At 42.6% G+C, this 57671-nt stretch carries 61 protein-coding genes (2 of these 61 running past the window's edge); all 61 read right to left on the bottom strand.

Features of this window, described 5'->3' with window-relative positions; genetic code table 11:
• Positions 1-948, bottom strand: the 5' portion of a protein-coding gene (gene asd, locus NQ095_RS09855) for an aspartate-semialdehyde dehydrogenase (protein WP_258263386.1). 102 nt of this gene lie to the left of the window's left edge; only the first 948 of its 1050 coding nucleotides appear in the window; it begins with the start codon at positions 946-948; its stop codon lies off the left edge, out of view.
• A 199-nt stretch (positions 949-1147) separates the two neighbouring features.
• Positions 1148-1741 carry a dipicolinate synthase subunit B gene (gene dpaB / locus NQ095_RS09850; RefSeq protein WP_258263294.1) on the bottom strand — a complete coding sequence of 198 codons (594 nt, stop codon included), beginning with the start codon at positions 1739-1741 and terminating at the stop codon, positions 1148-1150.
• Positions 1738-2640 (bottom strand): dipicolinic acid synthetase subunit A, encoded by a 903-nt coding sequence (gene dpaA / locus NQ095_RS09845; protein ID WP_258263293.1) that lies wholly within the window; start codon positions 2638-2640, stop codon positions 1738-1740. Before dpaA ends, dpaB begins: the two co-directional genes overlap by 4 nt.
• Before the next feature lie 172 nt (positions 2641-2812).
• Positions 2813-3046: a YlmC/YmxH family sporulation protein gene (locus NQ095_RS09840; protein WP_060669651.1), complete on the bottom strand. Its 234-nt coding sequence runs from the start codon at positions 3044-3046 to the stop codon at positions 2813-2815.
• Between the two features lie 119 nt (positions 3047-3165).
• The gene (locus NQ095_RS09835) at positions 3166-4407 is read right to left on the bottom strand and encodes a M16 family metallopeptidase (protein WP_258263292.1); all 1242 of its coding nucleotides are present in this window, start codon (positions 4405-4407) and stop codon (positions 3166-3168) included.
• Positions 4408-4435: 28 nt separating this feature from the next.
• A complete protein-coding gene (locus NQ095_RS09830) occupies positions 4436-5470 on the bottom strand; it encodes a polysaccharide deacetylase family protein (protein ID WP_258263291.1) in 1035 nt (344 codons plus the stop codon).
• A 113-nt stretch (positions 5471-5583) separates the two neighbouring features.
• Complete coding sequence (pnp, locus tag NQ095_RS09825) at positions 5584-7707, bottom strand: polyribonucleotide nucleotidyltransferase (protein WP_258263290.1); 2124 nt, start codon at positions 7705-7707, stop codon at positions 5584-5586.
• Positions 7708-8051: 344 nt separating this feature from the next.
• Positions 8052-8321 carry a 30S ribosomal protein S15 gene (gene rpsO / locus NQ095_RS09820; RefSeq protein WP_034760125.1) on the bottom strand — a complete coding sequence of 90 codons (270 nt, stop codon included), beginning with the start codon at positions 8319-8321 and terminating at the stop codon, positions 8052-8054.
• Positions 8322-8456: 135 nt separating this feature from the next.
• Entirely contained in the window at positions 8457-9407 is a 951-nt protein-coding gene (gene ribF, locus NQ095_RS09815; RefSeq protein WP_258263289.1) for a bifunctional riboflavin kinase/FAD synthetase, read from the bottom strand.
• A gap of 18 nt (positions 9408-9425) precedes the next feature.
• Complete coding sequence (truB, locus tag NQ095_RS09810) at positions 9426-10331, bottom strand: tRNA pseudouridine(55) synthase TruB (RefSeq protein WP_258263288.1); 906 nt, start codon at positions 10329-10331, stop codon at positions 9426-9428.
• Between the two features lie 100 nt (positions 10332-10431).
• Entirely contained in the window at positions 10432-10800 is a 369-nt protein-coding gene (gene rbfA, locus NQ095_RS09805; RefSeq protein ID WP_258263287.1) for a 30S ribosome-binding factor RbfA, read from the bottom strand.
• A gap of 53 nt (positions 10801-10853) precedes the next feature.
• Positions 10854-11132: a DUF503 domain-containing protein gene (locus NQ095_RS09800; protein WP_258263286.1), complete on the bottom strand. Its 279-nt coding sequence runs from the start codon at positions 11130-11132 to the stop codon at positions 10854-10856.
• On the bottom strand, positions 11129-13306 hold the full coding sequence (gene infB, locus NQ095_RS09795; protein ID WP_258263285.1) for a translation initiation factor IF-2: 2178 nt from the start codon (positions 13304-13306) through the stop codon (positions 11129-11131). The genes NQ095_RS09800 and infB overlap by 4 nt, the downstream gene beginning before the upstream one ends.
• A gap of 20 nt (positions 13307-13326) precedes the next feature.
• Positions 13327-13629: a YlxQ family RNA-binding protein gene (locus NQ095_RS09790; protein ID WP_258263284.1), complete on the bottom strand. Its 303-nt coding sequence runs from the start codon at positions 13627-13629 to the stop codon at positions 13327-13329.
• 10 nt (positions 13630-13639) lie between these two features.
• Positions 13640-13909 carry an RNase P modulator RnpM gene (gene rnpM, locus NQ095_RS09785; RefSeq protein WP_034760146.1) on the bottom strand — a complete coding sequence of 90 codons (270 nt, stop codon included), beginning with the start codon at positions 13907-13909 and terminating at the stop codon, positions 13640-13642.
• Positions 13910-13921: 12 nt separating this feature from the next.
• The gene (nusA, locus tag NQ095_RS09780) at positions 13922-15055 is read right to left on the bottom strand and encodes a transcription termination factor NusA (protein ID WP_258263283.1); all 1134 of its coding nucleotides are present in this window, start codon (positions 15053-15055) and stop codon (positions 13922-13924) included.
• 35 nt (positions 15056-15090) lie between these two features.
• Complete coding sequence (gene rimP, locus NQ095_RS09775; protein WP_258263282.1) at positions 15091-15561, bottom strand: ribosome maturation factor RimP; 471 nt, start codon at positions 15559-15561, stop codon at positions 15091-15093.
• 188 nt (positions 15562-15749) lie between these two features.
• Positions 15750-20069 carry a PolC-type DNA polymerase III gene (locus tag NQ095_RS09770; RefSeq protein WP_258263281.1) on the bottom strand — a complete coding sequence of 1440 codons (4320 nt, stop codon included), beginning with the start codon at positions 20067-20069 and terminating at the stop codon, positions 15750-15752.
• 100 nt (positions 20070-20169) lie between these two features.
• Positions 20170-21873: a proline--tRNA ligase gene (locus NQ095_RS09765; RefSeq protein ID WP_258263280.1), complete on the bottom strand. Its 1704-nt coding sequence runs from the start codon at positions 21871-21873 to the stop codon at positions 20170-20172.
• Positions 21874-22017: 144 nt separating this feature from the next.
• On the bottom strand, positions 22018-23274 hold the full coding sequence (gene rseP / locus NQ095_RS09760; RefSeq protein ID WP_258263279.1) for an RIP metalloprotease RseP: 1257 nt from the start codon (positions 23272-23274) through the stop codon (positions 22018-22020).
• A 119-nt stretch (positions 23275-23393) separates the two neighbouring features.
• Positions 23394-24536 (bottom strand): 1-deoxy-D-xylulose-5-phosphate reductoisomerase, encoded by a 1143-nt coding sequence (gene dxr / locus NQ095_RS09755; RefSeq protein ID WP_258263385.1) that lies wholly within the window; start codon positions 24534-24536, stop codon positions 23394-23396.
• Between the two features lie 46 nt (positions 24537-24582).
• Positions 24583-25371 carry a phosphatidate cytidylyltransferase gene (locus tag NQ095_RS09750; RefSeq protein ID WP_258263278.1) on the bottom strand — a complete coding sequence of 263 codons (789 nt, stop codon included), beginning with the start codon at positions 25369-25371 and terminating at the stop codon, positions 24583-24585.
• The gene (locus NQ095_RS09745) at positions 25371-26162 is read right to left on the bottom strand and encodes an undecaprenyl pyrophosphate synthase (RefSeq protein WP_258263277.1); all 792 of its coding nucleotides are present in this window, start codon (positions 26160-26162) and stop codon (positions 25371-25373) included. Before NQ095_RS09745 ends, NQ095_RS09750 begins: the two co-directional genes overlap by 1 nt.
• Positions 26163-26439: 277 nt before the next feature.
• Positions 26440-26997 (bottom strand): ribosome recycling factor, encoded by a 558-nt coding sequence (gene frr / locus NQ095_RS09740; protein WP_098440752.1) that lies wholly within the window; start codon positions 26995-26997, stop codon positions 26440-26442.
• The gene (pyrH, locus tag NQ095_RS09735) at positions 26997-27722 is read right to left on the bottom strand and encodes a UMP kinase (RefSeq protein WP_034760174.1); all 726 of its coding nucleotides are present in this window, start codon (positions 27720-27722) and stop codon (positions 26997-26999) included. The genes frr and pyrH overlap by 1 nt, the downstream gene beginning before the upstream one ends.
• 87 nt (positions 27723-27809) lie before the next feature.
• Positions 27810-28691 (bottom strand): translation elongation factor Ts, encoded by an 882-nt coding sequence (tsf, locus tag NQ095_RS09730; protein ID WP_258263276.1) that lies wholly within the window; start codon positions 28689-28691, stop codon positions 27810-27812.
• Positions 28692-28841: 150 nt separating this feature from the next.
• Positions 28842-29549: a 30S ribosomal protein S2 gene (gene rpsB, locus NQ095_RS09725; RefSeq protein ID WP_034760179.1), complete on the bottom strand. Its 708-nt coding sequence runs from the start codon at positions 29547-29549 to the stop codon at positions 28842-28844.
• Between the two features lie 159 nt (positions 29550-29708).
• Positions 29709-30125: a DUF6115 domain-containing protein gene (locus tag NQ095_RS09720; protein ID WP_258263275.1), complete on the bottom strand. Its 417-nt coding sequence runs from the start codon at positions 30123-30125 to the stop codon at positions 29709-29711.
• 241 nt (positions 30126-30366) lie between these two features.
• The gene (locus tag NQ095_RS09715; protein ID WP_258263274.1) at positions 30367-31125 is read right to left on the bottom strand and encodes a FliA/WhiG family RNA polymerase sigma factor; all 759 of its coding nucleotides are present in this window, start codon (positions 31123-31125) and stop codon (positions 30367-30369) included.
• A 75-nt stretch (positions 31126-31200) separates the two neighbouring features.
• Complete coding sequence (locus NQ095_RS09710; RefSeq protein WP_309137628.1) at positions 31201-31698, bottom strand: chemotaxis protein CheD; 498 nt, start codon at positions 31696-31698, stop codon at positions 31201-31203.
• Entirely contained in the window at positions 31695-32303 is a 609-nt protein-coding gene (locus tag NQ095_RS09705; protein ID WP_375162831.1) for a chemotaxis protein CheC, read from the bottom strand. The genes NQ095_RS09710 and NQ095_RS09705 overlap by 4 nt, the downstream gene beginning before the upstream one ends.
• A 41-nt stretch (positions 32304-32344) precedes the next feature.
• A complete protein-coding gene (locus NQ095_RS09700; protein ID WP_258263272.1) occupies positions 32345-32791 on the bottom strand; it encodes a chemotaxis protein CheW in 447 nt (148 codons plus the stop codon).
• Between the two features lie 12 nt (positions 32792-32803).
• Complete coding sequence (locus NQ095_RS09695) at positions 32804-34840, bottom strand: chemotaxis protein CheA (RefSeq protein ID WP_258263271.1); 2037 nt, start codon at positions 34838-34840, stop codon at positions 32804-32806.
• Between the two features lie 15 nt (positions 34841-34855).
• A complete protein-coding gene (locus NQ095_RS09690) occupies positions 34856-35935 on the bottom strand; it encodes a protein-glutamate methylesterase/protein-glutamine glutaminase (protein ID WP_258263270.1) in 1080 nt (359 codons plus the stop codon).
• Between the two features lie 9 nt (positions 35936-35944).
• On the bottom strand, positions 35945-36805 hold the full coding sequence (locus NQ095_RS09685; protein ID WP_258263269.1) for a MinD/ParA family protein: 861 nt from the start codon (positions 36803-36805) through the stop codon (positions 35945-35947).
• On the bottom strand, positions 36786-37955 hold the full coding sequence (gene flhF / locus NQ095_RS09680) for a flagellar biosynthesis GTPase FlhF (protein ID WP_258263268.1): 1170 nt from the start codon (positions 37953-37955) through the stop codon (positions 36786-36788). Before flhF ends, NQ095_RS09685 begins: the two co-directional genes overlap by 20 nt.
• Positions 37952-39988: a flagellar biosynthesis protein FlhA gene (gene flhA / locus NQ095_RS09675; RefSeq protein WP_258263267.1), complete on the bottom strand. Its 2037-nt coding sequence runs from the start codon at positions 39986-39988 to the stop codon at positions 37952-37954. The genes flhF and flhA overlap by 4 nt, the downstream gene beginning before the upstream one ends.
• 18 nt (positions 39989-40006) lie before the next feature.
• Positions 40007-41089: a flagellar biosynthesis protein FlhB gene (gene flhB, locus NQ095_RS09670; protein ID WP_258263266.1), complete on the bottom strand. Its 1083-nt coding sequence runs from the start codon at positions 41087-41089 to the stop codon at positions 40007-40009.
• Between the two features lies 1 nt (position 41090).
• Positions 41091-41867, bottom strand: coding sequence for a flagellar biosynthetic protein FliR (gene fliR, locus NQ095_RS09665; protein WP_098440765.1), 777 nt, complete (start codon positions 41865-41867; stop codon positions 41091-41093).
• 4 nt (positions 41868-41871) lie between these two features.
• Positions 41872-42141 (bottom strand): flagellar biosynthesis protein FliQ, encoded by a 270-nt coding sequence (gene fliQ, locus NQ095_RS09660; protein WP_034760208.1) that lies wholly within the window; start codon positions 42139-42141, stop codon positions 41872-41874.
• Positions 42142-42155: 14 nt separating this feature from the next.
• The gene (gene fliP / locus NQ095_RS09655; RefSeq protein WP_060669713.1) at positions 42156-42821 is read right to left on the bottom strand and encodes a flagellar type III secretion system pore protein FliP; all 666 of its coding nucleotides are present in this window, start codon (positions 42819-42821) and stop codon (positions 42156-42158) included.
• Positions 42814-43452 (bottom strand): flagellar biosynthetic protein FliO, encoded by a 639-nt coding sequence (locus tag NQ095_RS09650; RefSeq protein WP_258263265.1) that lies wholly within the window; start codon positions 43450-43452, stop codon positions 42814-42816. The genes fliP and NQ095_RS09650 overlap by 8 nt, the downstream gene beginning before the upstream one ends.
• 23 nt (positions 43453-43475) lie before the next feature.
• Positions 43476-43838, bottom strand: coding sequence for a response regulator (locus NQ095_RS09645; protein ID WP_258263264.1), 363 nt, complete (start codon positions 43836-43838; stop codon positions 43476-43478).
• Positions 43839-43876: 38 nt separating this feature from the next.
• Positions 43877-45034 (bottom strand): flagellar motor switch phosphatase FliY, encoded by a 1158-nt coding sequence (fliY, locus tag NQ095_RS09640; protein ID WP_258263263.1) that lies wholly within the window; start codon positions 45032-45034, stop codon positions 43877-43879.
• Complete coding sequence (gene fliM, locus NQ095_RS09635; protein ID WP_258263262.1) at positions 45027-46025, bottom strand: flagellar motor switch protein FliM; 999 nt, start codon at positions 46023-46025, stop codon at positions 45027-45029. The genes fliY and fliM overlap by 8 nt, the downstream gene beginning before the upstream one ends.
• Positions 46026-46054: 29 nt before the next feature.
• Positions 46055-46465, bottom strand: coding sequence for a flagellar basal body-associated protein FliL (gene fliL, locus NQ095_RS09630; protein ID WP_258263383.1), 411 nt, complete (start codon positions 46463-46465; stop codon positions 46055-46057).
• Positions 46466-46476: 11 nt separating this feature from the next.
• Entirely contained in the window at positions 46477-46692 is a 216-nt protein-coding gene (locus tag NQ095_RS09625) for a flagellar FlbD family protein (protein ID WP_258263261.1), read from the bottom strand.
• Positions 46693-46748: 56 nt separating this feature from the next.
• On the bottom strand, positions 46749-47534 hold the full coding sequence (flgG, locus tag NQ095_RS09620) for a flagellar basal body rod protein FlgG (RefSeq protein WP_258263260.1): 786 nt from the start codon (positions 47532-47534) through the stop codon (positions 46749-46751).
• 71 nt (positions 47535-47605) lie between these two features.
• Entirely contained in the window at positions 47606-47995 is a 390-nt protein-coding gene (locus NQ095_RS09615) for a TIGR02530 family flagellar biosynthesis protein (RefSeq protein ID WP_258263259.1), read from the bottom strand.
• Positions 47996-48006: 11 nt separating this feature from the next.
• Entirely contained in the window at positions 48007-48639 is a 633-nt protein-coding gene (gene flgD / locus NQ095_RS09610; protein ID WP_258263258.1) for a flagellar hook assembly protein FlgD, read from the bottom strand.
• 8 nt (positions 48640-48647) lie between these two features.
• Positions 48648-49919, bottom strand: coding sequence for a flagellar hook-length control protein FliK (locus NQ095_RS09605; protein ID WP_258263257.1), 1272 nt, complete (start codon positions 49917-49919; stop codon positions 48648-48650).
• 31 nt (positions 49920-49950) lie between these two features.
• Complete coding sequence (locus tag NQ095_RS09600) at positions 49951-50541, bottom strand: MotE family protein (RefSeq protein WP_258263256.1); 591 nt, start codon at positions 50539-50541, stop codon at positions 49951-49953.
• 4 nt (positions 50542-50545) lie between these two features.
• Positions 50546-50992: a flagellar export protein FliJ gene (gene fliJ / locus NQ095_RS09595; RefSeq protein ID WP_258263255.1), complete on the bottom strand. Its 447-nt coding sequence runs from the start codon at positions 50990-50992 to the stop codon at positions 50546-50548.
• 5 nt (positions 50993-50997) lie between these two features.
• A complete protein-coding gene (gene fliI, locus NQ095_RS09590) occupies positions 50998-52317 on the bottom strand; it encodes a flagellar protein export ATPase FliI (protein ID WP_258263254.1) in 1320 nt (439 codons plus the stop codon).
• Positions 52314-53087: a flagellar assembly protein FliH gene (gene fliH, locus NQ095_RS09585; RefSeq protein WP_258263253.1), complete on the bottom strand. Its 774-nt coding sequence runs from the start codon at positions 53085-53087 to the stop codon at positions 52314-52316. The genes fliI and fliH overlap by 4 nt, the downstream gene beginning before the upstream one ends.
• Positions 53080-54093, bottom strand: a complete 1014-nt coding sequence (fliG, locus tag NQ095_RS09580) for a flagellar motor switch protein FliG (protein WP_060669737.1) — start codon at positions 54091-54093, stop codon at positions 53080-53082. The genes fliH and fliG overlap by 8 nt, the downstream gene beginning before the upstream one ends.
• Before the next feature lie 11 nt (positions 54094-54104).
• On the bottom strand, positions 54105-55703 hold the full coding sequence (gene fliF, locus NQ095_RS09575) for a flagellar basal-body MS-ring/collar protein FliF (RefSeq protein WP_258263252.1): 1599 nt from the start codon (positions 55701-55703) through the stop codon (positions 54105-54107).
• Between the two features lie 33 nt (positions 55704-55736).
• Positions 55737-56042 carry a flagellar hook-basal body complex protein FliE gene (fliE, locus tag NQ095_RS09570; protein ID WP_258263251.1) on the bottom strand — a complete coding sequence of 102 codons (306 nt, stop codon included), beginning with the start codon at positions 56040-56042 and terminating at the stop codon, positions 55737-55739.
• A 17-nt stretch (positions 56043-56059) separates the two neighbouring features.
• Positions 56060-56521 carry a flagellar basal body rod protein FlgC gene (gene flgC / locus NQ095_RS09565; RefSeq protein WP_258263250.1) on the bottom strand — a complete coding sequence of 154 codons (462 nt, stop codon included), beginning with the start codon at positions 56519-56521 and terminating at the stop codon, positions 56060-56062.
• Between the two features lie 2 nt (positions 56522-56523).
• Positions 56524-56913: a flagellar basal body rod protein FlgB gene (flgB, locus tag NQ095_RS09560; RefSeq protein WP_258263382.1), complete on the bottom strand. Its 390-nt coding sequence runs from the start codon at positions 56911-56913 to the stop codon at positions 56524-56526.
• Positions 56914-57535: 622 nt separating this feature from the next.
• Positions 57536-57671 carry the 3' portion of a GTP-sensing pleiotropic transcriptional regulator CodY gene (gene codY / locus NQ095_RS09555; RefSeq protein ID WP_258263249.1) on the bottom strand. Its footprint extends 644 nt past the window's final position, so the window shows 136 of its 780 coding nt (coding positions 645-780); the start codon falls outside the window, past its right edge; the stop codon is at positions 57536-57538.

Below are 57671 nucleotides of genomic sequence, written 5' to 3'. Positions count from 1 at the left end.
TCTGTCTTCATCAAGATCTTTACGGACGCGACCTACAAATACATCCGGCTTACCTACGGCATATGCAGGCATTGGATAGATTTGATCTTCAGGTACGTCTTCAAGGGTTACCCCGGGTGCATCTTGAAGAATGGCGTGGATATCTTTCACCGAAACAGAATCCTTCTCAATTTCAATATATACACTTTCGGAGTGACCTGTTACAACCGGTAATCTGACACATGTCGCTGATACCTTCAGAGAAGGCATATGCATGATCTTTTTCGTTTCATTGATCATTTTCATTTCTTCGAATGTAAAGCCATTGTCCTGAAATGTATCAATTTGAGGAATGGCATTATAAGCAATCTGATAATGTTTTTTGTCGCCTTTTACAGGTAGCACACCGGGTTCAAAAGATTCACCGGATAAAATGGCCTGTGATTGGGCGTGGAGTTCATCGATTGCAACGGCACCGGCACCTGAAACGGCTTGATAAGTGGATACGATTACTTTCTTCAGGCCAAACTGCTTGCGGATCGGTTCGAGTGCTGCAACCATTTGTATCGTCGAACAATTGGGATTGGCAATGATTCCGTTGTGAAGCTTGATATCCTCTTCGTTCACTTCAGGGACGACAAGTGGAACATCCGGATCCATCCGATATGCACTCGTATTGTCGACTACGACTGCCCCGCGTTTTACGGCTTCAGGAGCAAGAAGTTTGGATACACTTCCACCTGCACTAAATAAAGCGATGTCAACCCCTGCGAAACTTTCAGGCTTCGCTTCTTCAACCGTCCATTCTTTCCCTCTAAATATGACAGTTGAACCCGCAGAACGTGCTGATGATAGTAAAGTCAGTTGTTTTATTGGAAAATCCCTTTTTTCTAATGTTTGAAGCATTTGTTGTCCTACGGCACCGGTGGCACCCACAACCGCTACATGAAATCCCGTTGTATTCAAAATCTTCTCTCCTTCCAACCATTCAATATTTTCATAGTAAAATAGGTAAGTTAATTTAGTCTATTACTATAATAAAGAATATTTTAACATAAACAATTATTCGACAATAGGATTTTTTATTGATGATCCCAGGTTCGTCTATCTTTACATGCATGAAAAGAAGGTCATCTGAATTTCCCGGGGGGATGACCTTCTTCTTGTATTAATCTAAATATCTTTCGATGACAACGGGTTGAAGCTGATGCCCTTCCATCGCAGCTTCGACCGTCTCTTGAATCAATGTCATCCTGGCAACCATCGACTTTGGTTTACTATCAGGTGCATCCTGCCCAAACGGAATAAAATAAATATCTTTCGTGGAAATTAATCTCATCAGATTTATACCATTTAACCCGAGGGCATCATTTGTTGAAATTCCGAGTACTACAGGGCGGTGGTTACGCAGTGTTGCTTTGGCGGCCATTAATACAGGAGAATCGGTCATTGCATTGGCAAACTTACTCATTGAATTACCGGTAAGGGGGGCAATCACCATGCAATCCAGTGGAATCTTTGGACCAAGGGGTTCTGCCTTGACGATTGAATCGATCACTTTATGTCCGGTTACATCTTCGATTCGTTTAATCCAATCTTCTCCTTTTCCGAATCTTGTTTCCGTATTCATAACGGTGGATGTCACAATCGGCATGACTTCCGCTCCGTTATTCACTAATCTCTCGATTTCCGGGAACACTGCATCATACGTACAATGGGATCCTGTGAGACCAAACCCGATACGTTTACCTTGCACACTCATGATGAACTCTCCTTTCCTGAATCAAAATCTTCCTCTAATAATTGACAAAGAACATTCGCCAGGATCTGCCCTGCCGTTTTCGGTGCTACGATTCCCGGGAGCCCCGGTGCTAACAATGCTTTAATCCCGCGTTTTTCTGCATAACGAAAATCTGTACCGCCAGGCTTTGAAGCCAAATCGATAATTAATGTATGGGCAGGCATTTTGGCTATAACGCCGGCCTTCACTATGTGCACTGGAATTGTATTAATACAAATATCACAATTCTCAACCTCTTTTTCTAAATTATCCAAGTGGAATGGCATTAACCCCATTTCGGTCACCCGTGCCAAATGCTCACTTTTGCGCACTCCGACCTTCACCCTTCCGCCTAAATGATGAAACGTCCTTGCCACACTCATACCCACTCTGCCCAGACCCAATATTACGATGTCAGATCCGTGGATCGTAAAGTCTGTATGTTGAATAGCCATCATAATCGTTCCCTCTACTGTAGGGATGGAATTATAAATGGCAACGTCGTCTCTTTCAAACAACTGAACAAGTTTGCGTTTCGTTGAAGACATAATTTGATCCAAGTACGCATTACTAATTCCTGAATAGATCGTACAGTGCTCTGGCGTTTCAGATACAATTTCTTCCGTTAACATGATTTTCTCATTTGAAAATATCGTATCTATTTCTCCTTGTAGATTCGTGCCGGGTACTGGTAAGATTATGGCATCCATCACTGAAAAGTCCACTTCACCCAGTTTTTCCTTCGTAGCCCCTGTAAAGGCATGATCTAGTTGTTCAAAACCTACGAGTGATATTTTGGCATCCAACTCCGTAAGCTTTCGAATAATCTCAAGTTGTCGAGCATCTCCGCCTAGAACTGCGATCTGCATTCCGGTCAGCATCACTGATTTCACCTACTTTTTACATAATCGCTATTCTAAATCCCTTTTCACTTCAACAGTGTATGTAGCACATACCTGATGGGTGAGAAGAAAAGCAAGTAAGGACGGTTTAGAAAAGCAGGCAAAATAAAAAACGGGTCAGGACCCGTTTTCATGTTGATGTAGGATTCAATTAGTCATCCGAGACTTCCAAAATGATCATATCTGCCCCGATTGTCCTGATCTGATGCCAGGGAACCCGTATTTCTCCCCCCTGCTTCCTCAGCCATTTCCCGGTGGGGATGATCAGCGCATTAATGCTGCCTGACTTATCATTAAATTCAAGATCTGTCTGGCCAAGAATGCCCAGCCGTTCCGCTTTTTTATAATCAACGATTTCTTTCCCGCTTAATTCACTTAACCTCATGATCGTGTCCTCCTAAAAAATAGCTATGTAGTACAATGTATACACTGTCCACATTTTTTAGAAGAAGAACTTACCGTTCCATAAAAAAAAGCAGACCTCCTTTGGTCTGCTTTTTTCGGTCATTTTTTCATATTTTGAGGCAGGTTCCCATCCGGGCTGATGAGTGATGAAGCGTAGTCATCTGTGAAGATATCCAAAGCCAGGCGATTGACTTTATCCATGGTCACTCCATCGATTTCTTCGACGATTTCATCCAGGGTCCGGTGCCGTTTCAGCAGTAATTCATTCTTTCCGTTCCTGCTCATACGGCTATTGGTACTTTCTAAACTCAGCATAAGGTTACCTTTTAATTGCTCTTTGCTGTTTTGCAGTTCTTTAGAGGTAATCCCCTCTCCTTTTAGAGCTTCTAGTGTACTGTCGATGGTATCAAATAATTGATCTAATTGATTGGCCCCTGTTCCCCCATAAATGGTCACCATGCCGCTGTCTTCGTATGCGGAGTGATAGGAGAACACAGAATAGGCAAGGCCTCTCTGTTCACGAACCTCCTGGAACAGACGGGAAGACATACTGCCACCCAATACATTATTCAACACAATCAAGTTGTAAATGTCAGGATGACCGATCTCGAGACCATCGAAACCTAAGCATAAATGAGCCTGTTCCGTATCCTTCTTACGGGCAAGCTTATTGTAATGAAACGAAGGCTTGATTCTCTCTTCCGGCCCTTTTCCGCCTTCATATGAACCGAATAACTTTTCTACCTCTTTTATGAATGACTCATCTACATTACCTGCAACGGACACCACTACCTGATCCGGTGTGTACATGTCATGCATATATTCCTTTAATTTAGACTGATTGAAAGTATTCAGTGTGTTCTCCGTTCCAAGGATCGGATATCCCAGGGGATGCTCTTCATAAACTGCCTTACTTAGTAGATCATGTACGATATCATCAGGAGTATCTTCATACATTTTTATTTCCTCATACACCACATTTTTTTCTTTATTCAATTCCTCTTCTACATATGTGGAATTGAAAAACATATCTGAGAGTGTATGTAATGCATAATCTGCATGATTGTCCAATACTTTTGCATAATAGCACGTGTATTCCTTTGAAGTAAATGCATTTACCTGACCGCCTATGCTGTCAAAGGACTCGGCTATTTCACGTGCAGTCTTGGTCTTTGTGCCTTTAAAAAACATGTGCTCAAGAAAATGGGAGATCCCATTATTCTGTTCGGTTTCATTGCGTGAGCCGGTTCCAATCCAAACCCCTATTGCTACGGAGCGAACGTGTGGAATTTCTTCCAGGACGATTCGCAATCCATTTTGACATGTATATTTCTTAATCAAGAAAGTTCCTCCTATTCATGATGCGAAGTTACTGCTTCTTCTTACTATCTCCTTGTTGTGTTGAATTATCTGCCTCTTCCACGATTCTCTCTTCTTTCACTAAACTTGAAATCGTACCTAGCCTTAAATTTTTTTCTTTTATTTGAAGAATCAGCGTGTTCAATGAATTGGCTGTTGAAGCTGTGGGATGCATGAGTACAATCGCTCCTTTGTGCATCTTACCCATTACACGTTCAATTAGCACATTGGGTTGTGGTTTTTGCCAGTCAATGGTATCAACACTCCACATGATCGTCCTCATTTGCATTTCATCTGCAATTTTTACGACTTCATCCCTGTAGCTGCCGCTTGGCGGAGCAAACCACTTTACTTTTTCACCCGTGGTCACTTCAATCATTTCATTTGTTTTCTTCAATTCTTCTCTTACCTTGGCGGCTTCAAGCAATTTCATATCAGGATGGGAATATGAATGGTTCCCCACCTCATGCCCTGCATCCACGATCATCTTCGCCAAGTCCGGGTTATTCTTCACCCATCTACCCTCTAGAAAGAACGTAGCATATACCTGATGCTTTTTCAAAGTTGCAAGCATATCAGGGATGTATTCATTTCCCCACGCTACATTGATAATAAAGGACACCATGGGCTTATCAGGATTCCCACGATAGACAGGCGAGGCAGGTAAATCAGGTAAATGTTTTTCAGGAGGGATCTGTTTGTAAACCAGCTTGTCTTCATCAAACGATTTTTCTTTCTTCATATTTTGCAAGGACGCCTCTACATCTACTTTCAATCCATTATACCCAGGTGTAGCTTTCCAAACGGTATCTATCACAGCATCCTGAGCCGGTCTCTCCCTTGTTTTGGCTTCCTCTTTTATCCTACGGGTAAGATCGTTTGTGTTGTTTATCCCATTCACTGCTACTGCCCCTTGTTTTAACCCGGTCACATACTGATCTGATAGAGGGTTCTCCACTACTACTAAAGTCAGAATAGCAATTAGACTTATTCCAATCAAGTATTTTTTTCCCATCCCTGTCCACCTTCCTTCTCCTACAAACATATGTAGGAAAAGAACAGGGTAGAACATGCGGCATTAAGCTCATCCAACAGATAAAAAAAGCTGTCCCGGAGGAGAGTTTGCTCCCTACAGGACAGCCTGCCAATCTTAAAAGATTAACCCTGGTTTTGTTCTTCCTTTTCGCGCTGTTCCTTAAGAACTGCTTTTCTTGACAAGTTGACTCTTCCTTGATTATCGATGTCCAGAACCTTCACAAGGATCTCGTCACCGATCGCCACTACATCTTCCACCTTGCGGATACGTTCTTCTGCAAGTTCTGAAATATGGACAAGTCCATCTTTTCCGCTGAAGATTTCTACAAATGCACCGAATTTCTCAATTCGTTTCACTTTTCCAAGATACATTTGTCCAGCTTCAACTTCTCTTACGATATCTTCAATCGTTTTCTTAGCTACTTTATTCATCTCTTCATCAGTAGATGAGATGAAGATCGTTCCGTCCTGCTCAATATCAATCTTAACGCCTGTTTCGTCAATGATCTTATTGATCTGCTTACCACTTGGTCCAATGACATCGCGGATTTTATCAGGATTAATATGCATGGTCAGGATTTTCGGAGCATATTGGGACAGGCTCGTTCTTGCTTCACCGATTGTTGCTAACATGCTATCAAGAATCTGCATTCTTCCCTTTTTAGCTTGTTGAAGTGCTTCTTCAAGAATTTCACGGGATAATCCATCAATTTTGATATCCATTTGAAGAGCGGTTACACCTTTAGAAGTTCCGGCTACTTTAAAGTCCATGTCACCAAGGTGATCTTCCATCCCTTGAATATCTGTCAGGATGGAATAGTTTTCACCTGACTTGATCAGACCCATTGCAATCCCGGCTACAGGCGCTTTAATCGGAACACCTGCATCCATCATCGCAAGGGTACTTGCACAAATACTTGCTTGGGAAGTTGAACCGTTTGATTCGAGTACTTCCGACACAAGTCGGATTGTATAAGGGAAATCTTTTTCGTTTGGAATAATTGGATCCAGAGCCTTCTCACCCAATGCCCCGTGCCCGATTTCACGACGACCCGGTCCTCTGATCGGTCCTGTGGACCCAACACTGAATTGAGGGAAATTATAGTGATGCATGAATCGTTTTGATTCTTCGATTCCCAGGCCATCAAGCACCTGAACATCTCCTAAAGCACCCAGTGTACAAATACTCAGTGCCTGGGTTTGTCCACGTGTGAACAGTCCAGAACCATGAGTTCTTGGCAATAAACCGACCTCTGAAGACAGTGGACGGATTTCGTCAACTTTACGGCCATCAGGGCGTACTTTATCTTCTGTGATCAGTCGGCGAACTTCATTTTTCACAAGCATATCCAATACTTTTTTCACTTGTTTCAAGGTAGCTTCATCGGCTTCCTTCTCTTCTTCATAAACGGTCATCACTTTATCTTTAACAGTTCCAATTGCTTCTTCACGTGCATGTTTTTCCTGAACTTGAATGGCAGGAATTAATTCACTTTCACATATGGAACGAACCTCTGCTTCAACGTCTTTATCCAATTCAACAAGTTGAATAGCAGATTTTTCTTTACCCACTTTAGCGACGATTTCTTCCTGGAAAGCTACCAGACGCTTAATTTCTTCATGACCGAACATGATCGCTTCAAGCATTGTCTCTTCCGGAACCTCATCTGCTCCTGCTTCTACCATATTAATGGCATCTTTCGTACCAGCTACAGATAAATGAATCTCACTCTTCTCCAATTGCTCGACAGAAGGGTTGATGATGAATTTCCCATCAACTAGACCAACAATGACTCCTGCAATCGGACCTTCGAACGGAATATCTGAAACGGATAGCGCTAATGAAGATCCAAACATAGCAGCCATTTCGGATGAACAATTTTGATCTACACTCATCACAATGCTGATTACTTGTACTTCATTACGGAATCCATCTGCGAACAATGGACGGATGGGACGATCTATTAAGCGGCTCGCAAGGATGGCTTTCTCACTCGGGCGCCCCTCACGTTTAATGAATCCTCCAGGGATTTTACCCACTGCATATAATCTCTCTTCATAATTAACGGTTAATGGGAAGAAATCCAAAGGTTTTGGCTCTTTCGAAGCTGTAGCACTGCTAAGTACCGCAGTATCTCCATAACGTACCATTACCGCTCCATTCGCTTGTTTGGCAAATTGGCCAACTTCGACCGTTAATTCTCTTCCGGCCCATTCGATGGAAAAGGTTTGTTTAGTTTGTTCCATAAAGTGTACCCCTCTCTTTATATATCACTAAAAGGTTCGGCCTGTACCCAACCCGGATAAACATAAAAAATAATCTATATCATGCACATATGCGCTGTTATATTCGTTTGATTTGAATCCCTGCTGACTATGTAAATACAGGATGTTGTATCACTGCGGATGCTTGACACATTAACGATGGTCTGCCACCCACTCAGTATACATATTATGTATTTTAGACAAAAACGAGAAAAATGAATACGTTAAATGATGAAAATGTATAAAAAGAAGTGGTGGATCATACAAAGATTTCCACTTATGAAAGCTAAAGAAAAAGCGGGACATAATCCCGCTTCCTTTGTCTTTTATCGACGTAAACCTAATTTGTTAATTAACTCACGGTAGCGTTGTACATCTTTCTTACGTAGGTAAGATAATAGATTACGACGGTGACCTACCATTTTAAGAAGACCGCGACGAGAGTGGTGATCTTTCTTGTGAACGCGTAAGTGATCGTTCAGGTTGTTAATTTCTTCAGTTAGGACAGCAATTTGAACTTCTGGAGATCCAGTATCGTTCTCATGTACTTTGTATTCACTGATAAGTTCGTTTTTACGCTCTTTAGTGATAGCCATCCTTTTCACCTCCTAATAATTTCTTTCAAATCCCCTGTTACTGAGCAGCCGTTGGTGAATCGTGATGCCAAGCAAAGGTTCATTTCATACGATATTTAGAATACTACTCTTTTAAATAAAAATCAAGTGTAATCCTCAATTTTTCGCAAAGTAGTCTATCGCCAGGTCCTTATCTTTCTGAATTTGGGAGATTAGCTCCTCTATCCCGGAAAATTTCTGTTCGTCCCTGATTCTATCATACCATTCAATGAATACTTCTTCTCCATAAATGGAAGTGTGGAAATCAAAAAGATGAACTTCAATCGACAAAGAATAGTCGTCCGGATTTTTAAAGGTTGGCTTGTACCCGATATTGCACACACCATCAAACCATTTATCATGTATTTTCATCCTTACAGCATAAACACCCACCTTAGGGGTCAGGTAATCATCGGAAAGTTCGATATTCGCCGTAGGGAACCCGATTTTCCTCCCTCTTTTATCTCCGTGTATGACCGTTCCCTTCATTTTGAATGGTCTGCCAAGAAGCTTTTTCACCCTGGATACGTCGCCTTCTTTAAGGTTCTCCCTTATTAAGGAAGAACTCACTTTCAAATCCAGATCGGCATCAGTCAGCTTTGAGATGGTCGTGGAGGCAAACATATCGCGGGAATGGAAGGGCAGGGTTTCCATCGTCCCCTTCCCCAGCCTGCCATATGAGTAATCATATCCCGCTACAACATGCCTTACGTTAAGGCCGATAATATATTGATCGACGAAATCCTGCGGAGTCAGATTTGCAAATTCTGACGTAAACCGGACAATGAATAAATAATCCACACCGAGTTCCTTTATGATTTCTTTCTTATCTTCCAAAGGTGTTATGTAGTGAATATGCTTGTGTTTATGACCTAATACAACGGAAGGATGAGGATCAAATGTCATCACCGCGCTGCAAACGTCCTGTTCCTTCGCTTTATCCACTGCTGCCCTTATCACCCTTTGATGGCCTATATGAACGCCATCGAAGTAACCCAGAGCGAGTACCAGGGGTGGAAATTCATTATTACTAATTGAATGGGGATGATGTACAGTTATTACTTTCACAGTATTTCACCTTTTTCACTAGTCGTTGAAAAGCACTTTGACAGGCTTGATGATCCCAGGCTTGTCAGGATGCCTCTGATAAATGGCAATGGCCTTTCCTTTATGCTCCATCACTACGGACCCGTCCTGCCAGTCCTCAGGCTCTTCAAGGCGTGCTCCGTTCTTCACTTTCTCTGCTAATGTATCACTAATTGTCATTTTCGGCAAATGAGAAAGCCCCAATTCCAGTGGAAGAAGAAGGTTTTGTGGATCTTCATTTTGAACAAACTCTTGTATCTGTTCTAACGTGAAACAATCTTCCTTTCTAAAACCGGCTGATTGCGTACGTGTAAGAGCTGACATATGAGCCGGATACCCCAGGCCATTCCCGATTTCAACGGCGAGCGTCCTTACATAAGTCCCTTTCCCACAAACAACTTCAAAGGTGAATGAAGGGTGATCGCCTGCTAACTCATTCCACTCCTCCAATAATTCCAGTCTATGGATATGTACAGTCCTTGAAGGTCTATCGATTTCTATGCCCTGTCTCGCGTATTCATATAACCGCTTTCCGTTTACTTTAACAGCAGAGAACATAGGCGGCGTCTGGATGATGTCACCAGTCAGACCCTGAAGGATCTCCTCGACCTCCGTTCTCGTTATAGTCCGGTCCACCTTTTTTTCCTCAACCTTCTCCCCCCACTTGTCTTCTGTTGTGGTGGAATATCCGATCGTGACTTCTCCTTCATAGCTCTTTCCGGATGCTGTTATATACTCTGCTATCTTGGTAGCTCGTCCGATGCAAATCGGCAGGACACCTGATACTTCAGGGTCAAGGGTACCGGTATGACCGACTTTCTTTGTTCTGAGGAGTTTTCTCAACTTAAAGACACAATCATGTGACGTCATTCCCCTGGGCTTCCATAAGGGCAGGATGCCATTCATCTATATTACCTCCAATATGTATTGTATTTGTTCCCTACAAGTAAAACATAAAGGGCTGATCCTCTGGAATTATACTTCCGTCCGGATCAGCCCTTTCATATTACTCTTCTGTATCTTTAGACTCTTCTGGTTCATCTTGAACTTTTCTTAATAAAGATTCAATATGATTACCATAATCAATCGACTCATCAAACTCAAAAATAATTTCAGGTGTTTTACGCAGGCGGATTCTCTGTCCCACTTCAGAACGGATGAAACCTTTTGCCTTGGCAAGACCTTTAAGAGTGTTTTCTCTTTGGTCTTCCCCACCCAGAACGGTAATATACACTTTTGCCTGTTGTAAGTCCCCGGATACTTGTACATCTGTAACCGTTACAAAGCCAATACGTGGATTCTTTATTTTTCGTCCGATAATATCGCTGAGCTCTTTCTTCATTTGCTCGCTAACACGATTCGCACGATGGCTCATCAATATCACCTCTTATATGTCGTTAATGGTTATACGTTGATATAAGGCGCTCCTTATAGTGACTCGATTTGGGTTTCCAGTCGTTCCCACTCAGGAAAAGAATCCATGAATTTCAATGCATGTTCAATCTCTCTTTCACTAGCTCCTTTGGAAGAAGCGACAGTGACGATGGCAATCCTTGTACGCTGCCACACATCCTGATATCCGATTTCAGAAACCGATACATTGAATTTTTGTTTAAGACGTGACATGATCCTTTGCAGGACAGCCCGCTTATCTTTTAATGAGTGAGAGTCATAAATCATGCACTCACATTCAACATATGTGATCATTTACGTGTAATTTCCTCCATGATGAAGGCTTCGATGACGTCGCCTTCCTTCACATCATTGAAGTTCTTGATCGTAATACCACATTCGTAACCTTTGGCTACGTCTTTAGCGTCATCCTTAAACCGCTTAAGGGCATCGAGTTCACCTTCGAAGATAACGATTCCGTCGCGGATGAGACGTACTCCACTATTACGTGAAATCTTACCTTCTGTTACATAGCTTCCCGCAATCGTACCAACTTTAGACACTTTAAATGTTTGACGTACTTCCGCCTGACCAATGATCTTTTCTTCAAACTCTGGGTCAAGCATCCCTTGCATTGCCGCTTCAATCTCTTCCATTACCTTATAGATGATGCGGTGTAATCTAATTTCTACGCCTTCTGCTTCAGCAGTACGCTTGGCATTGACATCAGGTCGCACATTAAAGCCGATCACAATGGCATTCGAAGCAGACGCCAGTGTAATATCAGATTCATTAATCGCCCCTACACCAGTATGGATGATCTTGATATTGACACCTTCTACTTCAATCTTCATTAACGAAGCAGCCAGTGCTTCAACCGATCCTTGAACATCCGCTTTAAGCACAAGATTCAGGTCCTTCATTTCTCCCTGTTTCATTTGCTCGAACAGGTTCTCAAGACTAACCTTGGACTTTTCTCCACGTTGGGCTTGAAGCGCTTGGGATGCACGCGCTTCACCAACGGAACGCGCTGTTTTCTCATCTTCGAATACGACGAAGCGATCCCCTGCCTGTGGAACATCATTCAATCCTGTGATTTCAACAGGAGCAGAAGGGCCGGCTTCTTTCACACGGCGACCAAGGTCATTGACCATAGCACGGACACGCCCGAAAGTATTACCTACTACTATTGGATCCCCTACTTTTAACGTTCCGTTTTGGACAAGTAAAGTGGCAACGGAGCCGCGGCCTTTATCCAATTGAGCTTCAATGACTGTTCCTTGTGCAAGACGATGTGGATTCGCTTTAAGCTCTTCCACTTCACTTACAAGAACGATCATTTCAAGTAAATTGTCGATTCCTTCACCGGATAATGCAGATAATGGAACGAAGATTGTGTCTCCACCCCATGCTTCAGGAACCAATTCATACTCTGTCAGCTCCTGCATTACACGATCTGGGTTGGCAGCTTCTTTATCCATTTTATTTACAGCAATGATGATCGGTACTTCTGCTGCTTTTGCATGATTGATTGCTTCAACCGTTTGAGGCATAACACCGTCATCGGCAGCTACTACAATGATAGCAATGTCCGTTACTTTGGCACCACGTGCACGCATAGTCGTGAAGGCAGCATGTCCCGGAGTATCAAGGAACGTGATCTTCTTGCCGTCCACTTCCACTTGATAAGCACCGATATGCTGTGTGATCCCGCCAGCTTCCCCTGCTGTCACTTTCGTGTTACGGATGGAGTCAAGAAGCGTTGTTTTACCGTGATCGACGTGACCCATGATGGTTACGACAGATGGACGTTCTTCGCTTTGCTCTTTTGTATCTTCGGTGAAATATACTTCAAGATCGGTCGCGTCCACTTTGATTTCTTCTTCCACCTCGACACCGTATTCACCTGCAATCAATTCAATCGAATCTTTATCCAGTTCCTGATTGATGGTTGCCATGACACCAAGCATGAATAGTTTTTTTATGATTTCAGATGGTTCTTTATGAAGCTTTTTAGCAAGTTCTGAAACCGTCAGTGATTCTGAAAATGTGATCTTTGATGGTAGCTCTTTTTTCTTGGCAGGTGTTTGCTGCTGAGGAGCCTGCTTGAAATTTTTGTTCTGCTTATTTTGTTTGTTGTTTCTGTTTTTATTGTTGTTGTTATTATTATTATTGAAGACCTTCTTCTCCTTTGATTGGTTCTGTTGATCGTGTTTTTTTCCTTCACGATTTTTCGGTGCTGTCTTAACCTTTTCCTTGTTTGGAGCTTCGTTTGACTTGGATGCACTTGATTTGGATTCTTTCGCGGCTTTATTTCCTTCCCCTTTTGAATCACCTTTGTACATCGCATCCAATTTTGTTACTGCGTCATCTTCTATAGTTGCCATATGGTTTGATACCTCAATATTCAGTTGCTTTAATTTTTCGATCACATCTTTACTTGAAACATTGTATTTCTTTGCATATTCATATACACGCATCTTGCTCATATGTTCACCCCCACTGAGATTCAATCGAGCAGTTCGGATAATTTTTTGGCAAAGCCGGCATCCATTACGGCGACGACTACCCTTGCCTCTTTTCCAATGGCCTGACCTAAGTCATGCCTGTTTTCCACTAAGCGAACCGGGACATTATAGGATTTACATTTGTCCGTGATTTTCTTGTTTGTATTAGCAGAAGCATCTTGGGAAAGAATGACAAGTTTCGCTCGTCCACTACGAACTTCTTTAATAACAAGCTCTTCACCTGAAATAATCTTACGTGCCCGATTTGCCAATCCTAAAAGTGACATCCAACGATTCTGATTCATACGCTAAACGTTACTCCTTCTCTACAAGGCTAATCAATTCATCGTAAAGAGATTCATCTATTTTCGCTTGTAATTGATTGGCTAAAGTATTTTTCTTTTTGGCTAATAAAATGACGTCTTTATCTTTCGAGAGATAGGCTCCACGTCCTGATTTCTTACCAGTAGGATCGATGGAAACCTCCCCTTCTTTAGACCTGACAATACGTATCATTTCTTTTTTTGGCTTCATTTCACCCGTTGCCACGCATTTGCGCAGCGGAATCTTCTTGTTTACACCCATCTTGCCCACCTCTTAATCTTGATTTTCGAAATCAATATTTAAAGGCTCGTTGTCATACTCGTCCTCTTCATCCTGAGGCAAAAAGGCTTCTTGCCGAGGATATAATCCTAATTCGCGTGCATCTGTTTCGCTCTTGATATCAATCTTCCAGTTTGTCAATTTAGCTGCAAGACGAGCGTTTTGACCACGTTTACCGATTGCGAGTGATAGTTGATAGTCAGGTACCACGACTCTGGTTGCTTTATCTTCTTCGTTCACCTGTACATCCAGTACTTTAGAAGGACTCAAAGCATTGGCGACGAAAGTCACGGGATCTTCAGACCACTGGACGATATCGATCTTCTCACCTTTCAGTTCGTTCACGATCGCCTGTACACGGGCACCTTTAGTTCCCACACATGCACCTACGGGATCTACTTCAGAGTTTTCTGCGTGAACCGAAATTTTAGAACGGTCACCGGCTTCGCGCGCAACGGATTTGATTTCTACCGTTCCGTCAAAGATTTCAGGAACCTCGATTTCAAACAGTCGCTTTAAAAGGCCCGGGTGTGTTCGTGAAACAAAGATTTGAGGACCTTTTGTCGTCTTTTCCACCTTCGTGATGAACACCTTGATCCGGTCATGAGGTTTGTATGTTTCGTTAGGCATTTGCTCGCTCACCGGTAAGAGGGCTTCAATCTTCCCTAAAGCCACATAGATGAAGCGATTGTCCTGACGTTGAACGATACCTGTCATGATATCTTCTTCCCGGTCCACAAATTCGGAATAGATAATTCCTCTCTCTGCTTCCCTCACTCGCTGGGTCACAACCTGTTTAGCCGTTTGAGCAGCAATGCGCCCGAAATCTTTAGGAGTAACTTCAAGTTCAACAACGTCTCCCACTTCGTAGCTTGGGTTGATTTCTCCAGCGTCTTCAACCGAGATCTCAAGACGGGAATCGAACACTTCATCCACGACTTCCTTACGGGCGAAGACTCTCATCGTACCTGTATCAAGGTTAAGGTCTACACGGACATTTTGTGCCTGGTTGAAATTTCGTTTGTAAGCTGACACAAGTGCCGCTTCGATGGCTTCAATGATGACATCTCTGGCAATGCCTTTTTCTTTCTCTAAAACAGTAAGAGCATCTAATAACTGAGTGCTCATGGTGGTTTCATCCCCCTTTATAGTGCGGTTAGTTCCTATGAAAATGTAACAGCCAATCGTGCAATGGCTATCTTATCTGTTGGAATTTCAACCTTCTTTTTTCGAGTCTTAATGGTTACTTCTAATGATAATTGGTCTGAAGTATAGGAAAGAAGTGTTCCTTCAAATGCTTTTTCGCCGTTGAATGGCTCATATGTTTTCACATAAACATTTTTGCCGATGGCTTTTTCGAAGTCCTTGTCTTTCTTTAAAGGACGTTCAGCACCCGGTGAAGAAACTTCTAAAAAGTAATTATGAGGAATTGGGTCAATTTCATCTAACTTTTCACTAAGTCTTTCACTTACTATTCCGCATTCTTCAATGTCAACACCGGCATCCTTGTCGATGAATATGCGAAGAAACCAATTGGATCCTTCTTTAACATATTCCATATCAATGAGTTCCAAAGACATGTCATCTAAGATTGGTGTAACAATTTCTTCTACTAGTGTTGTTATTTTGCTCATACTTACCTCCTGGTCTATATGAAAATCGTGCACCAAGACTAGAAATGATAGTTCAAAAAAATCTCCATGTAATAACGAAAGAGTGGGGTGCGACCCCACTCTTCTACCTTTAGAGCTATCTTTAGTATTTCCAATAAAAATATACCATAATCAACATGTTTATGCAAACAATTCCCATGGTATCAGTCTTAGAACAGAGATAATTGGTTCTTATCCGGCAAAGCTTCCAGGCATCCGTGATTATCCAGATACTCGATAATGGTCTTGGACACGCGGCCCCTTTGCTGCAGATCTTCTTTAGATAGAAATTCCCCATCCTGCCTTGCTTTCACAATATTGATGGCAGCATTGGTTCCAAGTCCGGGTATGGAGTTGAACGGCGGGATCAAAGTATCTCCATCGATCACAAATTCAGCAGCCGCTGAACGGTACAGATCAACTTTCTGGAACTTATAGCCTCTTTCGCACATTTCAAGTGCCAACTCCAGAACCGTTAGCGTATTCTTTTCTTTCGGTGATGCATCCAGGCCTTTACTATTGATTTCCTCGATCTTGGCTCTTACAGCCTGTGATCCTCTTACCATCGCTTCGATATCGAAATCTTCCGCCCGAACGGTGAAATAAGCGGCATAGTAAAGTAGTGCATGGTGCACCTTAAAGTACGCAATACGAACAGCCATTAATACATATGCGGCAGCATGGGCTTTCGGGAACATATACTTGATCTTCAGGCAGGAATCGATATACCAATCCGGCACCCCGTTCTTCTTCATTTCTTCTACCCATTCTTCCTGAAGGCCTTTTCCTTTACGGACAAATTCCATGATCTTAAAGGCAAGTGAAGGTTCGAGTCCCTGATAGATCAGGTATACCATAATATCATCACGACACCCGATCACTTCGCTCAGATTACAGATATTGTTATGAATAAGCTCTTGTGCATTCCCGAGCCATACGTCGGTACCGTGTGAAAGCCCTGAAATTTGGACCAGCTCGGAGAACGTTGTCGGCTTAGTATCTTCAAGCATCTGACGGACGAATCTCGTACCGAATTCAGGGATCCCTAGTGTCCCGGTCTTACACATGATTTGATCTTCTGTTACACCCAGGGATTCTGTACCGCTGAAGATTTTCATCACTTCAGGGTCATCGGTAGGAATCGTCTTGGGATCGATCCCGGATAAATCTTGAAGCATACGGATGACAGTCGGGTCATCGTGTCCCAGGATATCCAGTTTCAAGAGATTATCATGTATGGAATGGAAATCAAAATGCGTCGTTTTCCATTCCGAGTTTGAATCGTCAGCGGGAAATTGGATAGGTGAGAAATCAAAGATATCCATATAATCAGGTACAACGATGATTCCTCCAGGATGCTGCCCGGTTGTTCTCTTGACACCGGTGCACCCACTTACCAAACGGTCAATTTCCGCTCCACGGATCTGAAGCTGGTGATCATTCGCGTATCCTTTTACATACCCGTAGGCGGTCTTTTCCGCCACTGTCCCGATCGTACCTGCCCGATATACATTGTCTTCCCCGAAAAGAACTTTTGTGTAGTTATGAGCGTTCGGCTGATATTCACCCGAGAAGTTCAGATCGATATCAGGAACTTTGTCTCCTTTGAACCCCAGGAAGGTTTCAAATGGTATATCGTGTCCGTCTTTCTTATAAGGGACACCGCAATCCGGGCAGTCCTTATTAGGCAGGTCGAAACCTGATCCGACTGATCCATCATCAAAGAACTCAGATTTCTTGCAGGACGGACAGACGTAATGAGGAGGGAGTGGATTCACTTCCGTGATCTCCGTCATTGTCGCTACGAAAGAAGAACCGACCGATCCCCGTGAACCAACCAGATAACCATCGTCCAACGATTTCTTAACCAACTTATGAGAGATTAAATAGATGACCGCGAAACCGTGTCCGATGATACTCTTTAACTCTTTTTCAATTCTGGCTTCGACAATTTCCGGAAGCACTTCGCCATATATGCTTTTCGCCATGGCATAACTCATCCGGCGCATTTCCTCGTCGGCACCTTCGATTTTCGGTGTATAGAGATCGTCCCTGATCGGCTTTATGACGTCTACCATATCGGCAATCTTATTCGAATTATCCACTACTATCTCTTTAGCCGTTTCTTTACCCAGGAAAGAGAAAGCATCCAGCATTTCATTCGTTGTTCTAAAATGAACATCGGGAAGCTCATGACGGTTCAACGGATTGGCCCCACCTTGGGACCCCACAAGGATTTTACGATAAATTTTATCCGTTTCATTTAAATAATGAACGTTCCCGGTCGCCACAACAGGCTTATCCAATTCCCTTCCCATCTCAACGATATTTTGGATGATATCTTCCAGGTTCTTCTGACTTTGTACGAGATCTAATTCAATCAAATGCTGGTACACTTCTTTAGGGTGAACTTCCAGATAATCGTAGAAATGGGCCTTTTCCTCGACCTCTTCTTTTCCTTTCTGCATCATCCCTTCGAATACTTCTCCTTTGTCACAACCTGAACCTACCAGGATACCCGCACGGTACTTTTGCAGCTGGGAGCGGGGAATCCTTGGTACCCGGAAGAAATAATTCATGTGAGAAATGGAAACGAGCTTATAAAGGTTTTTCAGCCCTTCTTCCGTCTGGGCAATCAACGTACAATGATATGGCCTTGAACGTTTATACGCATCGCCTTTCCCCATATAATCATTGAATTGATTATGGTTCGTGATCCCTTTTTCGACTGCGTCTTTCAACATTTTCAAAAGGAGATACCCAGTTGTTTCTGCATCATAGATCGCTCGGTGATGCTGGGTCAATTCGATATCGAATTTCTTCGCCAGTGTATTCAGACGGTGATTCTTAAATTGAGGATAAAGGAGTCTTGCAAGCTCCAATGTATCTATGACGGGATTGGAAGCTTTTTCGATACCGGCTTTTTGATACCCTGCATTCAAAAATCCCATATCAAACGATGCATTATGTGCGACCAGGATGTCATCCCCGACCCACTTATGATATCTGAGAAGGACATCATTTATCTCTGGAGCAGTCTGTACCATGTCATCCGTAATGCCCGTCAACTCAATCGTCGTGGCAGATAACGGATGATGAGGGTTCGCAAATGACTCGAATTTATCAATGACCTCTCCATCTTTTATTTTAACCGCGGCGAGTTCAATGATGGTGTCGTAAACTGCGGAAAGACCGGTCGTTTCGACGTCAAATACAATATAGGTGCTGTCTTCGAGGGGAAGATCGCGATCATTATAGGCTATCGGGACCCCATCATCCACAAGATTGGCCTCTACACCATATAAAAGTTTAATATCATTTTTCTTACTTGCGTTATATGCTTCCGGGAAGGATTGTGCAACAGCATGATCTGTTATCGCAACCGCTTTATGACCCCATTTTTTTGCTTGGGCCACAAGGCTTGCAACGGAAGAGACGGCATCCATTTGGCTCATTGGAGTATGCATGTGCAGCTCTACTCTTTTTTCATCTGCCGGGGCAGTATCGAGTCTAAGGACCGGCTTGATTTCATTCACATCATTGGCAATCATGACAAGGTCTCGTACAAATGTGTCGTTTTGTATGCTTCCACGGCAGCGCACCCACATACCTTTCTTCATGTTGTTCATGACCGCTGCGTCCTCTTTATCCCTGGAGAACATTTTGACCAAAATCGAGCTTGAGTAATCGGTCACCTTAAATGTAAGCAAGGTGCGTCCGCTTCTGAGTTCTCTTGTCTCACAATCGAACACATAACCTTCAATGGCGATACGACGCTCTTCGTCATAAATTTCTTCGATTCTTCGGAAGTCAGCATCGTCTTTGATCGTAAGGCCAAGCATGAATGGACCACTCGGTGCATCGCTTGGACCCTCTTTTTCTGCTTTTTCCATCTCGATTAGTGCCTGTTTTGCTCTTTCTTGATCCTCTTTAAGCTTTTCTTCCAGAAATTTCTCATATTCATTGCTTTGTTCCTCTACTTGACTTACCTCTGCATCCAGAACAAATTTAGGAAAACCGAAATTTTCAAAAGTGGAGGTGATCATATCTCCGTATTTTCTTTTTAGCTGTGTTGCTTCTGTATCATTTGAAGCCTGCACAATGATTTTGTTTCCATTGATTTTCGGCTTTTGGGTATTTAATAATTTTAATAAGGGAGGTGATATCCCTTGAATTTCCTTTACACAATCCTGCCAGTAATCCAAAATATGCTGATCCGTTACATTGGGATTCAACACCTTGATCGTATAGCCTACATTGGCAATATGTTTAAAGGATGTCTGCAGTGCAATCGAAAATTTGCTCCAAACGTTACAAGGGATGATTTCCTCAAACGTAAAGTAGAAATGCCATTTCTTTTCCTTGCGGTACACTGCCAATTTCTCAATTTCAGCATGTCTGAAGTACTGAACAAAGGCATCCTCTGTTAAGCCTAACTGCTGCAGCAACAATTGAAACCTTTCCCTTTTGCCCAGGGGCTTTTCTCCCATATTCCTTTCCCCCATTTCCACTCTTGAATCATTTTGTTTACAGAATAAAAAGGGCTGACAGCAAAAGGATGGCCTCCTTTAAAGTCGAGCCCTTTTAGATTTAAGAAAGTGTCTTGAATAGTTCTTGCAGGTTGGAGAGAAGTTCATCTTTATGAACCTCTAACACTTCACCGGTTTTTCTAACTTTCACTTCTACGATTCCTTCTCCGGCTTTCTTCCCGACCGTTACGCGGATCGGAAGGCCAATCAAGTCTGAATCGGCAAACTTCACTCCCGGACGTTCAGCTCGATCATCCATTAATACATCATATCTGTTTTCTTTAAATATGTCATATAGTTCGTTTGAGAGTGTTGCCTGTGCGTCATCCTTCATATTGATGGGAATTAAATGAAGGTCGTATGGAGACAGATTCCTTGGCCATAAAAGACCCTTGTCATCGTTGAATTGTTCGGCCACAGCAGCTAAAGTACGGGAGACTCCTATACCGTAACAGCCCATGATGACGGATTGAGACCGGCCGTTTTCATCAAGGAATGAGCTTCCTAAAGAATCGGAATACCTGGTTCCGAGTTTGAAAACATGTCCTACTTCTATTCCCTTTGCGAAAATGATCGTTCCATTTCCGTCAGGAGAAGGATCCCCTTCTTGAATGAAACGCAGGTCTGCATACTGGGATACCTCGAAATCACGTTCAGGATTCACATTGTTAAAATGATAGCCTGATTCATTCGCCCCAGCAACACCATTTCGAATATATTTGACTGCCTGATCTGCTACAATCTTCACATTTAACGAGCAGGGACCGATTGATCCAATTTCGCAACCGATGACCTCTTTCGTTTCTTCAGCTGAAGCAAGCTCAACCACACCTGCATTTAAAAGATTCTTCACTTTAATATCATTGATTTCGTGATCACCACGGGATAATACCAAAACAAACTCATCATCCACTTTAAATAATAGAGACTTAATGCATCGATCCTTGTCTACGGATAAGAAAGCGGACACTTCCTCAATGGACTTGACGTCAGGTGTTGATACCTTTGTCATTTCAAGCATCTCTTCGGTTGATTCCGTGTAGCCTCCCACTACTTCAGCCATCTCAATATTGGCTGCATAATCAGATGAATCGGAATAGGCGATTGTATCTTCACCAACCTCAGATAATACCATGAATTCATGTGTATCTTTACCGCCCATGGCACCGGAATCAGCGATCACAGCCCTGAAATTCAATCCGCATCGACTGAAAATATTGGAATAGGCTTTAAATAATGCATCGTACGTCTCGTCCAGGCTTTCAAATGATGAATGGAAAGAGTATGCATCCTTCATGATGAATTCCCTTCCCCTCAATAGCCCAAAGCGGGGACGTTTCTCATCACGGAATTTCGTTTGGATCTGGTACATGGTGAGGGGCAGGCGCTTGTACGATTTAATTTCATCCCTCACTAAACTGGTTATGACTTCCTCATGGGTGGCCCCAAGTGCAAACTCACGGTCATGACGATCTTTCATTCGCATCAATTCCGGTCCGTACGTACCCCAGCGGCCGGATTCCTTCCAAAGTTCAGAAGGTTGAAGGGCAGGCATAAGCAATTCGACAGCACCTGCAGCATCCAGTTCCTCACGGATGATTTCTTCTACTTTTTTCAACACTTTATTTCCCAGTGGCAGAAAGCTATAGATCCCGCTGGCATTTTGTCTGATGAAACCCGCACGCAGCAGAAGCTGATGACTTTTGATTTCTGCATCAGCAGGTGTTTCCCTTAGTGTCGGGATGAATGTATTTTGTTGCTTCATTTACTAGCACCTCATACCATATTAATTATTTATGTAGTGTAAGAATTTCCTTCTCACTATTTTAACTTAAATGAACAGGCAGTAACACCCTCATTTTTTGATTACAAAGGGAGAAACTGCCTGTTTTGTTTCATTCATTGAATTCTAAAGGAAAAATCTTTGTATGTCATTCCATGTGACGACGAGCATGAGTACCATGAGAAGGGCGAATCCGACGAAGTGGACCATTCCTTCCATTTGACGATCTACAGGTTTTCCTCTGACCGCTTCTACGGCAAAGAATAGAAGTCTGCCTCCATCAAGAGCCGGGATCGGTAATAAATTCATGATTCCCAAGTTGATGCTGAGGATGGCTGCCCATCTCATCAGATAGTATATTCCTGATTTCGCCACTACGTCAGTCGATTGGTAGATTCCCACAGGTCCTGATAAGGCATCGATGGAGAATTCCCCAGACACGAGCTTCCCTAACAGTACAAAAATCATTTTGGTCCATTCATAGGTTTGCTGGGCACTGTTGGAGACGACCTTGAGTGGTGACTTCTCCACGGGGCTGTGAACTCCGATGATCCCGATCTCTTTCCCTTCGATTTCCTGAGGCTTTGGAGTGACAGGGATTTCAGCATTTGAGCCATCCCGGTCAACATTAAATCTCAGTTCATCTCCCGGATGTTCCTGAATAATCGTCACAATATCTTCCCAAGTGGAAATTTCTTTCCCGTCGATACTCATGACGATGTCATTCTTTTGAAGGCCAGCCTCTTTCGCTGCCCCGTCTTCAGTCAATTCCCCAAGTACCGGGTCGTTTGTAGGTACACCCTGTAGTAGGCCGACCAGGATGAAGATAAAAAAGGCTAAAATGAAATTAAATAACGGTCCGGCAAAGATGGCCAATGCCCTTTGGGGAAGGGTCTTGGAAGCGAACTGTCGATCCCACGGGGCTATTTGCGTTTCCACACCATCTTCAATGAATACCGCATGTCGTGAAATCAGGAAGGTTTTCAATTCTTCCTCGTCTTCCTCGTATCCACGGATATGCAGTCTGTGTTCGAGATCCGCTTCTTCCACTTCGATGACACGAATATTGGGATAGCGATCTTTATTATTCATGACAATTTTAACGATTTTTTCATCCTGATCAAGTACAAGTCCCACACGATGACCAGCCTTGAGCTCCACCATTTCCGGATCTTCTCCTGCCATCCGGACAAAGCCCCCCAGAGGCAGTAAACGAATGGTGTAGGTTGTTTCATCCTTTTTATAAGAAAATATTTTAGGACCAAACCCTATGGCAAATTCACGGCATAGGATTCCTGCACGTTTAGCGAAGATTAAATGCCCAAGTTCATGAAAAAATACTAAAGCCCCAAAAATAACAATAAAGGCAATCACCGTTTGCAAATATAAAACCACCTTTTTTATAACCTGTTGGAAACAGATTTAAATGTTAGTATCCCGCAAGAAACATGTCCACTATCATTCTACGTATCACTCTGTGTAAACATGCTAAAGACCCTTGCCTACAACCAACTTGAAACGAGTCGACGGGTCTCGAGATCTATTTCATGTATGGTTTCAAGGTCAGGCCTATGTATTACCTGATGGGCATTCATAGCCTTTTCAATATATGTTTCTATGTCGAGGAAAGATATTTTATTATCCAGGAACAGCGCTACACTTGCTTCATTTGCGGCATTCAGAACCGTCGTCATACTTCCGCCGATCCTTCCCGCTTCGTAAGCAAAAGCCAGGCATCGGAAACGATTTAAGTCCATTTTTTCAAAATGGAGTTTTCCTATTTCTACAAGGTCCAGCCTTTTCCCAGGTCTTTGAAGCCTGTCAGGATAGGTAAGGGCGTATTGAATGGGAACACGCATATCGGGTGTTCCCAGTTGGGCCATGACAGATGAGTCATGGAATTGAATCATCGAGTGGATGATGCTTTCCCTGTGTTGCACAACGTCTATCTGGTCGTATGGGATATCAAACAACCAATGGGCTTCAATGACCTCCAACCCTTTATTCATCATGGATGCCGAGTCAATGGTGATCTTAGCCCCCATTGACCAATTTGGATGATTCAACGCTTCATGTACCGTGACACCGATCAATTCTTCCCTCGTACGATCTCTGAAACTTCCACCTGATGCCGTAATAATTAACTTTTCTATGTTCTTCTCCCGCTCTCCCTGAAGTGCCTGGAAGATAGCGGAATGTTCACTATCCACCGGCAGCAGGGACGTCCCATTGGACTTTGCTGCTTCCATTACTAGATGACCGGCTGTTACAAGAGTCTCTTTGTTGGCAATCGCAATCGTTTTCCCAGCCTCGATGGCTTGAAGGGTAGGATATAACCCTACACTCCCAAGTACGGCATTCACAAGGATATCGGCATCCTGGTGACACGCCACCTCCACCAATCCTTCTTCACCATGAAGGACTTTTACAGAGGAAGGAAATTCCCTGGATAATGTTTCAGCATCTTCTTTGCACTGTACAGATACGAGCCTCGGATTGAATTCAGTGATCATGTTCCTGGCTTCTTCTATATTTTTGCCGACAGACATGGCTGTCAGTCTAAATTCTTCAGGATGTTCCCTGATGACATCCAGGGTTTGTGTCCCAATGGACCCTGTAGCACCCATCAAGCTGATTTTCTTCAACACCTACACTCCTCCCGATTACAACCTTCCTCACATTAAATCAATGTTATAACAGAAAGTGAAGAAGGGGTAAAACAAATAACAAGCTATCGAAACGATCCAGCATACCACCGTGTCCCGGCAGTAATTGTCCTGAATCCTTCACTTTGTAGTGCCTTTTGAGAGCAGACTCCACTAAGTCCCCTATCTGCCCAAAAATAGATAGAATCGCTGTCACGATCACAAGTTTAGGGATGGACATATCAAGATCGGTGAAAAACGTCATGATGACACCCACGATGACAGCACAGATGATGCCACCAACGAAGCCTTCAACGGTCTTATTCGGGCTGATTTCCGGCCATAGCTTCTTTTTCCCCATTGCTCTGCCGATGAAATAAGCACCCGAGTCGGTTGCCCAAATGATAAATAACGCATAAAAGACATATTGCACGCCATTTTCTAATAATCGGATTTCCATGAAATAAAAGAAACCGATCCCCACATATAAAACGCTTAAAAGTGAATACGCAACATCATCAAAATTGAAGCGGTTCTTGGTCGCCACTGTATACGTTAAAAATAATAACACGGCAAGAAAGGCAAGCTCAATCTTGGAGTATCCGAAATCTGTAATGATACCGATTGTTTCCGTCGGAATGAGGAACACCCATAAAAGAGCAAGGGATAACAAGCCCGGGATGCTGAAGATCCAACGCCCCCTCATCTTTAAAGCCTCGTATAAACTGATGGAAGCGATCAGATACATTAAAATGATGAATGGCGTTTCGCCAAAAATGATGATTGGTAAAAATATCGCTGCCGCTACCACTGCTGTAATAATTCTTTGTTTCATTAGGATTCCTCGCTTTGTAACCCACCAAATCTTCTTGAACGACCTTGATATGCCTCGATGGCTTCAACTAGATGTTCCTTACCGAAATCCGGCCACAGTACATCTGTGAAAAAGAACTCGGTATAAGCCAATTGCCAAAGCATAAAGTTACTTAAGCGGATTTCTCCACTCGTTCGAATAAGCAGGTCTGGATCTTTTAAATCTTTAGTCATCAAATAACTTGAAAACAGTTCTTCGTTTAAATCACTCTCATCTAGTATTCCATTCTGGACATCTTTTAAGACATGCTTCATAGAATCGATGATTTCTGACCGGCTGCCGTAGTTCAAAGCAAAGTTCAGGATTAGCCCGTCATTGTCCTTTGTTGCTTCCATGGCCTTTTTAACGGCCGTCCTCGTATGGAGAGGCAAAGCATCCGGAGAGCCCATCATCTTCACTTGCACATTTTCTTCAACCAATTCGGGAAGAAACGTCCCCAGAAATTCCTCTGGTAATTTCATAAGGAACTCTACTTCCATTTTAGGGCGTTTCCAGTTCTCTGTAGAAAAAGCATATAAGGTCAAGGCTTCGAGTCCCAGTTCATTTGCCAATTTGGTAATCTTGCGGACACACTTCATGCCTTCATGATGTCCTGCCACCCTTGGCAACGCTCTTTTTTTGGCCCATCGCCCATTACCATCCATAATGATCGCTATATGACCCGGAATCGGGTGTTTTAGTAATTCCTGAAATCGATCATCCACTTCCTCGGAAGTTTGCTGTCGTTTCCATTGTTTAAGCTTGTTTAGCATAAAAAATCCTCCACCAACAATCCAAAAAATATTTACCTTTACTATCATATCAAAAAACAAGGAAGATATCTTTAAGAAAATAGATTATGTATATTCATATAAATATGGGAACGTTTTGTCCAGATCGTACGCCCAATCACGACCGGAACAAAACGCTCCATCAGAGAAAAGGAAAGCTGTGTCGTTTATTCTTGACTCTCTACCAAAGCAAAGGGACCGGCCCATAAGGAATATGAGTTCACTTACAGGACAGCCCCTAATGATTCGTTTTGAAAGATTATACTTCCAACATTTCTTGTTCTTTGTCTTTTGCGATGTTATCAATTTTGACGATACTTTCATCCGTCGCTTTTTGAACATCATCAGAGTAACCACGAAGATCATCTTCAGTGATGTCTCCGTTCTTTTCTTTTTTCTTCAATTCATCGTTAGCATCACGGCGAATATTACGGATAGCGACCTTTGCATCTTCCGCTTCTTTTTTCACAAGTTTCACAAGTTCCTTGCGTCGTTCTTCCGTTAAAGCAGGGACGACGATACGGATGATGTTCCCATCACTGGTAGGTGTTATCCCCAGATCCGACTTCAGGATCGCCTTCTCGATGTCACCTAAAGCGGATTTGTCATATGGTTGTATGACAAGCATACGGGCTTCAGGAATAGAGATTCCGGCTAATTGATTGACTGGTGTCGGTGCACCATAGTAATCCACCGAGATCTTATCGAGCAGGGAAGCGTTGGCTCTTCCTGCACGGATGCTCGCTAACTCACGTGAAAACGTTTGAATGGCCTTTGTCATTCTTTCTTTTGCATTTGTTATGATCGTGTTTGGCATTATGATTTCCCCCTTACGATTGTACCAATATTTTCACCGGTGATGGCTCTCTTGATATTTCCATTCTCCATAATTGAGAATACAATAAGCGGAATATCATTGTCCATACATAGAGAAGATGCTGTTGAATCCATTACGGCTAAGCCTTCCTTCAGAACATCTAAATAAGATAGTTCTTCATATTTAACAGCCGTTTCGTCCTTCTTAGGATCTGCTGAGTATACACCATCTACGTTGTTCTTAGCCATAAGAATCACTTCTGCTTCGATTTCCGCCGCTCGGAGCGCAGCTGTAGTATCCGTTGAGAAGTATGGATTACCTGTACCTGCCGCAAAGATTACAACCCGCTTCTTCTCTAAATGACGGATGGCCCTGCGTCTAATGTATGGCTCTGCCACTTGGCGCATATCAATGGATGTTTGAACCCTTGTTTCAATGCCCAGCTGTTCAAGACTGTCTTGAAGAGCCAAAGAGTTCATGACGGTCGCAAGCATCCCCATATAATCTGCAGATGCACGATCCATTCCCATTTCACTACCTATTTTACCACGCCAGATATTTCCTCCGCCAACGACAACTGCTACTTCTACGTCAAGTTCAGCGATTTCTTTTACTTCTTCTGCTACATTTTTAATGACAGAAGGATTAATTCCGAAGCCATCATCACCGGCTAATGCTTCTCCACTAAGTTTAAGAACGACACGTTTGTATTTTGGAACGCTCATGGGAACCTCCATAAAATAGAATTTTTCTTGAAAAATAGGGAACACACTAGGTGTTCCCTACTAAATAATGTTCAACTTTAGCTTATCTTATTTGTTAACTTGATTCATTACTTCTTCAGCGAAGTTTTCTTGACGCTTCTCAAGACCTTCTCCTACTTCGTAACGAGTGAAATCAGTTAAAGTAGCTTTATTTGCTTCAAGGTATTGACGTACTTTTTGGTCTGGATTCTTAACGAAAGTTTGATCCAGGATGCAGATATCCTCAAAGTATTTACCAAGGCGGCCTTCCACCATTTTTTCAACGATGTTTTCAGGCTTACCTTCGTTTAGTGCTTGCTGCTTAAGTACTTCACGCTCACGTTCTACTTCTTCAGCTGAAACCTGATCACGGGAAACATACTTAGGATTCAATGCTGCAGCGTGCATCGCAACATCTTTCGCTACACTTGCATCTGTAGTGCCTTCCACTACTGTAAGAACAGCAATGCGGCCACCCATGTGCAGGTATTCACCGAACGCAGCGTTATCATCTTTCGTACGGATTTCAAAACGGCGAAGTGTGAGTTTTTCCCCGATTTTTGCGATAGCAGCGTTGATGAATTCATTTACAGTTGAACCATTTGCCATTTTTTGCTCAAGGGCTTCTTCAACAGATGCCGGTTTGTTAGCAAGAAGGTGATCAGATAATTCTTTAACAAGGTTTTGGAAGTTTTCGTTTTTCGCAACGAAATCTGTTTCTGCGTTCACTTCAAGAATGATTGCAGTGTTTCCTTCGCTTGCAATGTAAGTAGTTCCTTCAGCCGCGATACGGTCCGCTTTTTTAGCTGCTTTCGCGATTCCTTTTTCACGTAGGAAGTCAATTGCTTTGTCCATGTCTCCGTCGGTTTCTGTTAACGCTTTTTTACAATCCATCATTCCAGCGCCAGTTTTTTCACGAAGTTCTTTAACCATTTGTGCAGTAATTGCCATAGTGGGTTTCCTCCTTAGTTTGACTATGTAGACTTCAGTGACCTATTGGTATGAGTCATAAATGCACCAACACTCTGGTAGAGTGCGGTAGATGTGAATATTCTTTAAAAAAAGGTGATAAGGGTAAGCCCTCTTATCACCTTTCGTTGATTACTCAGCTGCTACAGCTGCTTCTTCACCTTGCTTAGCTTCTAAAATAGCATCCGCCATTTTACCTGTTAGAAGTTTGACCGCGCGGATCGCATCATCATTCGCAGGAATGACAACATCGATTTCATCCGGATCACAGTTTGTATCAACGATACCCACGATAGGGATATGAAGTTTACGAGCTTCTGCTACTGCGATACGCTCTTTACGAGGGTCGATGATGAATAATGCATCAGGTAGCGTGTTCATATCTTTGATTCCGCCTAAGAATTTAACTAAGCGCTCATGTTCTTTTTTAAGTTGTACAACTTCTTTCTTCGGAAGTACTTCAAACGTACCGTCTTCTTCCATCTTTTCGATGTTTTTAAGACGTGTAATACGTTTTTGGATTGTTTCGAAGTTTGTAAGTGTTCCACCTAACCAACGTTGGTTGATGTAGTACATACCTGCACGTTCTGCTTCTTCTTTAACAGACTCCTGTGCTTGTTTCTTTGTTCCTACGAAAAGAACTTTACCGCCGTTACCAGCTAGCTCTTTCACGAAGTTATAAGCTTCTTCAACCTTTTTAACTGTTTTTTGAAGGTCGATGATGTAGATGCCGTTACGCTCAGTGAAGATGTATCTCTTCATTTTTGGGTTCCAACGGCGAGTTTGGTGTCCGAAATGTACACCAGCTTCAAGCAATTGTTTCATAGAAATTACTGACATGTGTGTTTCCTCCTAAATGGTTTTGTTTTTCTCCTCCGTTTCCGTCATCTGGAAAGTAGAAACTATTTTATAGAATAGCACCATCTACCCCACTCGGGAAACGTGTGTAATCACACCATGAATACTATAGCATACCTATCCCTGCCAAGCAAGGTTTTCCTACATAATTTGACGGAATTTCAACAGGAGCTCGATTTCTGTTTGACCTTTTCCAAGAGATTCAGCGATTTCTTCAATTGACATCCCTTTTTTCCTTAAAGTCAATATTTGTTTCAGGAGTGGGTCTTGTTCGGATTCTTTGGAGTGTTCATCAGGGTCCGGTCCAAGCTCTCTCATCTGTTTATAAGCTTGTGAAGCGCGCTTATACCCGGCACCTGTCCACTTTGTAACCTCTTCAGAAGGCCTGAGATCCTCCTCTTGTTCATTTTCCTCGGTGTGAAGCACATGTTCTTTGTCATTACGGACTTGTGTACTGAACTTTCGCATGAATTCATCATTTTCTTCTTTCATTTCAATCAGATAAGCTGAAATGATATCTTCCATTTCAACAATGATTTTCTTTTGCTCTTTTTCCAAGTTTACAAAACGGTTCTGTCTGGAGTATAAAATGACGATTGAAAGCAGGGAAACGATATTTAGAAGAAAAGATATAAAAAGTAGAAACATAATCAATGTCATCACCCTATTTTGTATGATTTCACTACAAATTTTTCCGGCAAGTAAAAGGACTGCTCCCATACGCACATGTTTCAGGGACAGTCCATCAGTGTATATTTCTGGGGGGGGGGGGAATTGTCCCCACATTTTTCACAGCAATTTATGAGCCCAGTAGATTTCGTAATTTGAAGATGGATTTTGAATGAATTTGCGAAATCCTGGATGTGGACAAGCTCATGACTTCCCCGATTTCTGTCAGGGTCAGTTCTTCCTTATAGAATAAACTTAACACAAGCTGCTCTTTCTCTGAAAGGGTCAAGATCGTTTGCTCTAATTCATTCAGTTTTTCACCTTTCAATACTTCGTCTTCGGGTGAAATCGTCTTATGATCTTTAATGGAATAGTTTTGAGATTCGTGATCGTCATCAGTCAATTGCTCATCCATGGAAAGGACATTTGCAAAGAAATGCTCATTTGTGGTCTGGTATACTTCATCAGGCGTCATCTCCAATGATGCGGCAACTTCCTCTGCGGTCACGTGGCGTAAAAGCTTTTGTTCAAGTTCCACGGTCCTGGCCTCGATCTTCTTTGCCCGGTCCCTTGTAGACCGGGGAAGCCAATCTTCTTTTCTGAGCCCATCAAGGATGGCCCCCCTGACCCGGAACGACGCATATGTATCGAACTTTAAATCTCTTGTGGGATCGAACTTCTGAAGTGCATCCAATAACCCCATCAAACCAAGACTCTTAATATCTTCTCTCGAGACGTTCCTTGGCAGGCCAACGGAAATTCGCTGGACATGATACGACACTAGTGGCATGTACTTTTTCACTAACATATCTCCGGCTTCTGTATCACGACTGTTGATCCATTTCTCCCAATATTGTTGCTCATCTGTTCGAGTGAATTGTTGAGACATAAGAATCCTCCTTGCTGTCTAATTCTTTCATGGAAACGCTTAGTGATTGATTTTACCTGAAGAGAATGAATGACTTCACAATTCCTTGGTACCTTCATTTACCGTACGTACATGAAGAACCCCGGTGGACGCGAAGAATTCGATCGTTCTACCTTTATTGCCCCCTAAGTCCTCGGAAACCACCGGCACCCCATGCTTTGAAAGGGCAACTCTTACAGCTTCCACATTTCTTGGGCCAATCCTCATGACGTCACTCTTCGATTGAAATTGAAACATTTGGGCACCGCCGGCCATTTTGCACTGAAGTCTTCTAATGCTTGCCCCCCGGTTTCTTAGTTGACCTATGAGTGCTTCGATTCCTGTGTCGGCGTATTTGGCGGGATTCGGTTTCGTTTCATTTCCGATCGAGGAGTGAGGCAGCATCACATGGACCATTCCGGCCAGTTTGAGAAGCTCATCATATAAAACGACCCCGACACAAGATCCAAGGCCCGAGGTGCGGATCGAGCCTTCGCCCTCGACGATATTCATATCCGCAATTCCGACCTTTACAACAGTGCTGGTACCCATCATAGGCTTACACCCAATGATTGGAAAATAATTTCAAAAGATTCGGGATCCGGCAGGAGGAAGAAGTGACCCTTCACACTTTCCGACTCCTCCACTTCTTCTTCCTTCAGGGCAGTGTCTATGACGATTGCATAATCGCTCACCTGTGATATTTCCAGTAATCCAAAACCGATGATCGCACCTGCCATGTCAACGGATAAAGCAGGAACGGATGGAAGAAGCTTAAGATTAGTAAAGTCTGATAGGGACGATAAATATGAACCTGAAAGAATATTACCCAATTCCTGCATGGCAGATAGCCCCAATTCTGAATAAGGGGGGGCTTTGAACGAGAAAGAGCGATCCTGGATCATGCTTCGGATATACATGGATGCCTGTTCAAGTGGCAATAGGAAGAACATGCTCCCCGGTGCCTCCCCCTCAATTCGTAAGAATACACTTACGACCACATTATCAGGCCCTCCTGCCATTTCCATCATTTCATCAAATGAAACGACTTTGACACTCGGTACTTTCATATCTATCTTTTTATCAAGCAGGGTGGAAAGGGCAGTCGCAGCATTACCTGCCCCTATATTACCGATTTCTTTCAATATATCTAAATGCATCGATGTTATCCTTTTTTCATAGCCCAAACGATTCTCTCCCCTTAGATGGATTGAAGTATTTTATCTAAATGGAGAACAATCAGAAGTCGTTTGTCTTGCTTTACGACTCCACCGATGTACTCAGCTTCTACAACTCCCACAACTTCCGGGGAAGGTTCAATCGATTCTCTGGCAACATCCAGCACATCATTGGCAGCATCCACGATCAGACCTACCTCTTTGTCCTCTAATCCTGCAATGATGACACGTGAACTGTCGGTCGGCTCTGAAACCGGTAAATCGAATCTGCTCCTTAAGTCGATGATTGGTGTCACTACCCCGCGCAAGTTGATCACACCTTTTACATAGGAGGCGGTTCTCGGAACCCTTGTAATATGTTCGAGCTTCTCGATGGATCGTACCTGGTGGACAGGAATGGCGTATTCCTTATCCACCAATTGAAATACGATAAGCTTTAAATCTTCCACTGCATCTATTATTTCACTCATTACCCTTACCTCCTATTTTATTAACGCATTGCAATCAACAATCAGCGCTACCTGGCCATCTCCTAAGATGGTTGCACCAGAGATCGCAAATACATCGTTTAAATAATTCCCTAAGGATTTCAATACAACTTCCTGCTGACCTATAAAGGAATCAACGACTAACCCGGCCATTTTTTCCCCTTTTCGTACAATGACAACAGAATACAATTCTTCATCCTTGGAATGTTTCGGTACTTCAAATACATCCTCAAGGAACAACAATGGCACAACTTTCCCTCTGAAATCGATCACTCTCTGATTGTGAGCTTTCATGATTTCTTCCTTTTTCACAATTGCCGTCTCAATAATGGAAGAGAGAGGAATGGCATACTTTTCTTCTTGGATTTCCACAAGCATGACAGAAATAATCGATAAGGTGAGTGGTAATTGAATAGAAAACAATGACCCCTGCCCTTCCGTGGAATCAATCGTAATGGAACCACCAAGAGACTCAATCGTCGCTTTTACTACATCCAGTCCGACTCCTCTTCCGGAGATATCCGAAATCTGTTCGGCCGTAGAGAATCCTGAAGCCAGTATGAGTTCGTAGATTTGTCGATCGGTTAATGTATGAGCGGCTTCATCTGTGACGATCCCTTTCTGGATCGCTTTCTCGAGGACCCTCGTTTTGTTGATACCTGCTCCATCGTCTTCCAGTTCGATAAAGACATGATTTCCACTATGATATGCTTTCAGCTGGACAGTTCCCTGTTCCGGCTTTCCATTTTCCACACGGAGTTCCGGCATTTCAATCCCATGATCCAATGCGTTCCGTATCAAGTGAACAAGAGGATCACCTATCTCATCTATCACCGTTCGATCAAGTTCCGTTTCTGCACCGATGACCTCTAATTCGATTTTTTTATTCAAATCTCGTGCAAGCTGTCTGACCATTCGTGGAAAGCGATTAAATACGGTTTCAACAGGAACCATGCGCATATTGAGGATGATGTTTTGCAAATCCCCTGATATTCTTGTCATTCTTTCCACTGTTTCATTTAACTCAGGATTATTCAAATCTTTGGAAATTTGTTCCAATCTTCCTCTATCAATGACCAGCTCCTCAAAAAGGTTCATAAGGACATCCAGCCGTTCAATGTTGACTCGAATCGTTTTATTGGAAGGATTCGAATGCTTCGTCACGTTTCCGGAAGGTTTGGAAGCCTCCTGTCCTTTTACTTCAACTTCTTTCCCTGCCGGTTCTGTGATAGCATCCTCTAATTGATTCTGATTCTGCAAATCCAGGCTCGTCAGTTCCACAACGGAGACTTCGTCCACTTCAGATACCTTGCGCACCGCACTCTCTATATGAACAGGCTCTTCTTTAGACACCACGGCAATAACGAAGGATTGGTCGAATTGCTCCTCCTCAAGCTGATCTACTGTCGGAAGGGACTTTATGACTTCACCTAACTTCCCCAACACTTCAAAGACCATATACACCCTGGCAGCTTTAAGCAGGCAATCCTCCCGGAGTGAAACAGAGATTTCAAAACAACGGAATCCCTGTTCATGTGATTGTTGAATCACGGTTTGCTCAAAGGCTTCATATTGCATGGATAAGGTCTGCTTTTCGGTAGTCTCAACAGCTGCAGCGACCTCACTGTCAACAACTGCTGCTTGTAGACTTTCCCCTTTTTCTATGACCTCAAGCATCGCTACAACTTCTGTGACATCACGCTTTCCATCTCCTCCATCGGCAATGGAGAACACCATGGCTTCAAGATCATCGACGGATTTAAACACAACATCTAATATTTCAGGTGACACCTTTATTTTTTCATTCCTGATTGCATCAAGAACATTTTCCATTTTATGTGTAAGATTTGCTAAATCCTCATATCCCATCGTGGCAGACATCCCTTTTAGGGTATGAGCAGATCGAAAGATTTCATTGACAATCGTGAGATCTTCCGGATTTTTCTCCAGTTCAAGCAATTGCTCATTACAGGTTTGCAGATTTTCTTTACTTTCTTCTATAAATACTTCTAAGTATTGACTCAGCTCCATGTGCTCCACACCTCTCTACACCATGTATGTCATAATTGATCGAGGGATATCCCCGATATGTTCCACCCTGTCCACTAACCGTGTAGCGATAGCCGATTTTGGCATCCCGAACACAATACATGTCTCTCTTGATTCTGCGATAGCTTTCACTTCGCCTTGCTCTTTAAGCTTGATCAGTCCTTGTGAACCATCAGCACCCATTCCGGTCAAAATCACGGCAATTTTAGCATAATGTCGAAGCAGGCTAGCAGACTCGAACAATATATCAACCGAAGGTCTATGACCATTTCTCGGTTCCTCTTTCGAAAGTTCGATCGATAATTGTCCGCCAATTTCTACCACCCTTGTGTGGATACCACCCGGCGCAATATAGGCCGTTCCTTTTGCAAGAATTTCGCCGTCTTCTGCTTCTTTCACATTTATCGCGGCTTGACCATCCAACCGGTTGGCGAGTGATCTTGTAAATCCCGGGGGCATATGCTGAACGACGACGATTGGGGCATCCAGCTGACGGGGTAATTCTGTTAATACGTTTTGTAAGGCCCGGGGGCCACCCGTTGATGTTCCGATCAGGATCACCTTAGGAGATTTCACGCCCCATGTACGATCAATAGGCAATGGTTTTGCCACGTCTGAGCCGACTTCCGTGTCCTTGTCTTTTGCTGTATTCCTCTCTAACGTCCCGGTTATTTTCCTCACATTCACCTTGCTTGCCGCCACTACTTTTTCCACCATTTCACCTTGAATCTTATGAAGATCCAGAGATATGGTCCCTGATGGTTTAGAGACGAAATCAACAGCTCCAAGTTCCATGGCTTTAACCGTCTCATCCGCCCCTTCAATTGTCGTAGAAGAAAGCATGACGACAGGGACTGGGCACTCCTCCATAATCCGCCTTAGGGCATCTATCCCATTCATCTTTGGCATTTCCACATCAAGGGTTACGACATCTGGCTGAAGCCGTTTTATCTTGGCAATCGCGTCTTCACCATTCCGTGCAATCCCTATCACTTCTAGCTGTTTGGTGCTCGTTAAAAATTCACTGATAAGTTTTCTCATAAATGCTGAATCATCTACAACTAGAACCTTTTTCATTCAGGGCTTTTACCTCCCAAAAAACAATTTTCGAAATGTCTTTACAAACCCTGTCCCTTTACGATCCCTGGACTCCCTCTTACCTGTCAGGCGATGAACCATCGTATGCAGGCTCAGTGTCATGGCTGATGCAGGATAACCCACAACGATCGGCGTTTGGTGAATGACGGCCTTCCTGACAGCTGAATCCTCTGGAAGGACCCCCAGGGATACGATTTCCTTGTGAAGGAACTTCCTCACTGTTTCTTGTAATCTAGTAATGGTCTGAAGTCCTTCATTCTTGAATTCCGCCCGATTACATAAGAGATAGAAAGGTTTTTCCCCGTCCCTCAGGTAGATATATTTCATCATGGAATAGGCGTCTGTAATGGAGGTTGGTTCAGGAGTGGTGACAACAATGATTTCATCCATGGCGAGGAGAAACTCAAGCGTTTCCTTCGTAGCACCCGCCCCCATATCAAACAGAATATAATCATACTTATGGATGGCGTATTCCATTACTTCGAAAAAGCGTTCCATTTGCTTTTCTTTCCACTCCACTATATTTTTCAGGCCATTACCCCCACTTATGTAAGAGATACCATGAACATTTTCACATATAACGGTGGCGATATCTAGTTCTTTTTCCTCAATATAATCCATGATGGAGTATGAATGATGACTTCCAAGTAAGATATGAATGTTCCCCATGCCTATATCAAGATCAAATAATAGTACCTTCTTATTCTCTTTACCAAGCAGGATAGAGAGGTTTGTAGATATATTCGATTTACCTACCCCTCCCTTTCCACTAACGATTGCAATCGTTTTAGCAGCTTCAGAATCGGACATGAGCATTTTCCTTCTCAAGTTATATGCTTGATCTTTCATAGCTGAATCCTTTCATGAGCATACTTACGATTTCATCCTCTTTTACCTCGGTAATATCCTCAGGGACGTCCTGACCATTGGTTACGTAGGCTGCACCGATCTTCACTTCAGACATCATATTGATCATGGAGCCGTAACTAGATGTCTCGTCTGATTTAGTAAAGATAAAACGATCAATATCAATAGAGGAAAATTGTGAGATGACTTCCCGCATATCCCGCTCCTTACTTGTCAATGATAGCACCAGATAGGTTTCCATATGATGATCAAAATCGATGATCTTTTGCAAATCTTCTACATATTTTCTTTCCCTGAAATTACGACCAGCTGTATCAATGAATACATGATCGTAGTCCACGAACTTCTCGATTGCTTTTTTGAAGTCCTCCATTTTATAGACCACTTCAACGGGGACATTCAGGAGGCCCCCATACGTTTTCAATTGTTCAATCGCTGCGATGCGATATGTGTCCGTAGTGATAAAGGCGATTTTCATGCGTTTCTCTATCACTGCTTCAGCGGCCATTTTGGCTAATGTCGTCGTTTTCCCCACACCCGTAGGACCAATGACATTGATATATTTTTTGTTATAACTTATTCCACCAAAGGTGATTTCTTTTAAATGTTGGTGAAAAAAACGTTTCACTTCTTTATTGGCCCATTCATCCTTATTGTCGATTTGAACAGATTCACTTGTGATTTTCTCTTCCATCGCATTCCCCAATTGAAACAATGTGGAGTCACTCACGTCCTGTTTCTTAAGGTGAAGCAGAACTTCCTTTACATCGTCACTGAATTTCTCAAAATGATCCCTGGATTTCAGTGAAGAAATCATTTGCTTTAATTCCTTTAATTCTACTTCTACCAATCGATTGGAATCCTGCGCAGTCTTCTGTTCTTTTTCCAAGACGGGTTGAATGACCGATGTTGAAGCTTGCTTCGTTTTCACCCTGCTGATTTCCAGTCTTTCATTTTCAACCTCCGGGTCAATGGCGGCTATTACTTGAATCATTTTTTTCTTGAATAATCCGATAAATCCACCTGTGTAAGAAACTTTGGAATTTAAAATGACTGCATCTTCACCCAGTTCAGCCCTGACCTTCTTCATTGCTTCATTCATGGATGGAGCCGTGTACTTCTTTACTTTCATCCTACATTCACCACCCCTAAACTTTGTACTTCTACATTTGCCTCTAATTCGTTATAAGAAATGATTGGTACCTGTGGAAAATATCTTTCCGTTAACTGCCTTACATACATTCTCACAGCAGGAGAACAGAGAATGACGGGGGATTCTTCCATAAGGGAAAGCTGTTCCACTTGAGAGGCGACAGCTTCAAGTATGCCCTGCGAGTCATTGGGATCCATGGATAAATAGTTGCCATGTTCTGTTTGCTGAATGGCATCAGCAATCATTTTCTCCACCTTGCCGCTCATGGTGACCACCTTTAATGAAGTGTCCCCTTGAACATATTGATTCGTGATTTGCCTGGCGAGTGACTGTCTCACATATTCTGCTAACAGATCGGTATCCGAACTCATCTTCCCGTAATCGGCAAGTGTTTCGAAGATGATCGGTAAATTCCTGATGGATACATTTTCTTTTAATAGCTTGGAGAGTACCTTTTGCACTTCTCCTACAGCCAACGGATTCGGCGTCACTTCCTCAACAAGGATAGGGTAAGATTCCTGAAGATGATCAATGAGCTGCTTCGTTTCCTGCCTCCCCAGAAGTTCGTGTGCATTATTCTTTATCAACTCCGTGATGTGAGTTGAAACCACTGATGGAGGATCTACTACTGTGTATCCGAATATCTCTGCCTGCTCCTTCATGTCTTCTGATATCCATTTAGCGGGAAGGCCGAAAGACGGCTCGATCGTATCGATCCCTTCAATGGAGTCATCTTCTACCCCTGGACTCATCGCCAGATAGTGATCTAAGAGAAGTTCCCCACGGGCCATCTCATTTCCTTTGATTTTCAACCTGTATTCGTTCGGCTGAAGCTGAATATTATCCCGGATCCTGACCACAGGGATGACAAGGCCAAGCTCGATGGCCAATTGACGCCTGATCATCACGATCCTGTCAAGAAGGTCTCCCCCCTGGTTTGTATCTGCAAGTGGAATCAATCCGTAGCCGAACTCAAATTCTATCGGATCGACATTAAGAAGGTTTACGACGCTTTCAGGACTCTTCATTTCGTCCTGCTCCACTTCTTCCTCCAATTCCATCATGTCCGTTTCACTCTCTTTAGGCGACCTTGACAACATATAACCACCGATCCCTAGTAGGGCCGCTACCGGGATCGTCAAAATATCGTTGATTGGGGTGGCTATGCCTAGCATGAAAATGGTGAACCCGGATACATAAAGCATGACAGGATAAGCCAGAAGCTGATTCATGATATCCTGCCCCAGATTCCCTTCAGATGCAGCCCTCGTCACTACGATACCTGTTGCGGTCGATATTAATAGAGCCGGGATTTGACTTACGATTCCGTCACCGACTGTCAGAAGCGAGTAACGGGTTGCTGCCTCTGCAATAGGAAGCCCCTGCTGAGTCATTCCGATGATGATCCCAAATATCAGGTTGATCATGACAATGACGATCCCTGCGATGGCATCACCCTTTACGAATTTGGATGCTCCGTCCATCGCTCCATAGAAATCCGCTTCTCTTCCTACTTTTTCACGACGGTTTCTTGCATCGTGCTCAGAGATCATCCCGGCATTTAAATCAGCATCGATACTCATCTGTTTCCCGGGCATGGCATCGAGTGTAAACCGTGCTGCAACCTCTGATACACGTTCAGAACCTTTCGTGATGACAATGAATTGTATGACGATCAATATGATGAATACAACAAGTCCAACAAGGATATTCCCACCTACAACGAATGTTCCAAAGGTTTCCACAACGTCCCCCGCTTCACCCTTACTAAGGATCGATCTCGTTGTGGAAACATTTAGACCCAATCTGAAAAGCGTCAATAATAATAATAGGGAAGGAAATATAGAAAACTGTAACGGTTCATTCATATTCATGGAGATTAGGAGGACAAGTAATGCAAGTGAAATATTCATGATGATCAATAAACTCAATAACCAGGATGGGAATGGGATAATAAGCATGGCAACGATTAATATGACACTGGCTAATACGGATAAATCTCTTGCTGACATTGTTTCTCTCCTAACTGCTTACATCTGGTTTTTGATTCGGTAAACATAAGCTAAAATTTCTGCTATTGCCTTGAAAAATTCTTCAGGTACGGCATCGCCGATTTCTGCCGATTCATAGAGCGAACGGGCAAGCGGCCGGTTCTCAACCATGACGACGTCATTTTCACCTGCGATATATTTAATTTTCTGTGCCAGGTAATCAACGCCCTTTGCCACGATATATGGGGCATCCATTTTATCCTCATCATATTTAAGGGCAATGGCAAAGTGAGTGGGATTGGTGATCACTACATCTGCCTCGGGTACTTCCTGCATCATGCGCCGCATGGCCATCTCCCGCTGTCTTTGCTTAATTTTAGACTTGATGAGCGGGTCACCTTCAACGTTTTTATGTTCGTCTTTCAAGTCCTGTTTCGACATCCGTATGTTCTTCTCAAAATCATATCTCTGATAAAGAAAATCAAAAAGAGATAAGAATAATAACGCAAGCGATGCTGCAATTCCCATTTGAATCGTCAGACTTGCCATGGTTGTCAGTGAATCTCCCACCGATTTAAAGGACAGACTCAACACCCGGTCGATGTTCATCCATAGAATGACAAACGTAATGGCGCCTACAAATGAAATTTTCAGGATGGATTTTAATAATTCGACGATGGCACGAAGGGAAAAAATCCGTTTAAACCCTTTAATGGGATCGATTTTCTCCAATTTAGGTTGTAAAGGCTCTGTCGTGAACATCACACCAACTTGTATATAATTCGAGATTAAGCCGGCAACAAGTGCGACGAGCATGATCGGACCAAGCAGCAGGGCAATCTCTTTCATCAGGTCCATGGTGATGACTTGAACGGTGTTTTCAGTAAGATCCATGAGCATGTATTCCTGAAACGTTTGATGAAACAAATCAAACACGATGTCCCCTATATAGGAAGCACTGAAGGTCAGAAATAAAAAGACAGCCAGAAGAATGATGGCCGTATTGACATCCTGACTTTTCGCTGTTTGACCTTTTTTTCTGGCGTCATCCCTTTTTTTGGGGGTTGCTTTCTCTGTCTTTTCCCCACTGAAATACTGTAGGTCTAATGATAGCCACTGCAATTTATGTGCCTCCAATAATTTTCATTAAATCCCTCATGGTCACAAACATCATTTCAAACAATTTCTGCATGACCGTAAATGTGACCCCCATGACTATAAATAATACGATGAAGGCTACTCCGATTTTTATGGGAAACCCAACCACAAAGATATTTAACTGGGGTACAGTCCTCGCTACGATGCCTAATGCCACATCCACAAGGAAAAGAGTCGCGACGACAGGAATAGACATCTGAAAAGCGATGATGAACATGGAATTAAAAGAAGTAATGACATAATCGATTAAGTTCTCATTTCCAAAGGGAATCCAAGGAGAATCAATTGGAATCAATTGATAACTGTAAAAAATTCCATCGAGCAGTAAATGATGACCATTAAGGGCGAGCAATAACAATAGGGCGAATGTGTATAAATATTGTCCCGTCAAAGGGCTTTGGGCTCCGGTTTGAGGGTCAATTACGTTCGCAATGGCAAACCCCATTTGAAAATCAATGAAGCCCCCCGCTATTTGAATAGCTGTTACGATCATGTAAGCAACAAAACCGATCAAAAGACCGATCATGGCTTCTTTCATGATCAAAAGGAAGTATTGTCCATTGATTTCAAATGCCTTTGAGTCGATCGTATAGTACATGACCCATGATAGTACCACTGAAAAGGCGATTCGATGCTGTGCAGGAATATTTCGATATGAAAATAGAGGCATTGTGACAAAAAATGCCGAAACCCTCACAAAAACGAGTAGATATACCGATAGTATAGGTACTAGCTCTTCCATTCTCCTACCCTACGAACCTTGTTAAATCTGAAAAAATCTGAGAAGTATATGTCACAAGCTTCGTTAACATCCAAGGCCCAAAGAAAACGATGCCAATCAGCACGGCAACAATTTTCGGAATGAATGCAAGTGTCTGTTCTTGAATTTGGGTTGTCGCTTGAAAAATACTGACAATCAACCCGACAACCAGGGCCAGTAGCAGCAATGGGCCTGATACGACGAGAGTAACGTAGATACCCCTCTCTGCTATGGCAATTACGGATTCAGCATTCATTGAAACTCACCTACTTAAAAGCTTTGTAAAAGAGATTTTATTACTAAGTACCAGCCATCCACTAAAACAAATAGTAATATTTTGAACGGCAATGAAATCATGACAGGTGGCAGCATCATCATACCCATCGACATTAAGACACTGGCTACGACCATATCGATGACCAAAAATGGGATAAAAATCATAAAACCTATCTGAAAAGCCGTCTTGATTTCACTCAATGCGAATGCCGGCACTAAGGATGTAAGAGGAATATCTTTCACTGATTCGGGACGTTCAGCTCCTGAATATTCCAGGAACAATTCCAAATCCTTTTGTCTCGTCTGCTTACTCATAAATTCCTTAAAAGGAATCGAAGCCTTCGTGTATGCTTCTTCCAGATTGATCTCTTCATTAAAAAGAGGTGTCAACGCTTCATCATTCACCTCTTGAAAAGTAGGAGCCATAATAAAGAAAGTAAGAAATAAAGAAAGTCCGATCAATACCTGATTCGGCGGCATTTGCTGAGTGGCAAGGGACGTACGGACGAAGGACAGGACGATCATGATCCGGGTAAAGGATGTCATTAATATCAGAATACTGGGTGCAAGTGATAAGACGGTAAATAGTAACAGCAGCTTTACACTTGTCGACACATCATCTGCTGAACTACTATTGAAAAACTCCATGAATTCATTCATCTGACTGTTTCCCCTTATTCTTTAACTCCTCGAGCATCTTTTTTCTTCCCTTGTTCATTTCCTCAAGCTGTGATTTCAACTGAGCTTGAAATGAACTGTCCGTCTTATTCGGCGAAGACCCTTTGACTCTGTTCATCAAGTTCGAAACAGCAGATTTAGCATCGGGATATTGTGATTCTTCATAATAAGAAAGAATCTCTTCTTTTTCTTTTTCATCCCTTACCTCTTTCAAAAGCTGAATATCTTCCCCCACACCCAAGACCAGTACCTGCTTGCCTACCTTTACTATTTGGACAGAACGGTTTCCCCCAAGTGGGGTCCCGCCTAAATGATTGATTAATTTGGTTTGTTGAAACGATCTTCCTTTTTGATTAATGAACTTTAATAAAAAATATATGAGTGCCACTACAAAGATAAGGGCAACGATCATCTTAACGTAATCTACAAACGTAACGGATGTGCCTAGTCCTGATTCAGAACCTTCCACTCCATCCGTTTGCTGCCCCTTGCATGTATCTGGGTGCTCTATGCAGTCTTTCACATTGTTCACTTCAGCAAATGCTGTAATATCCCCGGCAATTGCCGTGAAGATGAAAAGCAATATTGCAAATAGTATTTGAAACTTTTTCAATCCATGCACCTTCTTATTAACTGTTAGCTTAACGCTTTTTGGATCGCTTCGATTACACGATCGGACTGGAACGGTTTTACGATAAAATCCTTCGCACCTGCTTGGATCGCATCGATGACCATGGCTTGTTGGCCCATGGCTGAACACATAATGATTTTCGCACCTGCATCAATTGATTTGATTTCCTTTAAGGCAGCGATACCATCTTTTTCAGGCATGGTAATATCCATCGTCACTAGGTCGGGTTTTAACTCTTTATATTTATCCACAGCCTGACTTCCATCCGCGGCTTCCCCTACTACGTCAAAACCATTTTTCGTTAAAATATCTTTAATCATCATTCTCATAAAGGCTGCATCATCTACAATTAGAATCTTATTCGCCATTACCCTCATCCTCCATCATTTCATATATAAATTTTCCATTATTTTAGTTTTTTAATTCGATCACTCTGACTCACAATGTCGGTGATCCTGACACCGAAATTCTCATCGATGACAACGACTTCCCCCTTGGCCATCAGCTGGCTGTTTACAAGGATATCGACCGGTTCCCCGGCTAGCTTATCAAGTTCGATGATCGAACCTGATGATAACTCCAGGATGTCTCTTACTGATCGATTGGTTCTCCCGAGCTCCACCGTTACCTGAAGCGGAATATCCAATAGCATATTTAAGTTTTTACTTTCCTGTTGTCCAAGTGCAGCAGGCTCGAAGTTACTGAATGTAGCCGGTTGTACATGCACGGGTTCAGTCTGTCCGCTTTGTCCCCCAAGATGCTGAGGGTGGGACTGGTGAGACGTGTGTGTACTTTCCGCGATACCGCTATATGCCGGTTCAGGATCGACTTTCGGTGCTTCCATACTCGGAGCGGACGCTGCCGCCACTTCCTCCGTAGCACTACCATTCATTAATTCGTCTACTAAACTCCTCGCAAAGGATAACGGCAGGAGCTGCATAATATTGGAATCTATCAGATCTCCTATTTTCAAAGAAAACGACACCTTCACAAGAAGATCTTGATCTGGCAGGTTTTCTTCTCCTTCCCCTTTGGGAATGTACATGAGGTCAATGGATGGAGGTGAAATATCCACTTTCTTACTGAATACAGTCGACATCGATGTAGCAGCTGAACCCATCATCTGATTCATCGCCTCCTGTACAGCGCTGAGCTGAATTTCGCCGAGATCTCCGGAGGGATTTCTTCCATCGCCACCTAGCATCAAGTCGGCAATGATGGACGCATCCGATTGTTTGATCACGAGCAAATTCACACCGGAGAACCCTTCGGTATATTGTACCTGAATGGCTACATAAGGATGAGGAAATTCCTCTTCTAAATAGTTCTTATTGATGATGGTTACTTTAGGAGTCGTAATTTCCACCTTCTGATTTAATAAGGTGGAAAGCGCTGTTGCTGAACTTCCAAACGAAATGTTCCCGATTTCACCTAAAGCATCTTCTTCTATGGAGCTGATGTAATCACTCATCTTAATCTCTTTGCGGTCCGCACTTTCTTCTTCAGGTTCCGCCGAACCACGAAGTAACGCATCTATTTCATCTTGCGATAACATATCACTCATCTTCGTCGTCTCCCCCTTTCAACGAATCTAAAATTTGCACTGCCATTTTTTTATTTGATTTACCAGGCTGTGCAGTGAATTTAGGAATCTCACCTATTTTAATAGTTAAAGGATCATCGATTCGGGTATTCATTTCAATGACATCACCAATCGATAGCATAAGGAATTCCTCGATGGTGATGTCTGATTGTCCTAATTCAGCCACGATCGGAACTTGTGCCCTCTTGATTCTTCTTTCAAGCTGGGCGGTTTCTTCAGGGTTGCTTTCTTTCCGCTTTGATTCCATCCAATAACTGCCGGATAATTTCGGAAGGATCGGTTCCAATACAACGTGGGGAATGCAAATATTGATCATTCCACTGGTCTCACCAATCGTTGTATTCAAGGAAATGACCACTACGGTTTCATTGGGAGAGACCATTTGCAGAAACTGTGGATTCACTTCAAATTCAGCAAACATCGGATCAACGTCCACCACTGTGCTCCAGGCTTCCCTGAGATTTTCAAACGCCTTTTCGAATAATTGACTCATGATCCTCGTTTCAATTTCCGTCAGACTCTCCACTTTATTGACACTTATTCCTCTGCCCCCCATGACTCGATCCATCATTGAATAAGCGATATTCGGGTTGATTTCCATGAGGATCCTTCCATCGAGTGGCGGAAGTTCATATACGTTCAAAATCGTCATTTTCGGTACGGAGCGGATAAATTCCTCATAAGGAATCTGATCTGCAGAAGCTACATTAATTTGAACGTAAGTCCTTAGTTGGGCAGAGAAATAGGTCGTTAAAATCCTTGCGAAATTCTCATGTATCCTCGTTAAGCTTCTGATCTGGTCTTTTGAAAAGCGCAGGGCTCTTTTAAAATCATATACTTTGACTTTCTTCTCTTCTTCTTCTTTTTTGAAATCATCCGCACTCATCTCCCCGGTATTGAGGGCTGATAAAAGAGCATCAATTTCACTTTGAGACAATATTTCACTAGCCATCCCTTCACCTCCAAACCTTCCAGGCTTATTTATTGAATCATCATAGAGGTGATATAAACTTTTTCTACCGCGCCTTCCTGCATAAGGGAGTTCACTTTGTCTTTAACCTTTGTCTCGACCAATTCTTTCCCTTTTTTTCCTTGCAGTTCTTCTGCTTTCAATTCTGAAAGCTCTTCTATGATGATATTATTCACTTGAAAATCCCTTTTCGCTAATTCTTCCTTTGCTTTCTTACTATCCGTTTGAATTTTAAATGAGATACGAATAAAGTCGTTACTCAATAAATTCGTGGTCATTTCAGGTATGTCCACCGAGTTTTCAATCACTTCTTCAATGGAGGGATCTTTTGCTTCTTCATCCCCGGAAAACTTCAGCAATACGACCAGTGCTATGACACCAACGAGTGTAATGGTCGCCAATGAAATCAACATGATGGTCATCGTTTTACTCTTCAATTTGTACTACCTCCCTCCTGGGACAGATGAAGCAGATTCACTTTTTGAAAAAAGGTAAGTGAGCAGGAATTGACCTCATCCACTGTTTCTTTCACAACATACCGTCTACCATTTGTTAATAGAATGGTAGTATCGGGAAATGCTTCGACTGTTTCTATGTATAGGGCATTCAGTGTAAACGATTTACCATTCAGTCTGGTCAATGTAATCATTTGATATGGGGACTGACTAAATCTGTTCAGCCAGTCCCTTCCTCCCTTTCAAGGAATTAACGTTTCAAGTTTACAAGTTCTTGCAGGATTTCATCTGATGTTGTGATGATCCGTGTATTTGCCTGGAATCCACGCTGAGCTACAATCATTTCTGTAAACTCCTCTGAAAGGTCGACATTGGACATTTCCAAGAACCCGGATTCTATGGTGCCAATCCCTGTACTACCTGGAAGATCAATGGTGGGAGTCCCGGAATTTGTTGTTTCCCTAAAGTAATTACCACCAGCCTTTTCTAGACCACCGTCATTTGGGAACTTCGCTAATGTCAGTTGACCGGCAGATTGAAGATCGCCGTCTTTATCAATATAATTAACCGTACCATCTTGACCAATGTTCATACTTTTAGCATCTGTTGGTATATTGATTTTAGGTTTTAGGAAAAGTCCATCACCTGTAACCAAATCCCCATTATTATCCATATAAAAATTCCCAGCCCTGGTATAGAAAGTTTCCGTGCCTGCTTTATCAGTTGCTTGAAAGAACCCAGAACCAGAAACCGCTAAATCCAGTACTCTTCCCGTTGCCTGCAAACTTCCGGTTGTATGAATGGTGTCGATTGTAGATATTTGTGAGCCCAATCCAACTTGCCTAGGATTAACTCCTCCTCTTGTATCACCAGAAGCACTCGCGCCTGAGATATTTTGATTTATCATGTCTTTAAATACAACCCTGCCTTTTTTAAAACCGTACGTATTGACATTGGCAATATTATTACCGATAACATCTAATTTGGTCTGAAAGTTTTTCATTCCACTTATACCTGAATACATTGAACGTAGCATGAATGTTTTCCCCTTTCGTATGTGCTGCTTCAGTCGTTCCGCAGCATATAGGCTTCCTTTTCAGGTCCGGCCTATGAATCGATTAATATGGTTCCATTAATGTTGGTGAATATTTGAGAATTTGCCTCTTCACGGTCGAGTGCGGTGATTACCGTCTGGTTCTTCGCACTGACTATCAATGCTGCATCTTTCAGTATTACCAGTGAGTCCTGTACACCTTTATTCTTCGCTTCTTTCACTTTCTCCCCTATCTTCTCCCACGTTTCCGAAGGGATCGAGATTCCTCTTTGTTCCATCCTTGCTTTTGCGTGTTTGCTGATTTGCATAGGAGGGACATCTTGAATGGCCTTATCCAATTGCGTTGCAAATGATGTCGAAGAGCGGGTAGATCGATTAACTGCTTTACTTTGAAAATTAGGCGTGATAGGTTGCGGTGAGCGGTGAAAGAACGTTTTTTCCATAATACCACTCCCTAGGATTCAATTTTTAACAATGCATTACTGGAGACTTTTTCACCTGATTCTGTATGAACCCATATTTGGGAATCCTTTTTCGAAACAGATTGAACCACTCCGCTCAGTTCTCCATCCTCCCCACTCCATGTCACCTTCTTGCCAATTAACATAGATGCACTTACGAGAGATGAATCCCCGCTTCCTGAAGTATTCACTTGAGAAATGTTCCCCGGAGTCAAGATCGTTCCATCTTCCATGATGAATTCAACAGAGTCCCCTTTAAAGCGGACACCCTTGACGAGTCCTTGTCCTTCTTGAATTTCAGGTTCTTCATCTGATTCGGATTCAATAATCTTATGCCAGGTCACTTCTTTCCCCACAAATTGATTATAGGAAATCAATTGTGTCTGACTTTGATTATCCACGAATTTCTCCATCGTCTGGGTAAGATTGGTCATTTGCTCCAGTGAGGAAAATGTCGCCATCTGTGCGATGAAATCCTTGTCCTGCATGGGATTCATCGGGTCTTGATTTTGCAATTGGGTCATCAGGATTTTAAGGAAATCATCTTTCCCTAAGATATCCCCCCCTGTTTCACGTTGCTTTGTCTGAAGGGTGGAATATAGTAAGCTCTGATCTATTTTCGTCATGTCATCACCTATATTTCAGTATTTACGAGATAATCTTTGAAGGATTGAATCTCTTCTTCATTTGTCGATTCAGCCTGATCGGATTGTTGCTGTTTGTGCTGATGGGACTCCTGCTCGGAATGTCCTTTATACTGGCGCTCAGTATCCGTGAATGCCTGTGAGATTTCGATCTTCTCAACATTCAGATTCTGGGCACTGAAAGCATGTTTCAATCCATGAATCTGTGAATCCAGCATTTCTTTAGCACTGGTGGTAGAAGCCAGGATCTTCGCAGTCATGACGCCATTTTGCTGTAATAATTCAATTCTTAAAGAACCCAATTGTTCTGGATACAGTTTAATTAGCAACTTACTCATATTTGGTTGGGACAGCATATTCGATTTACCAAGGATGTTCTGAAATTCTTTAACAAATTGTTCGTATTGAAGGGAACGGCTTGTTTGTGGCAAATTCATTGAAAAAGTTTCAGCCTTAGGCAGAACAAAGTGAAGATTGGTTCCTTGAACCTGTTGAATGCCTTTCTTTTCTGCAGCAGATGCATTCATATCAGGATTTTTTTCAAGAGATTCTTCAGGTAGTCGCCGTGTATAGGCTTCTCTCAGAATTTTCGACCAATCACCTGACGAATGCTCAAGTTTCGGTAAGATACCCTCTATCCCGGTTTTGATATTCTTCACCATATCTTTCAGCTCTACTGCTTTAGACGCATCAGTGACATGCATATCACGGTTACGGGCAAACAGTTCCATTACTTTTGCTAATTTGACGGTGCCTTCAATTTCTCCTTGGCTATTTAATTCTTTCAATGAATTTTCAACAGATGACTTTGTTCCCTTGATATCCTGTGAAAGGGCGGACTGTAATAATTGAAGTATACCAAGCAGATCTTCATAAACATCCTCGACCTTATCCGGATCGACATGTGACCCCGTTCCAAACATAACAGACTTCAATTCAGAAAAGAGTGTTGTGATTCCTTCTGTGCTAATCCCCAAAATAGCTGCAATCTGATTAACATCAAGTTCTTTCACTTTTGATAATTGATCCAACTGCCCTTGTGTGAGGCCGAGATCCTCCAGTTTACCAGTTGTAAGAATAGCTTCCAGATTCATGAGAAAAGACTGGGCATTTTCTGCCTTAACTTCTTTCAATTCACTGCTTTGGTTGGCGACGAACCCCAGAAGGTGCTTTGAAAAGCCAATTCCTTTTTTCGGAAGGTCCGCTTCCTTATTCATATGTGATGCAGGGTTGACCCTTTGTGTAGCGATTCCGATTTCCATTCATTCACCTCCTTTAAAGAAACAAAACAGATCATTCCTCTGCTGATAGAAGACTTGTATATCTTGCAGCATCCTCCGGAGGCATCTTTTCTAAAATGTCTGCCAGCGTATCTGGTTTAATGTTTGAAAGAATCTTCATCGCCTCTTCATCTTCCATTTTCATGAGAACCGGAGCGGCGCTTTTCGAAGACATCGCTTCAAAGGTATTGACTACCTCCTTAAATGCCCGCTTGTTGTCTTCACCGATCTGTCGGAGTTCATTCATATCTTCATTCTGCTGCTGGATGGTTGCCTGAAGCTGCTCATTGTCACTGGCTTTTTTATCTATTTCACTTTGTAGCTGGGTTATTTTAGCTTCTTGATTTTCAATCGAAGCGTTTAATGAAATAATTCTCTCTTGTAATTGTTTTCTGTCCTCTCCATCATCTGAAGGGATGACCTTTGCCAAAAAAGGAATTTCCGAGCCTAGTGACTGTGCCTTTTCAAATATATTGATTCCTGCAAACGTCATGATGACCAAAGCGAAGGTGATAGCAAACAAGAGAGGAATGACGATGATGAAAATGAATCTTTGGAAGCGGTTGTGTGAATCTTTTTTTTCCTCTTCGACTGCCTTTGCCATGAAATCACCTAACTCCCCGTTTCAAATATTGGACAACCGACACTTCGTCTAATTGCTTATTTTCCATTGATTGGATGTCCTGAAGAAACCTCTCAAAATCTTTTTCTTTCATCTTTTCGTATTTTTTCACTTCCACATTCATATCCACCAGTTTTTCTTCATACCAATTCATCCGATTCCTCGCTTGGATCACCAGATCCTGATAATAAGAGATGGTCTTTTCAAGATTGGTGATGAACTGTTGATGATGACGGATATCCTGGACAGATAAGCCCCCCTGTAATTTATTCACCTGATGGAGCTCCAGGGTTTCTTTCTTTTTCAAAAATTCATATAGCTTACCTGCAACTGTTTCAAACTTTTCAATGGAACCCTTATACATCTCCTGGACTTCATCTTTTTCTTTTTCTTTCAAGGTTAAAATTCGTTGGAATTTATATTGATAATTCATTCGGATCATCCACCTTTTTCAGATAGCTTTATAAGCTCATCAACACTCGAGGGTAGTGAAATCTGCTCGTATACACCCTGCTTCAGGAAGGAAATGATTCCCGGATAATAGTTGATGGCTTCATCCACTTCACGGGAAGTTCCTTTTTTGTATGCTCCTATTTGAATCAAATCTTCTGAATTCATATAGGTACTCAATAACTCTCTTATTCTAGTGGCAGCTTGTAAATGTTCTTTAGAGGCAAGGTGATTCATTAACCGGCTGACACTCTTCAGAATATTAATGGCAGGATATTGGCCGCGATTCGAAATCTGACGGTCGAGTACGATATGACCGTCGAGTATCCCCCTCACTGTATCCGAAATAGGTTCATTCAAGTCATCACCATCTACGAGAACGGTATAAAACGCCGTAATACTCCCATTGAGGTTTGTTCCTGTTCTCTCGAGTAGCTTCGGTAAAATAGCGAATACGGAAGGAGTATAGCCTTTGGTTGTAGGCGGTTCTCCAACCGCCAACCCGATTTCCCTCTGTGCCATGGCTACCCTGGTGGCAGAGTCCATCATCAGCATGACGTTCATACCTTTATCACGGAAGTATTCCGCAATCGCAGTTGCCGTAAAGGCGCCTTTAATTCTCATGAGGGCAGGCTGGTCGGATGTGGCAGCCACTACAATTGTTTTCTGCAACCCTTCTTCACCTAAATCTCTTTCAATGAATTCTCTTACTTCCCTACCGCGTTCCCCTACCAATGCGATGACATTTAAATCAGCTTTCGTATTTCTGGCGATCATACCAAGTAATGTGCTTTTTCCCACACCACTTCCGGCAAAGATTCCTACCCTTTGCCCTTTACCGACGGTCAGCATGCTATCGATGGCTTTTACGCCAACTTCCATTTTTTCATCAATGGGAGGTCTTGATAATGGATTGGGTGGTTCCTGTTCTGTGTAGGCAGTGCTTAATCCCGAAGGTAATTGGCTTCCATCAAGGGGATGGCCAAGGGAATCTATCACTTTCCCTATTAACGATGGCCCGATTTTGATTTCTAATGGTTTTGCCGTTGCTTCCACTAAACTGCCTGGTGAGATATCCTGCATGTTGGTATATGGCATAAGGATCACCAAATCATCATTAAAGCCGACGACCTCTGCTTGTATCACTTTCTGTTTGCCACGGGAAAGAATATGGATATGACACACTTCACCTACAGAGCTTTCAGGACCTTGGGACTCGATCATCAGCCCGACTACCCGTTTCACTTTCCCGAACTTCTTAAATGTGGGGATATGGGAGATCTGAGAGATAAGATCTGCTGCTTTCATCGCACATCACCTTCAAGAAGATGGTGGAGCTTCAGCTTCAATTCTTTCAATTGAGAATCCACACTGACAATGACCCGTCCTTGATTTGTTTCAATAAAGCATTCCTCAGGGAGAAGATCATCGTTTGCATAGATGAAACATTGAATATCAGTGGGAAACATGACTTCGAGTTCAGACTTGTTCTCAGCAAGGAGCTTATGTCTCGTTGGATGCACATGAATTTGGATGTGAGGTAAATCCCTCACTTCCTTGAGTCCCCGTTCCACGATGGAAAGGAATAAATCCGGTTCATCCTTCAATTTTTGATTTATGATTTTCCCGGCACATGCTATCCCAAGATTGATGATGACTTTCTCTGCCCTTTGGATGTAACCCTCATACTGTTCCCTGTTGTTCTCTGTTATCTCGTTTGCTTCATGCAGTTTGTTCTCATATTCCTGGTAGCCTTTCTTTCTGCCTTCTTCCTCTCCTTGCAGGAATCCGGTATCATATGCTTCTTTCATAAGCTGCTCCCGCTCTGTTATCCATCTTTCTTTGTCAAGTAACAACCGTTCTTCTTCGCGACGAATCTCCTCACTTGCTTCCCGGGTGATTCGTTCTGCTTCAATGGTCGCCTGCTCTATGATTCGTTCCCTTCGAATCGATGCATTCCCTATTAACCTATTTTCCTCCGGGGATGCGTCGTCCATCTGATTCACTCTCTTAAGAGATATTACTTTCCGGTTGTCTTCAATGGATTGAGCTACGGTAGACTTTATGATCCTAGACAATAATATCGTCTCCTCCACCACGGGCAATGATGATTTCACCTGAATCCTCTAACCTTCTTATGACTGCTACAATCCGAGATTGTGCTTCTTCAACATCCCGCAATCGGACGGGCCCCATGAATTCCATTTCTTCTTTAAGGGTCTCAACCATCCGGTTCGACATATTCCTGAATACCACTTCTTTCACTTCATCACTTGACACTTTAAGTGAGAGAAGCAGATCTTCATTATCACAATCCCTGATCACACGCTGGATGGAACGGCCATCAAGCGTTACAATATCTTCAAACACAAACATCCTCTTTTTGATTTCTTCTGCTAATTCAGGATCTTGAATCTCCAGGGCATCAAGGATGGTTTTCTCTGTCGAACGATCTACCCCGTTCAACACTTCCACTACCGCTTCCACCCCTCCGGTTTGAGTATAATCCTGTGTCACGGTCGCTGAAAGCTTCCTTTCAAGGATCGCTTCCACTTCACTGATCACTTCAGGAGAGGTACCATCCATTACGGCAATCCTTCTCGCGATATCTGCCTGGACTTCCTGTGGAAGCTCTGAAAGGATCTGACCTGCTTGTTGAGGATCAAGATAAGATAGAATCAATGCAATGGTTTGTGGATGTTCATTCTGAATGAAGTTCAGAATTTGAGCTGCATCCGCTCTCCGTGCAAAGTCAAAGGGTTTGACCTGTAAGGAAGAGGTTAAACGGTTAATGATCGCTAAAGCCTGCTCAGAGCCAAGTGCCTTCTCCAAGACAGTCTTCGCATAGCCGATTCCACCCTGAGAGATATAGTCCTGTGCAATGGCAATTTGATGAAATTCCTCTAAGATGTCTTCCTTAGCTTCCGTTTCTACCTTCTTCACTCCGGAAATCTCCAATGTTAATTTCTCGATATCTTCTTCAGACAAATGTTTGTAAACGGATGCTGATACATCAGGACCAAGAGAGATCAGGAGGATAGCTGCCTTTTGTTTACCTGTTAAACCTTTCTCTCTTCTAACCATGTTCATTCCTCCTAATCCTCTGCTAACCAGGTGCGTAACAGTTTCGCAAATTCTTCCGGTTTTTCTTTAGCCATTTTTTCCAGCTGCTTGCGGCGAATCGAACCCTCTGTCTCTTCTTTAGGTTCAATATCCGGGATCTGGACCGGTTCTCTTGTTTCTTCATATGTCATTTCATCAATCGATTCTTTCTTCCTTGAACGTAATAAGAAAAATACTAAAAGAAGAATCACTACAAGGAGTATGCCCCCTACAACATATGTCCACCAAGGCAGGACAGGCTTCTCTTCAGATGCAACATCCACTTTCCCATTGAAAGGCTGAACCGAGACGACTACCTTTTCTGCAATCGCGTCATCCGTGAGTTCAGGGTTCGCTTCCTTATCGATGGACGTCCGTACGATTGTGGATAATACTTGGCGTATATCATCGACCCTGTCCTGGGGTAATGACGTTTCCTTTTCGGGATCAGGCGGTTCCACCATGACCTGTATCCCAAGATCCCTAATCTTGTAAGGACTTTCTACAATCTCTTTTTTTATCCGGTTGACTTCATTATTAATCGTTTCTTCCATGCGTTCATAATCACCATTCGATTCTGAACTGGAGCCGTATGTAACACCGCTGTTTGTCGGCTCGTTGGCATCGCCGGCACCTGGTGTCCCTCCTGGAGCAGCACCTTCACCCGAGAACGTTTCGGTAATCCGCTTAGCACTGACTGCGATTCCTTCCATATTTTCTTCATCGACAGGTGTCACGAGGTTTTCTTCGCGGTTTTCCTGGGTAAAGTCAATATCAGTTGTCACGGAAACCACTACTTTATTAAATCCGATCAGCGTACCGAGCATGTTTTGTACCTGACGTTGAATATCACGCTCGACTTCTTTCTTTACATTCATTTGCTGGGCAAAATTTCCGCTTCCCGTGGAATTATTTTGAGATTCTAAATCAAAATACTCAAAATATTGATTCATGATGGCGATATTCTCAGTAGGAAGGTCTGGAACACTTTTCGAAACGAGATGATAAAGTGATTTAATTTGCTTTTGATCAAATGTGAAACCCGGCTTCGTATCCAGGACAATGGAGGCAGATGCGTTTTGCACATCATCATTTAAGAAAATCTGCTTTTCAGGAAGATTGATCATGACTTTTGCATCCTGGATGCCGTCTATGCCTTTCATCAAATTGGCCAATTCTGTTTGCATTGCGTCCAGTTTCATGACATTGAACTCATTATCGGTCATGCCGAATCCGGCATTTTGACTGAAGAAAGAATAGTCGATACTCCCAGAGTTAGGTATCCCCTCTGCAGCCAGTTCAACTTTCAGTGTATCCACCTGTTCTTTAGGGACCATGATAGTCGACCCACTATCGGTAATTTCTGAAGGGATTCCTCTGCCATCCAGATTCTCTTTGATGGTTCCCGTTTCAGAAGGTGATAAATTACTATACAGGGGTTCGAGAGTCGTCCGCGTTGAAAAATAACTAACTGCACTGATCAGGATGACGGCAATCAGAAAGATGGCTCCCATGCTGATTTTTTGTTTCTTTGTTCTACTAGTCCAATAAGACTTTATTTGCTCTGTATATTTCTTAAACGATTCATTCATTACAATCCTCCGGTACTCGACTGCATGAGCCTACTACATTGGCATTCTCATTATCTCTTGATATGCTTCCACTACTTTGTTACGGACTTCCATTGTCGTTTGCAGGGTAATGCTCGCCTTTTGTGAAGCGATCATGACCTGATGGAGATCAACGTTCTCCCCCCGGACAAGTTTTTCCGTTAATTGATCTGACTGCACTTGCATCTTATTTACTTCGTCGATGGACTTTTTAAGTAATTGACTGAAGTTTTCCGTTGCATCTGAAGGAGAACTACTTTTTTTAGCAAATGACGGACTTATATCAGCCGGAGTTACCGAACTTATATTGTGTAAGGCCATAGAGCTACACCCTTTCTTTATTTACCGATTTCTAATGACTTCATTAGCATTGCTTTATTTGCATTAAATACTGTCACATTTGCTTCATAGGAGCGTGTAGCTGAAATGAGGTCTACCATCTCCCGCAGGGGATCTACATTGGGCAGGCGTACATATCCATCATCATTTGCATCGGGGTGCTCAGGGTCATACACCATTTTAAATGGTGTTTCATCGTCCTCTTCAATCCGAGAAACTTTCACTCCACTTCCTATTGAGTGGTTACCCCTTGTATTCATCGCCTGGTTTAAAAAAGAAGAAAACTGATCTTCCTTTGGCGCCATCACAACTGACTTGCGTTGATAAGGCTGCCATTCACCATTCACCATTTTGCCTCTCGTTGTATCCACGTTGGCCATGTTGGACGAAATGACGTCCATCCTCAACCGTTGGGCCGTTAATGCAGAAGCCGTCGTATTCATACCTGTAAATAATCCCATACTCACTTGCCACCCCTTATAACAGATTGCAGACTGTTAAACTTTCCATTTATACGGTCTGACAGGGCATTAAAATAAATTTGATTGGTTGCCATCTCCGACATTTCCTGATCCAGATCCACACCATTTCCATTATGATTGTACTGAAAAGAGGATTTTGTCTTTACGGCAGGGTGTTGGCTATCTGATTGAAAGGTAAAATGACGTTGATTCGTCCTTTTCGCTTCCAGTTGCTGAGTGGACTGATCCAATAACGACTTAAACTCTACTTTTTTCGCTTTATAATTCGGTGTATCGACATTCGCAATATTTTGAGAAATCACTTTCTGATTTAACGAGGCATAGTTCAGCCCGTTTTCAAGTGTTGAGAAGGTGTTGGAAAAAAGTTTCACTTTAGGCACCTCTATCCGTTTTTTTGACATGTTTCAACTATTTTTGACATATTTATCATACAACAGTATTTATTGTAATGTTTAGCATGATTAGTGTCTATGAATATTCCGTAAATTTTATAGAAAGATGGCGATATTCATCAAATTCGTGACTTTTCATCTACTTTTAAACCTTATATTCCCATGGATATTTTTTGGAAGTTTAGAAGGTTTTTTTCTTATTTTATTACATGAATATTACAAGAAGATAGAAAGTAAGAAGCAGGGTACCATCCATATCCGTGATTGACCGGTCCATTTTGAGAAATTTTTTCGCATTATACATAAGAAAACTCCACCTAAGATCAGGTGAACCCTTTTATCACTATATTTATCCCTCAGCTCGGAAGGATGTCGAATTTGGTCGTAACATTGTTGTAACTTTATTGTACTATCAACATCATAGATGACAATACTAAAAGAACAATTACCGATAGTCCATTCGACTTATTTTCCCTAAACAATCAGACATTTCCCTATAATCAACTCATATAAGCTGGGAAAGCTATCGCATTTGCATGTTTTGATTTCATTTTTGCACAAAAAAAAGCTGTTTCCCTCTCGGGGAAACAGCTTTCTCATATTAGTTTGTACGTAATTTATCTAATTCAACCAAGAATTTATTATTTAATACCTTGATGTAAGTACCTTTCATTCCTAGAGAACGAGATTCAATCACTCCTGCGCTTTCAAGCTTACGAAGGGCGTTGACGATAACT

The organism is Rossellomorea sp. SC111 (genome assembly GCF_024733565.1).
GTDB lineage: Bacteria > Bacillota > Bacilli > Bacillales > Bacillaceae_B > Rossellomorea.
Note: the sequence above shows the minus strand (reverse complement) of the source record. Positions and strands in the feature narration are given on the sequence as shown.

Bases quoted from the DNA above. Each gene is read 5' to 3' on its own strand.
- dpaB (WP_258263294.1), bottom strand. From the start codon at position 1,741: ATGAGTGTGCAAGGTAAACGTATCGGGTTTGGTCTCACAGGATCCCAT.
- dpaA (WP_258263293.1), bottom strand. From the start codon at position 2,640: ATGCTGACCGGAATGCAGATCGCAGTTCTAGGCGGAGATGCTCGACAA.
- NQ095_RS09840 (WP_060669651.1), bottom strand. From the start codon at position 3,046: ATGAGGTTAAGTGAATTAAGCGGGAAAGAAATCGTTGATTATAAAAAA.
- NQ095_RS09830 (WP_258263291.1), bottom strand. From the start codon at position 5,470: ATGTTTGTAGGAGAAGGAAGGTGGACAGGGATGGGAAAAAAATACTTG.
- pnp (WP_258263290.1), bottom strand. From the start codon at position 7,707: ATGGAACAAACTAAACAAACCTTTTCCATCGAATGGGCCGGAAGAGAA.
- rpsO (WP_034760125.1), bottom strand. From the start codon at position 8,321: ATGGCTATCACTAAAGAGCGTAAAAACGAACTTATCAGTGAATACAAA.
- truB (WP_258263288.1), bottom strand. From the start codon at position 10,331: ATGAATGGCATCCTGCCCTTATGGAAGCCCAGGGGAATGACGTCACAT.
- rbfA (WP_258263287.1), bottom strand. From the start codon at position 10,800: ATGAGCCATCGTGCGAATCGTGTTAGCGAGCAAATGAAGAAAGAGCTC.
- NQ095_RS09800 (WP_258263286.1), bottom strand. From the start codon at position 11,132: ATGATCACATATGTTGAATGTGAGTGCATGATTTATGACTCTCACTCA.
- infB (WP_258263285.1), bottom strand. From the start codon at position 13,306: ATGAGCAAGATGCGTGTATATGAATATGCAAAGAAATACAATGTTTCA.
- NQ095_RS09790 (WP_258263284.1), bottom strand. From the start codon at position 13,629: ATGAATCAGAATCGTTGGATGTCACTTTTAGGATTGGCAAATCGGGCA.
- rnpM (WP_034760146.1), bottom strand. From the start codon at position 13,909: ATGGGTGTAAACAAGAAGATTCCGCTGCGCAAATGCGTGGCAACGGGT.
- nusA (WP_258263283.1), bottom strand. From the start codon at position 15,055: ATGAGCACTCAGTTATTAGATGCTCTTACTGTTTTAGAGAAAGAAAAA.
- rimP (WP_258263282.1), bottom strand. From the start codon at position 15,561: ATGAGCAAAATAACAACACTAGTAGAAGAAATTGTTACACCAATCTTA.
- NQ095_RS09770 (WP_258263281.1), bottom strand. From the start codon at position 20,069: ATGGGAGAAAAGCCCCTGGGCAAAAGGGAAAGGTTTCAATTGTTGCTG.
- NQ095_RS09765 (WP_258263280.1), bottom strand. From the start codon at position 21,873: ATGAAGCAACAAAATACATTCATCCCGACACTAAGGGAAACACCTGCT.
- NQ095_RS09750 (WP_258263278.1), bottom strand. From the start codon at position 25,371: ATGAAACAAAGAATTATTACAGCAGTGGTAGCGGCAGCGATATTTTTA.
- NQ095_RS09745 (WP_258263277.1), bottom strand. From the start codon at position 26,162: ATGCTAAACAAGCTTAAACAATGGAAACGACAGCAAACTTCCGAGGAA.
- frr (WP_098440752.1), bottom strand. From the start codon at position 26,997: ATGCCAAACACGATCATAACAAATGCAAAAGAAAGAATGACAAAGGCC.
- pyrH (WP_034760174.1), bottom strand. From the start codon at position 27,722: ATGAGCGTTCCAAAATACAAACGTGTCGTTCTTAAACTTAGTGGAGAA.
- tsf (WP_258263276.1), bottom strand. From the start codon at position 28,691: ATGGCAATTACTGCACAAATGGTTAAAGAACTTCGTGAAAAAACTGGC.
- rpsB (WP_034760179.1), bottom strand. From the start codon at position 29,549: ATGTCAGTAATTTCTATGAAACAATTGCTTGAAGCTGGTGTACATTTC.
- NQ095_RS09715 (WP_258263274.1), bottom strand. From the start codon at position 31,125: ATGTCTCAACAATTCACTCGAACAGATGAGCAACAATATTGGGAGAAA.
- NQ095_RS09710 (WP_309137628.1), bottom strand. From the start codon at position 31,698: ATGATGGGTACCAGCACTGTTGTAAAGGTCGGAATTGCGGATATGAAT.
- NQ095_RS09705 (WP_375162831.1), bottom strand. From the start codon at position 32,303: ATGCATTTAGATATATTGAAAGAAATCGGTAATATAGGGGCAGGTAAT.
- NQ095_RS09700 (WP_258263272.1), bottom strand. From the start codon at position 32,791: ATGAGTGAAATAATAGATGCAGTGGAAGATTTAAAGCTTATCGTATTT.
- NQ095_RS09695 (WP_258263271.1), bottom strand. From the start codon at position 34,840: ATGGAGCTGAGTCAATACTTAGAAGTATTTATAGAAGAAAGTAAAGAA.
- NQ095_RS09690 (WP_258263270.1), bottom strand. From the start codon at position 35,935: ATGAAAAAGGTTCTAGTTGTAGATGATTCAGCATTTATGAGAAAACTT.
- NQ095_RS09685 (WP_258263269.1), bottom strand. From the start codon at position 36,805: ATGAAAGATCAAGCATATAACTTGAGAAGGAAAATGCTCATGTCCGAT.
- flhF (WP_258263268.1), bottom strand. From the start codon at position 37,955: ATGAAAGTAAAGAAGTACACGGCTCCATCCATGAATGAAGCAATGAAG.
- flhA (WP_258263267.1), bottom strand. From the start codon at position 39,988: ATGTCAGCAAGAGATTTATCCGTATTAGCCAGTGTCATATTAATCGTT.
- fliR (WP_098440765.1), bottom strand. From the start codon at position 41,867: ATGGAAGAGCTAGTACCTATACTATCGGTATATCTACTCGTTTTTGTG.
- fliQ (WP_034760208.1), bottom strand. From the start codon at position 42,141: ATGAATGCTGAATCCGTAATTGCCATAGCAGAGAGGGGTATCTACGTT.
- fliP (WP_060669713.1), bottom strand. From the start codon at position 42,821: ATGAATGAATTCATGGAGTTTTTCAATAGTAGTTCAGCAGATGATGTG.
- NQ095_RS09645 (WP_258263264.1), bottom strand. From the start codon at position 43,838: ATGGCGAATAAGATTCTAATTGTAGATGATGCAGCCTTTATGAGAATG.
- fliY (WP_258263263.1), bottom strand. From the start codon at position 45,034: ATGAGTGATATGTTATCGCAAGATGAAATAGATGCGTTACTTCGTGGT.
- fliM (WP_258263262.1), bottom strand. From the start codon at position 46,025: ATGGCTAGTGAAATATTGTCTCAAAGTGAAATTGATGCTCTTTTATCA.
- fliL (WP_258263383.1), bottom strand. From the start codon at position 46,465: ATGACCATCATGTTGATTTCATTGGCGACCATTACACTCGTTGGTGTC.
- NQ095_RS09625 (WP_258263261.1), bottom strand. From the start codon at position 46,692: ATGATTACATTGACCAGACTGAATGGTAAATCGTTTACACTGAATGCC.
- flgG (WP_258263260.1), bottom strand. From the start codon at position 47,534: ATGCTACGTTCAATGTATTCAGGTATAAGTGGAATGAAAAACTTTCAG.
- NQ095_RS09615 (WP_258263259.1), bottom strand. From the start codon at position 47,995: ATGGAAAAAACGTTCTTTCACCGCTCACCGCAACCTATCACGCCTAAT.
- flgD (WP_258263258.1), bottom strand. From the start codon at position 48,639: ATGACGAAAATAGATCAGAGCTTACTATATTCCACCCTTCAGACAAAG.
- NQ095_RS09605 (WP_258263257.1), bottom strand. From the start codon at position 49,919: ATGGAAATCGGAATCGCTACACAAAGGGTCAACCCTGCATCACATATG.
- NQ095_RS09600 (WP_258263256.1), bottom strand. From the start codon at position 50,541: ATGGCAAAGGCAGTCGAAGAGGAAAAAAAAGATTCACACAACCGCTTC.
- fliJ (WP_258263255.1), bottom strand. From the start codon at position 50,992: ATGAATTATCAATATAAATTCCAACGAATTTTAACCTTGAAAGAAAAA.
- fliI (WP_258263254.1), bottom strand. From the start codon at position 52,317: ATGAAAGCAGCAGATCTTATCTCTCAGATCTCCCATATCCCCACATTT.
- fliG (WP_060669737.1), bottom strand. From the start codon at position 54,093: ATGGTTAGAAGAGAGAAAGGTTTAACAGGTAAACAAAAGGCAGCTATC.
- fliF (WP_258263252.1), bottom strand. From the start codon at position 55,703: ATGAATGAATCGTTTAAGAAATATACAGAGCAAATAAAGTCTTATTGG.
- fliE (WP_258263251.1), bottom strand. From the start codon at position 56,042: ATGGCCTTACACAATATAAGTTCGGTAACTCCGGCTGATATAAGTCCG.
- flgC (WP_258263250.1), bottom strand. From the start codon at position 56,521: ATGGGATTATTTACAGGTATGAATACGACGGCTTCTGCATTAACGGCC.